Source organism: Vibrio sp. MOR3 (genome assembly GCF_001557775.1).
Classification (GTDB): domain Bacteria; phylum Pseudomonadota; class Gammaproteobacteria; order Enterobacterales; family Vibrionaceae; genus Vibrio; species Vibrio jasicida.
In genome coordinates this window covers 285,228-342,898 of record NZ_LNRD01000003.1, presented here as the reverse complement: position 1 = coordinate 342,898, position 57,671 = coordinate 285,228, and the positions used below count along the sequence as shown (strand labels likewise).

The 57,671-nt window shown below is 42.4% G+C and carries 58 protein-coding genes and 2 pseudogenes (2 of these 60 cut by a window edge); 36 read left to right on the top strand and 24 right to left on the bottom strand.

Annotated elements, in window-relative coordinates; translation table 11 throughout:
* The 11 genes from ATB76_RS08940 to ATB76_RS08890 all read right to left on the bottom strand — a co-directional run.
* Window positions 1-1,311, bottom strand: partial view of an N-acetylneuraminate synthase family protein gene (locus ATB76_RS08940; protein ID WP_042599827.1) — the 5' portion only. 240 nt of this gene lie to the left of the window's left edge; only the first 1,311 of its 1,551 coding nucleotides appear in the window; its start codon is at window positions 1,309-1,311; its stop codon lies beyond the left edge, outside the window.
* Window position 1,312: 1 nt separating this feature from the next.
* On the bottom strand, window positions 1,313-1,993 hold the full coding sequence (locus ATB76_RS08935; protein ID WP_042599826.1) for an inositol monophosphatase family protein: 681 nt from the start codon (window positions 1,991-1,993) through the stop codon (window positions 1,313-1,315).
* The gene (locus ATB76_RS08930) at window positions 1,968-2,684 is read right to left on the bottom strand and encodes an acylneuraminate cytidylyltransferase family protein (protein ID WP_052486846.1); all 717 of its coding nucleotides are present in this window, start codon (window positions 2,682-2,684) and stop codon (window positions 1,968-1,970) included. Before ATB76_RS08930 ends, ATB76_RS08935 begins: the two co-directional genes overlap by 26 nt.
* Window positions 2,684-3,958, bottom strand: a complete 1,275-nt coding sequence (waaA, locus tag ATB76_RS08925; RefSeq protein WP_042599825.1) for a lipid IV(A) 3-deoxy-D-manno-octulosonic acid transferase — start codon at window positions 3,956-3,958, stop codon at window positions 2,684-2,686. Before waaA ends, ATB76_RS08930 begins: the two co-directional genes overlap by 1 nt.
* The gene (gene waaF / locus ATB76_RS08920; protein WP_042599824.1) at window positions 3,952-5,010 is read right to left on the bottom strand and encodes a lipopolysaccharide heptosyltransferase II; all 1,059 of its coding nucleotides are present in this window, start codon (window positions 5,008-5,010) and stop codon (window positions 3,952-3,954) included. The genes waaA and waaF overlap by 7 nt, the downstream gene beginning before the upstream one ends.
* Window positions 5,007-5,996: a lauroyl-Kdo(2)-lipid IV(A) myristoyltransferase gene (gene lpxM, locus ATB76_RS08915; RefSeq protein ID WP_042599823.1), complete on the bottom strand. Its 990-nt coding sequence runs from the start codon at window positions 5,994-5,996 to the stop codon at window positions 5,007-5,009. The genes waaF and lpxM overlap by 4 nt, the downstream gene beginning before the upstream one ends.
* A 117-nt stretch (window positions 5,997-6,113) precedes the next feature.
* Window positions 6,114-7,055, bottom strand: a complete 942-nt coding sequence (gene rfaD / locus ATB76_RS08910; RefSeq protein WP_042599822.1) for an ADP-glyceromanno-heptose 6-epimerase — start codon at window positions 7,053-7,055, stop codon at window positions 6,114-6,116.
* A 151-nt stretch (window positions 7,056-7,206) separates the two neighbouring features.
* A complete protein-coding gene (locus tag ATB76_RS08905) occupies window positions 7,207-9,405 on the bottom strand; it encodes a YjbH domain-containing protein (protein ID WP_042599821.1) in 2,199 nt (732 codons plus the stop codon).
* A 2-nt stretch (window positions 9,406-9,407) separates the two neighbouring features.
* Window positions 9,408-10,163 carry a capsule biosynthesis GfcC family protein gene (locus ATB76_RS08900; RefSeq protein ID WP_042599820.1) on the bottom strand — a complete coding sequence of 252 codons (756 nt, stop codon included), beginning with the start codon at window positions 10,161-10,163 and terminating at the stop codon, window positions 9,408-9,410.
* Window positions 10,160-10,834 carry a YjbF family lipoprotein gene (locus ATB76_RS08895; protein WP_042599819.1) on the bottom strand — a complete coding sequence of 225 codons (675 nt, stop codon included), beginning with the start codon at window positions 10,832-10,834 and terminating at the stop codon, window positions 10,160-10,162. Before ATB76_RS08895 ends, ATB76_RS08900 begins: the two co-directional genes overlap by 4 nt.
* Window positions 10,835-10,904: 70 nt before the next feature.
* The gene (locus ATB76_RS08890) at window positions 10,905-11,126 is read right to left on the bottom strand and encodes a hypothetical protein (RefSeq protein ID WP_021017910.1); all 222 of its coding nucleotides are present in this window, start codon (window positions 11,124-11,126) and stop codon (window positions 10,905-10,907) included.
* Between the two features lie 652 nt (window positions 11,127-11,778).
* Between ATB76_RS08890 and ATB76_RS08885 the strand changes: the two genes are divergently transcribed.
* The 17 genes and pseudogenes from ATB76_RS08885 to ATB76_RS27135 all read left to right on the top strand — a co-directional run bounded on the left by ATB76_RS08885 (window position 11,779) and on the right by ATB76_RS27135 (window position 31,645).
* Entirely contained in the window at window positions 11,779-12,294 is a 516-nt protein-coding gene (locus tag ATB76_RS08885; protein WP_042599818.1) for a porin family protein, read from the top strand.
* A gap of 68 nt (window positions 12,295-12,362) precedes the next feature.
* Window positions 12,363-15,053, top strand: coding sequence for an SLBB domain-containing protein (locus ATB76_RS08880; protein WP_042599817.1), 2,691 nt, complete (start codon window positions 12,363-12,365; stop codon window positions 15,051-15,053).
* Window positions 15,054-15,346: 293 nt separating this feature from the next.
* Window positions 15,347-16,333 carry a Wzz/FepE/Etk N-terminal domain-containing protein gene (locus ATB76_RS08875; protein ID WP_061035046.1) on the top strand — a complete coding sequence of 329 codons (987 nt, stop codon included), beginning with the start codon at window positions 15,347-15,349 and terminating at the stop codon, window positions 16,331-16,333.
* Window positions 16,334-16,498: 165 nt separating this feature from the next.
* Window positions 16,499-17,506, top strand: a complete 1,008-nt coding sequence (pseB, locus tag ATB76_RS08870; RefSeq protein ID WP_042599815.1) for a UDP-N-acetylglucosamine 4,6-dehydratase (inverting) — start codon at window positions 16,499-16,501, stop codon at window positions 17,504-17,506.
* Entirely contained in the window at window positions 17,503-18,678 is a 1,176-nt protein-coding gene (gene pseC, locus ATB76_RS08865; protein ID WP_104029977.1) for a UDP-4-amino-4,6-dideoxy-N-acetyl-beta-L-altrosamine transaminase, read from the top strand. The genes pseB and pseC overlap by 4 nt, the downstream gene beginning before the upstream one ends.
* On the top strand, window positions 18,678-19,367 hold the full coding sequence (gene pseF / locus ATB76_RS08860; protein WP_042599813.1) for a pseudaminic acid cytidylyltransferase: 690 nt from the start codon (window positions 18,678-18,680) through the stop codon (window positions 19,365-19,367). The genes pseC and pseF overlap by 1 nt, the downstream gene beginning before the upstream one ends.
* 4 nt (window positions 19,368-19,371) lie before the next feature.
* Entirely contained in the window at window positions 19,372-20,496 is a 1,125-nt protein-coding gene (gene pseG / locus ATB76_RS08855; protein ID WP_042599812.1) for a UDP-2,4-diacetamido-2,4,6-trideoxy-beta-L-altropyranose hydrolase, read from the top strand.
* Window positions 20,483-22,669: a UDP-4-amino-4,6-dideoxy-N-acetyl-beta-L-altrosamine N-acetyltransferase gene (pseH, locus tag ATB76_RS08850; protein WP_042599811.1), complete on the top strand. Its 2,187-nt coding sequence runs from the start codon at window positions 20,483-20,485 to the stop codon at window positions 22,667-22,669. Before pseG ends, pseH begins: the two co-directional genes overlap by 14 nt.
* 11 nt (window positions 22,670-22,680) lie before the next feature.
* The gene (locus ATB76_RS08845) at window positions 22,681-23,382 is read left to right on the top strand and encodes a VOC family protein (RefSeq protein WP_230677712.1); all 702 of its coding nucleotides are present in this window, start codon (window positions 22,681-22,683) and stop codon (window positions 23,380-23,382) included.
* A 6-nt stretch (window positions 23,383-23,388) separates the two neighbouring features.
* Window positions 23,389-24,426 (top strand): pseudaminic acid synthase, encoded by a 1,038-nt coding sequence (gene pseI, locus ATB76_RS08840; protein WP_042599810.1) that lies wholly within the window; start codon window positions 23,389-23,391, stop codon window positions 24,424-24,426.
* A 6-nt stretch (window positions 24,427-24,432) separates the two neighbouring features.
* Entirely contained in the window at window positions 24,433-25,386 is a 954-nt protein-coding gene (locus ATB76_RS08835) for a glycosyltransferase family 2 protein (RefSeq protein ID WP_052486845.1), read from the top strand.
* On the top strand, window positions 25,387-26,448 hold the full coding sequence (locus ATB76_RS08830) for a hypothetical protein (protein ID WP_042599809.1): 1,062 nt from the start codon (window positions 25,387-25,389) through the stop codon (window positions 26,446-26,448).
* Between the two features lie 18 nt (window positions 26,449-26,466).
* A complete protein-coding gene (locus tag ATB76_RS08825) occupies window positions 26,467-27,702 on the top strand; it encodes an oligosaccharide flippase family protein (RefSeq protein WP_042599808.1) in 1,236 nt (411 codons plus the stop codon).
* A complete protein-coding gene (locus ATB76_RS08820) occupies window positions 27,692-28,807 on the top strand; it encodes a glycosyltransferase (protein WP_155396552.1) in 1,116 nt (371 codons plus the stop codon). Before ATB76_RS08825 ends, ATB76_RS08820 begins: the two co-directional genes overlap by 11 nt.
* Before the next feature lie 13 nt (window positions 28,808-28,820).
* A complete protein-coding gene (locus tag ATB76_RS08815; RefSeq protein WP_042599806.1) occupies window positions 28,821-29,879 on the top strand; it encodes a hypothetical protein in 1,059 nt (352 codons plus the stop codon).
* Entirely contained in the window at window positions 29,876-30,682 is an 807-nt protein-coding gene (locus ATB76_RS08810; protein WP_230677711.1) for a glycosyltransferase, read from the top strand. Before ATB76_RS08815 ends, ATB76_RS08810 begins: the two co-directional genes overlap by 4 nt.
* Window positions 30,683-30,965: 283 nt before the next feature.
* Window positions 30,966-31,645 (top strand): annotated as a pseudogene (locus tag ATB76_RS27135) (transposase).
* Between the two features lie 151 nt (window positions 31,646-31,796).
* Here the strand turns inward: ATB76_RS27135 and wecA are convergent.
* A complete protein-coding gene (gene wecA / locus ATB76_RS08805; protein WP_042599805.1) occupies window positions 31,797-32,882 on the bottom strand; it encodes a UDP-N-acetylglucosamine--undecaprenyl-phosphate N-acetylglucosaminephosphotransferase in 1,086 nt (361 codons plus the stop codon).
* A 501-nt stretch (window positions 32,883-33,383) separates the two neighbouring features.
* Here wecA and ATB76_RS08800 point away from each other — a divergent pair.
* From ATB76_RS08800 to galU, 3 genes are all read left to right on the top strand, one after another.
* Window positions 33,384-34,550, top strand: a complete 1,167-nt coding sequence (locus ATB76_RS08800; protein ID WP_042599804.1) for a nucleotide sugar dehydrogenase — start codon at window positions 33,384-33,386, stop codon at window positions 34,548-34,550.
* Window positions 34,551-34,618: 68 nt separating this feature from the next.
* The gene (locus tag ATB76_RS08795; protein WP_042599803.1) at window positions 34,619-35,623 is read left to right on the top strand and encodes an NAD-dependent epimerase; all 1,005 of its coding nucleotides are present in this window, start codon (window positions 34,619-34,621) and stop codon (window positions 35,621-35,623) included.
* A 52-nt stretch (window positions 35,624-35,675) separates the two neighbouring features.
* Window positions 35,676-36,554, top strand: a complete 879-nt coding sequence (gene galU, locus ATB76_RS08790; protein WP_029559784.1) for a UTP--glucose-1-phosphate uridylyltransferase GalU — start codon at window positions 35,676-35,678, stop codon at window positions 36,552-36,554.
* Between the two features lie 153 nt (window positions 36,555-36,707).
* Here the strand turns inward: galU and ATB76_RS08785 are convergent, their stop codons facing one another.
* Together ATB76_RS08785 and tpiA are read right to left on the bottom strand one after the other, a co-directional pair.
* The gene (locus tag ATB76_RS08785) at window positions 36,708-38,057 is read right to left on the bottom strand and encodes an MBL fold metallo-hydrolase (RefSeq protein WP_042599802.1); all 1,350 of its coding nucleotides are present in this window, start codon (window positions 38,055-38,057) and stop codon (window positions 36,708-36,710) included.
* Between the two features lie 387 nt (window positions 38,058-38,444).
* On the bottom strand, window positions 38,445-39,215 hold the full coding sequence (gene tpiA / locus ATB76_RS08780) for a triose-phosphate isomerase (protein ID WP_038876836.1): 771 nt from the start codon (window positions 39,213-39,215) through the stop codon (window positions 38,445-38,447).
* Between the two features lie 515 nt (window positions 39,216-39,730).
* On the opposite strand from tpiA, the gene ATB76_RS08775 reads away from it, so the two are divergent.
* The 3 genes from ATB76_RS08775 (at window position 39,731) to ATB76_RS27130 (ending at window position 41,079) form a co-directional block, all read left to right on the top strand.
* The gene (locus ATB76_RS08775) at window positions 39,731-40,078 is read left to right on the top strand and encodes a 5-carboxymethyl-2-hydroxymuconate Delta-isomerase (RefSeq protein WP_038876834.1); all 348 of its coding nucleotides are present in this window, start codon (window positions 39,731-39,733) and stop codon (window positions 40,076-40,078) included.
* A gap of 64 nt (window positions 40,079-40,142) precedes the next feature.
* A complete protein-coding gene (locus ATB76_RS08770; RefSeq protein ID WP_042599801.1) occupies window positions 40,143-40,565 on the top strand; it encodes a DUF805 domain-containing protein in 423 nt (140 codons plus the stop codon).
* Window positions 40,566-40,791: 226 nt separating this feature from the next.
* Window positions 40,792-41,079, top strand: a complete 288-nt coding sequence (locus ATB76_RS27130; RefSeq protein ID WP_080774271.1) for a GIY-YIG nuclease family protein — start codon at window positions 40,792-40,794, stop codon at window positions 41,077-41,079.
* On the opposite strand, the gene ATB76_RS08765 is transcribed toward ATB76_RS27130, so the two are convergent.
* From ATB76_RS08765 to glpX, 3 genes are all read right to left on the bottom strand, one after another.
* Window positions 41,076-41,438, bottom strand: a complete 363-nt coding sequence (locus ATB76_RS08765; protein WP_179946831.1) for a DUF3135 domain-containing protein — start codon at window positions 41,436-41,438, stop codon at window positions 41,076-41,078. The genes ATB76_RS27130 and ATB76_RS08765 overlap by 4 nt on opposite strands.
* Window positions 41,439-41,558: 120 nt before the next feature.
* A complete protein-coding gene (locus ATB76_RS08760) occupies window positions 41,559-42,173 on the bottom strand; it encodes a metalloregulator ArsR/SmtB family transcription factor (protein WP_038864883.1) in 615 nt (204 codons plus the stop codon).
* A 147-nt stretch (window positions 42,174-42,320) separates the two neighbouring features.
* The gene (gene glpX, locus ATB76_RS08755) at window positions 42,321-43,328 is read right to left on the bottom strand and encodes a class II fructose-bisphosphatase (RefSeq protein ID WP_038864885.1); all 1,008 of its coding nucleotides are present in this window, start codon (window positions 43,326-43,328) and stop codon (window positions 42,321-42,323) included.
* A gap of 345 nt (window positions 43,329-43,673) precedes the next feature.
* Between glpX and zapB the strand changes: the two genes are divergently transcribed.
* The gene (zapB, locus tag ATB76_RS08750) at window positions 43,674-43,916 is read left to right on the top strand and encodes a cell division protein ZapB (RefSeq protein ID WP_038864886.1); all 243 of its coding nucleotides are present in this window, start codon (window positions 43,674-43,676) and stop codon (window positions 43,914-43,916) included.
* Between the two features lie 81 nt (window positions 43,917-43,997).
* Here the strand turns inward: zapB and rraA are convergent, their stop codons facing one another.
* From rraA to priA, 7 genes and pseudogenes are all read right to left on the bottom strand, one after another.
* The gene (gene rraA, locus ATB76_RS08745) at window positions 43,998-44,531 is read right to left on the bottom strand and encodes a ribonuclease E activity regulator RraA (RefSeq protein ID WP_042599800.1); all 534 of its coding nucleotides are present in this window, start codon (window positions 44,529-44,531) and stop codon (window positions 43,998-44,000) included.
* 75 nt (window positions 44,532-44,606) lie between these two features.
* Window positions 44,607-45,524 carry a 1,4-dihydroxy-2-naphthoate polyprenyltransferase gene (locus tag ATB76_RS08740; RefSeq protein ID WP_042599799.1) on the bottom strand — a complete coding sequence of 306 codons (918 nt, stop codon included), beginning with the start codon at window positions 45,522-45,524 and terminating at the stop codon, window positions 44,607-44,609.
* A gap of 310 nt (window positions 45,525-45,834) precedes the next feature.
* On the bottom strand, window positions 45,835-47,166 hold the full coding sequence (gene hslU / locus ATB76_RS08735; RefSeq protein ID WP_038864892.1) for an HslU--HslV peptidase ATPase subunit: 1,332 nt from the start codon (window positions 47,164-47,166) through the stop codon (window positions 45,835-45,837).
* Between the two features lie 29 nt (window positions 47,167-47,195).
* Window positions 47,196-47,747: an ATP-dependent protease subunit HslV gene (gene hslV, locus ATB76_RS08730; RefSeq protein WP_038864894.1), complete on the bottom strand. Its 552-nt coding sequence runs from the start codon at window positions 47,745-47,747 to the stop codon at window positions 47,196-47,198.
* Between the two features lie 115 nt (window positions 47,748-47,862).
* Window positions 47,863-48,414, bottom strand: coding sequence for an SPOR domain-containing protein (locus ATB76_RS08725; RefSeq protein WP_042599798.1), 552 nt, complete (start codon window positions 48,412-48,414; stop codon window positions 47,863-47,865).
* A gap of 151 nt (window positions 48,415-48,565) precedes the next feature.
* A pseudogene (cytR, locus tag ATB76_RS08720) lies at window positions 48,566-49,576 on the bottom strand (DNA-binding transcriptional regulator CytR); the annotation flags it as partial.
* 203 nt (window positions 49,577-49,779) lie between these two features.
* Window positions 49,780-51,981, bottom strand: coding sequence for a primosomal protein N' (priA, locus tag ATB76_RS08715; RefSeq protein ID WP_042599797.1), 2,202 nt, complete (start codon window positions 51,979-51,981; stop codon window positions 49,780-49,782).
* A gap of 296 nt (window positions 51,982-52,277) precedes the next feature.
* On the opposite strand from priA, the gene rpmE reads away from it, so the two are divergent.
* From rpmE to rpsQ, 12 genes are all read left to right on the top strand, one after another.
* A complete protein-coding gene (gene rpmE / locus ATB76_RS08710) occupies window positions 52,278-52,496 on the top strand; it encodes a 50S ribosomal protein L31 (RefSeq protein WP_010445294.1) in 219 nt (72 codons plus the stop codon).
* Window positions 52,497-52,954: 458 nt separating this feature from the next.
* Window positions 52,955-53,266 (top strand): 30S ribosomal protein S10, encoded by a 312-nt coding sequence (gene rpsJ, locus ATB76_RS08705; protein ID WP_004410492.1) that lies wholly within the window; start codon window positions 52,955-52,957, stop codon window positions 53,264-53,266.
* 14 nt (window positions 53,267-53,280) lie between these two features.
* Window positions 53,281-53,910, top strand: coding sequence for a 50S ribosomal protein L3 (rplC, locus tag ATB76_RS08700; RefSeq protein ID WP_005435072.1), 630 nt, complete (start codon window positions 53,281-53,283; stop codon window positions 53,908-53,910).
* Between the two features lie 17 nt (window positions 53,911-53,927).
* Window positions 53,928-54,530 (top strand): 50S ribosomal protein L4, encoded by a 603-nt coding sequence (rplD, locus tag ATB76_RS08695; RefSeq protein ID WP_006878388.1) that lies wholly within the window; start codon window positions 53,928-53,930, stop codon window positions 54,528-54,530.
* On the top strand, window positions 54,527-54,829 hold the full coding sequence (gene rplW, locus ATB76_RS08690; protein ID WP_004398471.1) for a 50S ribosomal protein L23: 303 nt from the start codon (window positions 54,527-54,529) through the stop codon (window positions 54,827-54,829). Before rplD ends, rplW begins: the two co-directional genes overlap by 4 nt.
* Before the next feature lie 15 nt (window positions 54,830-54,844).
* A complete protein-coding gene (rplB, locus tag ATB76_RS08685; RefSeq protein ID WP_005435076.1) occupies window positions 54,845-55,669 on the top strand; it encodes a 50S ribosomal protein L2 in 825 nt (274 codons plus the stop codon).
* A gap of 21 nt (window positions 55,670-55,690) precedes the next feature.
* Window positions 55,691-55,969 carry a 30S ribosomal protein S19 gene (gene rpsS / locus ATB76_RS08680; RefSeq protein ID WP_005435078.1) on the top strand — a complete coding sequence of 93 codons (279 nt, stop codon included), beginning with the start codon at window positions 55,691-55,693 and terminating at the stop codon, window positions 55,967-55,969.
* 10 nt (window positions 55,970-55,979) lie between these two features.
* Window positions 55,980-56,312, top strand: a complete 333-nt coding sequence (rplV, locus tag ATB76_RS08675) for a 50S ribosomal protein L22 (RefSeq protein ID WP_005528535.1) — start codon at window positions 55,980-55,982, stop codon at window positions 56,310-56,312.
* 18 nt (window positions 56,313-56,330) lie between these two features.
* Window positions 56,331-57,029: a 30S ribosomal protein S3 gene (rpsC, locus tag ATB76_RS08670; protein WP_038864899.1), complete on the top strand. Its 699-nt coding sequence runs from the start codon at window positions 56,331-56,333 to the stop codon at window positions 57,027-57,029.
* An 11-nt stretch (window positions 57,030-57,040) separates the two neighbouring features.
* Window positions 57,041-57,451, top strand: coding sequence for a 50S ribosomal protein L16 (gene rplP / locus ATB76_RS08665; RefSeq protein ID WP_005379577.1), 411 nt, complete (start codon window positions 57,041-57,043; stop codon window positions 57,449-57,451).
* Window positions 57,451-57,642 carry a 50S ribosomal protein L29 gene (gene rpmC, locus ATB76_RS08660; protein WP_004410456.1) on the top strand — a complete coding sequence of 64 codons (192 nt, stop codon included), beginning with the start codon at window positions 57,451-57,453 and terminating at the stop codon, window positions 57,640-57,642. Before rplP ends, rpmC begins: the two co-directional genes overlap by 1 nt.
* Window positions 57,642-57,671, top strand: the beginning of a protein-coding gene (gene rpsQ / locus ATB76_RS08655; RefSeq protein ID WP_038864900.1) for a 30S ribosomal protein S17. Its footprint extends 225 nt past the window's final position; the window shows 30 of its 255 coding nt (coding positions 1-30); it begins with the start codon at window positions 57,642-57,644; its stop codon lies beyond the right edge, outside the window. The genes rpmC and rpsQ overlap by 1 nt, the downstream gene beginning before the upstream one ends.

Here is a 57,671-nt window from a genome sequence, read left to right as displayed (position 1 = left end):
GTAGCCTGGTTTCACCTTTGGGTGTAACTTGCTCAGGCTATGATAGTGGCGAACAACAGAAACATTCGCATCTTCATTCATTGTTGGGTAAGACGATACACATTGGAGCAAGTATAAATGCCGACATGCTTTGAACTCTTCGAGGATAAAGTCTTCGTAGTTTTTATCTGTCATACCCGTTGAAAGCACCACGTCTCCTTTAAAGTCTTTTGCCACTGACTTAAGGAAGCTTGTATGTTCCGAGATTGTTGATGGTAATTTGATTAACTCTGGTTCAAATTGTTTCATAAATTCATAAGAAGGAAGATCCAAAACAGAGGCAAACCAGTTAATGCCATACTCTTTACACCACTTATCGACCATTTTAAACCCAAAATCATCTAACTCTAGACCGTGTCGATAGTCTCTGAATGTTGAGCCAAATGGTGACGTGTAAGGTCTTTCTAATTCCTCTTTGGAATAAAAAGTCTCGACATCTCTTTTTTGCAGCTTGATGTAATCAGCACCAGCTTCTGCTGCTGCTTTTATCATCTTCTGAAGTAATTCAAGATCGCCGAAATGGTTTGTTGTGATTTCTGCTACGATTTTTACTGCGTTAGGCCGTCTATAACTGTCCCTAGACAAGTCTTTTGGGCATACGTTGCTGACATCGGTTTCTCCTTCAATAAGAAAGTTAAACTGTTTGTCACTCATCGAGCTGAAACTTTTGTCACCCACATGGTTTACGGTTATAGACAAGTCTGATTCATGAGAGAGTATCAGTTCTAAATAAGACTTTTGATTGTTTAGCAAACTCTCTACATAATCTTGTTCACCAAATTCAATGTGGCCACCTGACTTTTTTGAAAAGCCAGTAGAAACAGAAAAATCAAACCCGAGAAGATAAACATCAAGCTTTTCACGTACGTGGTCAGCACACATATTTGCTAGCTTTAGAGCTGATATTACCGTTGCATCTTCTATGATAAATTTTGAGTCAAAGAATCGGTCTTGAAGTGGACGGACGTGTTCAGGGTTTTCGTAAACATGTTCTACTTTTACATAGTTACCTTCCGGTAATGCGCCTTCATAAGAACTAATATAGAAGTGACACTCTCCGCCTTTACTCTGTAAATAATCATTGACCCAAGCTTGGTGATATAGACCGACATCGCCAGCTAGTGCTTTCTCTGAGTCGTTGATATTTACAATAAAAAAGTCATCCAGCTTAGTTAAGTCTATGTTATCTAAAGACGGACCTTTACCGATGATCGCTATCTTCTTTTTACCTGTGAGAGCGAAATATCGAAGTACATCAGTAATATTTGACATATTAAGCCTCAAGTAGAATTTTGTATTTCTTTATAGGGAATAGTATTTGCCCTTGATACGGAACACCGTCTACAAATGCTTTAACATTGTGCTCAAGAGCGAGGTTTAAACCAGGTAACACATCCCAACAATTAACCCCTTTTACATTTTCAAAGCGTGCATAACTTCCCTTAACCGCACTTAGCATGTTATACATCGAGCAACCGATGATTCTGTATTCGAATCCTTCAGGAAGCTTTTCTAAATCTTGTTTGCTCAGTGATGAGGATAGCCCATGAATTCTTGAGCTAAAGCGCTCTAATGGCTGGCCAGTTATAGCGACTTCTCTGAGTTCAGGTAGATAGATGCAAGATTCTTGGTGCACTCCGTTAGTGTAAATAGATATGCCTACTCCCCATTCACGAAGGCCACTTACAAAATTTTCAGTACCGTCAATTGGGTCTAAAACTACAAAAGAGGCGGACTCATCCCATTCGGTATTATCGAAGGGTGCAAACTCTTCAGAAATTAGTTGGTGCTTAGGTAAGTTCTCATTGCAGTATTGAAAGACTAATTCTTGAACCAGTAGGTCTCCCTTTGATACGAAACTACCATCCGCTTTTTCCATTTTAGTCGCTTTGAGCGAGGTAATTTCATCAAGGTTTTGGCTGATCAAATCAACGATTTTCTGACAAAAACTCATTAACAAGCTCCTTTGAATTTTCTACTAGGGATTTTACGATATGAAAATCAATTAGGTCATCTATGTCGAGACCACATATTTTATGGGATTCGATAGCTACAACATTACTACCTAAGAATGCGTCCCCAAAAGAATTGTTCTTAAATCTAAACACGTCAGTACTGAATACTTTGTATGACTGTGGCATGTCTTGTCTTCTCATCATTGACTTACCTAAGTCATCAAATGATGCTTTGAGCTTGTGGTTCTCTATCTGATACAGTCTGTTTTCTGACTCTACAACAGTTCTCACTGATGAAATGTTTGCATCATTTTTGATTAGTTTAATAGCATTCTCGATATCTGATTTAGAGCGAAAAACAAACGTCGGGCGTAACCATACGATAAAGTCAGGTTCAGGAATGCCTTGTTGTTGAAAAGATATGCGCAAATCGTCAAGGATGTCTTGCTCCATTGCAGTATCTGCTGCAGCATGTTCGCTACGAAGAAATGGAACCTCTGCCCCATACTGTTTAGCAATTTCCGCATAACGACTAGAATCTGTACTACAAAATACGCGATCGATTTCTGTAATGCTTTTAGCAAATTCAATTGAGTATGAAATCAAAGGTTTGTTATCAATCTCTTTGATATTTTTATCGGGTAGTCCTTTTGAGCCAGAACGAGCAGGGATTATCGCGTAAGTTAACACTATGATGTCCTCATCGGTAGTTGTAATGACTTGATTGTTTTATCGATAGAACCAATGCTCTCACTCATTATTGAATAAGCCTTTTGAGTCATTAGATTTCGAGATTTTGGGTCTTCAATCAGCCGAACAATGTCTAAATTAAGGTCTGAGTGCGAGATTGTAATACACTTTTTTTGAAGCATCTTTTCTATTATTAACTGGAAGTTAAAATAGCTCGGCCCAGTGATGACTGGCACACCCAAAGCCGCAGGTTCTAGAACATTGTGCCCACCAACCTTATCGCCAACTAAGCTACCGCCCATAAAGCAAATGTCGGCTGATCCAATCAAGATAAGCATCTCCCCCATGGTATCTCCAAGATAAACTTGGGTCGATGTTGTTACTTCTTCTTGGCTTGTACGGCGAGCAGTTTCAAAGCCTTGACCTTGGCAAAGCTCAAATACATCTTCGAATCGCTCTGGATGCCGTGGAACAAGGATTAAAAGTGCATTTGGGTGCGAATCTAAGATTTTTTTGTGAGCTTCTAATACCTGCTCATCTTCGCCTTTATGAGTGCTGGCTGCAATCCAAATCGGGCGCTCTAATCCGAGAGCATTCCTTAGCGATTTAGCTTTTTCTTTTACGTCGTCCGATATCTGAATATCAAACTTTATCGAGCCAGTAACAAAAAGTTTGTTTTTCTCGACACCTAAACGTTCGAAACGCTCAGCATCTGACTCCGTCTGGCAAAGAACGTTATCTATGCAAGGGTGTAATAGGTCAAACAGAGGCTGCACTTTAGCGTAGTTTCTGCACGACTTTTCAGAGAGGCGAGCGTTGACCACTATGATAGGGATTCCTGCATTGTGGACAGTATTAAGCGTGTTTGGCCAAAGTTCGGTTTCGATTATCAACATTTGCTTTGGGCGTATTGCCTTTAGAAAACCTTTCACAGCAAAACCAAAATCGATAGGCATATAGCGGTGTTCCACTAAGTCGCCCAACTTAGCAATTTGTTCCGCACCAGTACTGGTTGTGGTGGTGACCACAATAGGTTGGGTTGGGTTTTGCTTTTTCAACTCTTTAATGAGTGGGATAGCAGCGACACTTTCACCGACCGAAACCGCATGAACCCAAATAGGGCGCTCAGTTGTCTCTAGTTTTGGGGTTATACCAAAATGCTCTTTCCATCGTTGACCAAATTTGGGCTTGTTTGGTTTACTTTTATATAAACCAAACAATAGGAAAGGAGACGCAAGGGCAAGCAGCAATGTGTAAAAAAAACGAATTAGCATAAACTTACCGTTATAGCTTCAAGTTTTTGGATGCTATCTAGCACCTGTTTTGGTGATAACTCAGTTAAACACTTAAGGTGCTTAAACTCACACTCACGCTTAAAGCATGGACGGCAGTCAATGTCGGTATGAACAATCTCTACCTTCTCTGCAAGCGGTGGCGTGTATTTTGGTGAGGTGGAGCCATAGACCGCCACGACGTTACAGCCAACAGACGCTGCCACGTGCATAAGACCCGAGTCATTTGCTACAACAGTCTGACATGCCGCCAGCAGATCAACTGCCTCAATCAGGCTAGTTTGTCCTGCCAAAACATGAATCTGGTGCTGATGTTCTTGAGGTACTAATTGTTTGATGTTGTTACAGGTCTCAAGGTCTTTTTGAGAACCAAATAGCCAGATTTGCTTTCCTGCATTTGCCATTGCTGATGCAACTTCTGCGTAATGTGTTTCAGGCCATTTTTTCGCAGGACCAAACTCTGCACCTGGGCACAGGCCAACAACAGGCACTTCTTGATCGAGATTAAACTTAGCAATCGCTTCAGCTTGTTCTTTTTTATCAATAAACAGGCTAGGGCGAGGCAATGTTTCTAAGCCGCCCAGAGAAGAAGAGTCGATCATCTCCGCTTGTGAATAGGCTAATGCAACATAGCGCTCAACCATGAACTGGAAAGATTTCATATTTGGACGCAAGTCATTGAGTAGACCGTAGCGCATTTCACCTTTCCAACCAGTGCGAAGTGGGATATTAGCAAACCAAGGAATAAGAGCTGATTTTGCAGACTTGGGCAGGATGTAGGCGTGGTCGTACTGCTTTTCTCGTAATGATTTACCGATTTCGCGACGACCAAGTAAGTTGAATTCACCATGACCAATAGGCATTTCAATGGCTTGATGGATCTCTGGCATGCGCTCCAGAATTGGTTTACACCAACCTGGTGCAATTACATCAATTTGGCTTTCTGGGTGGACTTGCTTCAAGACAATATAAAGAGACTGCGACATCACCATATCGCCAACCCAAGAAGGGCCAATAATTAAGATTTTTTTCATTTGCTTATTTGCCAGTCAGTGTTGTATCTCGGTTTAAATAGGTTGTAATAGTTATTGCCGTCTTCTTGAGAGTGCAGAAGTTGTAGCACCCACATGTATTGTTCCGGTTTATTTGCAACAAAGTACTCGATTGCTTGATTACAAGTGCGAGCGTCTTGTTCTTCGCCTTTATCTAGCTCAAACGCCGGTAAGATTTCGATATCAAACTTACCATCTTCTGTATTCATAGAAGCAAACATAGGTAACACTTTAGCGCGTGATAGTTTGGCAATTTTACCTAAGCCTGGAAGCGTTGCTTTTCTGGTAGCAAAGAAATCGACAAAAACGCTGTGTTCAGGACCATGATCCTGATCGGGTAAGTAATAGCCAATGTAGCCATCACGGATCGATTTCAAAAATGGTTTAATACCACCAGAGCGCTCATAAACACGGCCGCCATATTGCACACGTTGCTCGTGCATTAGCCAATCGCCGACTTCATTTTTTTGCTTTTTTGCCATTGCAGAGACTGGCATACCCATTGAGGCAAGTAACACTGCGGGAATATCAATTGCCCATGAGTGTGGAACCATCAAAATGACTTTCTCATCATTGTCGATGTGTTTTTGAAGGATGTCTAAACCTCGGATCTGGCAACGCTGCTGTAACCATTTAGATGAACGTAAGCTAAGTAAGCTAAAACGGAAAAAGAACAATGCTGCGGTATAAAGTGTTTTTTCAATCAGTGCTTCGCGCTCTTCAAATGATTTCTCTGGGAAGCACAGCTCAAAGTTGACTCGAGCTCGGTGAGCTGGACCCTTGTTAGATTTAGCCAGCTTCTTCGCAATGGTTTTTGCTAGCCATTTCTGAACAGCTAAAGGTAATAAAGCAAGCGGCAAAGAAAGGATAACGCCTATCCACGTACCCCAATACTTCGGTGCTAAAAAGTGGCGCTCAAATTTAGGATTGTAAGCTTTAGGATCGAAATCATCACGTTGATTAGTCATGAAGTTTTAAGTACCTATATTTTTTTGGAGAGAGGCGAGTGGAGGTATGTAGAAATGATACTAGTAATAATATCAGAGTAAAGGTGGTAGAGAGTTAACTACCACCTTCGAGGGGAATTAACGGTTTTGAATCGCTAGGTATTCAGCAACACCCTCTGCTACCGTTTTGAATTCTACATCACAGCCGGCAGCACGAAGCTTAGTTAGGTCGGCTTGCGTGAATTCTTGGTAAGCGCCTTTTAGGTGCTCAGGGAACGGAATATTCTCAACCTCACCTTTACCGTGGTGTTTGATAGCTGCCTGTGCGACTTCGTTGAAAGACTCCGCGCGGCCAGTACCACAGTTGAAGATGCCAGAAACACCATTTTCAAGGAACCAAAGGTTTACTTTGCATACATCGCCAACGTAAACGAAATCACGTTTAAAGTGACCACTACCTTCAAATAACTTAGGGTTTTCACCGGCGTTGATTTGGTTGTTTAGGTGGAAGGCTACCGATGCCATGCTGCCTTTGTGATCCTCACGTGGGCCATATACATTGAAGTAACGGAAACCAGTGATTTGAGAAAGCTGCTCACCATGATCCTCTGCGTCTTTCCACAGACGGCGTACATAGTTATCAAACTGTTGTTTTGAATAACCGTATACGTTAAGTGCACCTTCGTATTCACGCTCTTCAACAAACGTTTCTGTCTCGCCGTATGTCGCTGCCGATGATGCGTATAAGAACGGAATCTCACGATCTAAACAGTAATGTAGGAGTTCTTTTGAGTACTCATAGTTGTTTAGCATCATGTACTTGCCATCCCACTCAGTTGTAGCAGAACAAGCACCTTCATGGAAGACCGCTTCGATAGGGCCGAAGTCATCACCCGCCATGATTTGGGTAAGGAAGTCATCACGATCCATGTAATCTGTGATATCAAGATCAACTAAGTTTTTAAACTTCTTGCCATTTTTTAGGTTGTCGACAACCAAAATATCGTTAATACCTGCTTCATTCAGTGCTTTAACAATGTTGCTGCCGATCATGCCAGCACCACCAGTTACGATGATCATAAGACTTCCACCATAGATTAAAATTTTCTCAGGAAGTTTAGCAGAGTTAAGCCTTTAGGTGCTAGTACTAGGGGGAGTCGTTGTCGTTAGACAAACAAAAAGGAAGCCGAAGCTTCCTTTGTATTAGATATATAACCTATTAATGGTTAGATCACTTTTCATTTGACGTGTTTGGACGTTGATACCAAGGGTTACGCTCATCCGTCAGCTCAATTAGGCTGTACTTACGACCGAGCTTCTGACCACCATCGCGAGTCAATGGCTGCCAGCTAAAGTTCGCACGGTTGTTACTTGGCTTCACCGTCATGATGTCGAATGGTATCGAAATATAGAAGCCTTTAGTAAAGCTACCTTCGCCAAATTCCTCAGACGATAAATCGGTAAATGATGCGAAAGCACCTGCGATCACGCCACTTTTGAACTGCTTAGATACATTCACTTGAGTACCCACATCACCCGCTAGGAACTGGCCTACATCGACTTGAATCATCAAATCTTGTAGGAAATCCCATTGAGGGTAGTAGTAACCCGATACAAAGCCAGTAAAGCCTTTATCTACCACTTGGAATGGACGGCCGTATTCAGGGATATGCTGCCACTTCTCATCATAAACACCAAAGTAGCTTTCAGGATCACGTTGAGAAACTAAGTTAACATCAGCACCAAGCGCCCAGTTTGCGCCTTTTGGACGGTATAAGAACTCCGTACCTACACCCGCAAACATGCTTTCTAGGTAACCTGCATAAAACTGCTGGTCCATGGTATCGGAGTACTCTTGGAACCAAGTTAATTGAAGGTTCGACATAGTTACCGCGTGTTCATTCTGATAAGCACGGAACATAGTACGTACACGTGGAACGCTTGTGCCATCCGGTGGTGTTACGTAGTTAAACTTGTCGTAGTTGTTGTACCAATCCCAGTACAGCGAACCGCCGATTTCTAAATTGTCCGTTAGCCAGTAAGAAGCGTTGCCGCTCAAACCAACACTAAACAAGTAGAAGTCTTCTGGGTTACCCAAGGTTTGAGCAAGTTTTGGTGCAAAGCCCCAATCAAAACGCTCAAATCCATCGTAAGCAGGTTTGCCCTGAGGCTTATTGCTTGATGTAGACGTCGCATCTTCAATATTCGGGTTGATGTAGTTCACTTCAGCAAAGTCACGGTACTTATCTTTTGAGATAACTGTTTGATCGCCGAGCAAACCACGGCTGCGTTCATTGATAGTAAAGGTATCAATGTTGTCTGGCATCTCGTTGTAAAGAACTGCAGCTGCTTTTTCATGCGCTTCGTTGCGATCGCGATACTTCTTCTGTTCACCAACAACGGAGACAGTATTGGCTTCAACATAGAGCTGGGTATTTTGGTAGCCAGCGACTTTATCCAGCTCCTCGGTAACGCGCTCCCAATCGACATCAGACAGTTGCTCTGGTTGCTTGCCTTCAACTTCTGGCGTTGGTGTATCACGCCAGAAAGACGGCATGTCATTGAAGTTTGTGTAAAGGCTTACGCCTGCTACTAACGTATCACCACGTTCATAACTCAAACGCAAGTCCGCCATGTGGCCTAAACGGTAAAGCACGCCGAAGTTCCAAGGGGTGTGGGGTGTCATGTCTATGCCACCGCGTACCACAGGAAAATCTTCGCTGTAGTCATTACTGTCGTATTCAAGCTTGAAGCGCAGTGGGGCATGAAGTGTTTGATATTCCACACCACCAAATAGAGCCGCCGATCCTTTAAACCAACGTTCAAAGTCTACGCTACCGCCATTGCCTTTAAAATCGGAAGGGCGTTCACAGAAACTATCTGACAATTTACAAGCTGGGTTACTGATATTGTCACGCGTTCCAAGGTAACCCCAGCCCATACCTAAGGTAAAATCAAAGGTACCAAGGTTAGGGTTAGAGTAGCGTTTTGTTGCAGCAACAAACTCACCATCAAACAGGCCTGTACCCGCAAAGTCACGAATACCAACAGAAAGCTCTGGTAAGTACTCAGATTCTTCTAATAAGCGAACTTTAAAATCGATGCCTTTGTCGGTGTACTTGGTATCTCCAGAGAAGCTTGGGTCGTCACTATAGAAAAGATCGTTCACCATGGTGTAACGAATCGTCGTTTCTAGCCAAGGCATCACTTGCAGAGTCACATTGTAAAATAGGTACTCATCGCTGCCAGTGACCGCAAAGTTAAACTCACCTTCAGGAGCCATACGGCCAGTTGGCATTTGCATTAACCCCACGCCACCAAAATCCATCTGTGAAGGTTGCAGTGGTGGTGCCTCGAAAGGCATATCTTGAGCCCAAACCAACGCTGGACCCATTAAAGAAAGTGATAAACTGGTTCTTATCAGGTTCATATTTAGTTCTTCGATGAGGTTGGTTTACGTTGTGACAGCAGTTTGACGATGTCTTGATCCATTGATGATTGTTCAAAATCGTCAAATGGGATGTAGACCATGGTCAAGGGCGGCAAATAATATTGTTTGGTTAACCACCGGCCATGATGAGGGGTAACCACCTCACCATTTGGATAGATTAAAATAGGTGGCTGAGCCAGTTCACCAACCTCACTGGTTTTTAGGCTATCGACCTGTTCATGCAGAGGGATACCAGCTAGATTTTTGATTGCATAAACCTTGTCCACATTGCCCACATACAACACTTTTTCTGCTCGCTGAGGTGCACTTAAGGCAAACTGGCCTTTTAAAAGCGGGTTATCAAATTTGTCTAAGCGAATTTGGTCAACATCAACGGCGGAAAGAACGCGAGGCGCAAACTGACTTTGTTGGATAAATTTGTAAAATGGATGGCCAACGAGGTTGTATTGAATCATTTGGTTCAACACAGCGTTTTTTAACGCCAGACTTTCTTGCTGTGCCTGTTCTGAATCATCAAACAAACTAATCGCAAGAGGATATTGCAAGACAAGGTTCTGCTCTTGTGCGAGTTTCAGGAGGTTGTCTAAACGAGTTGGCTGTTCAAATTGTAAGGCTTTTCCAGTACCCACTAATTCAACTTGTAATGGCGGTAAACTTTGGTTTTGGGCTAAAGCAGGTACGGCGGTAATACCGACAACACCCACTAAGCTTAGTAAAGAGAGCAGTCGCTTACTCATGATTTGCTGTACCCTTTCAAAATAGTCAATTCAACTGGCACCATGTTTGGTCCTAAGTGCTGACGTGTTTTCACCACTTGTCCATTACTGTCTACCCAATAAGTGTTCTCTACGCTTTCTTCTAAGCTTGGAAAAGTGACGAGCTCAGTATAAACGTCGGTTGCTGTCGATGAAATAGGAGTGTTTATCGTCTCTTTGCCTTGACGTGATCGCTCTACCTGAGCTTGAAAGCCGTAACGGTATTGCTCAGACCAATCATAAGATAGCGCATATTGAACAGATGATTTTGAGTAAGCAGGCACGTCACCGTAGACACCGGCTAGGTTAGTGGTTTGCAATCCAATGGTTTTAACAATATGACCATTCTCTGTTACCACCATCGCTTTATCGGCACTGATCCATTTGAGTTGGGTTTGTCCCGTTAGTGGGTTTGACTCTGCAAAGGCGAGAACAACAAAGACTTGCTTTTGGCTGCCGATTTTTAGATAAGCGCTGGCATAAGGAACGGCTTCAATTTCTTCTGGTGTCAGTTCAACATCGATGTAGTTGCCATAAGCTTCTTGAACGGTCGCTGAGACATCATTGAATTTCTGAGTACACCCAAAAGTGAGGTTTAATACAGGTAAAACAACAAGTAAGCGCATCCATTTTTGCGATAGAAAGGTATTCATCATTCCCTCATTACAAATAAAATCGCCCTGAAACAGTTCAGGGCGATTTATCTAGTTCAGCTTAAACGAATTAGTTCGTAGAAGTAGAAGTAGAAGTAGAAGTAGACGTTGAAGTTGAATCGCTGTCTGACGCTGCAACTGCTACTACAGTTACTGCTGCTGCTGCACCTACTGCTACTGCAGTTGTACCAGTTGCAGATGCTGCTGCTGTGCCAGTAGTACCAGCTTCAGTCGCTGCGAATGCAGTTGATGCGCTTAGAGCCATAAGAATAGCTAGAGCTGTGTTCTTCATTATTAATCCTTGTATTTCAGATTTTAAAACATCGATGTTTGGTCTGTTTAGAACATACCATCTGTCATTTTAGTTAAAAAACAATCAGCATGTAAATAGTTTCCTATGGAATTTTACCAAGTTCTAAAGAATGCGTCTCATTGAAAAGACAATTTATTTGCAGGCGGTTTTAGTGATTTTAACTAGAGCGTACTGGTGTAATGAAGGATCACCCGACCATAACTAACACTACCCCGTCAATATCGAAGTAAGTAGCGAATTGACATTCGAGATAAGTACAACATTATGCTTTGTTACACTTAGACGAATGATGCTCAGAGTGTCATTGCTCTCAAGAACAAGAATGCCTATTCTCAAACGTTAGAGTGAGCCCCCTTGCCGTTTTGCGCTAATCCATGCATAATTTGCCAGCTTTTATGCTGCGCTTATCAAGTATGATTTTTTGATTTTCTTGTCACAAAAGCGACGCTTTAAAAAAGCACTTATATCAATAAGCCGAGCAGCTCGGTAATCAGCGAACAGTGGCTACGCGTAATGCCGCAGGGCGGTAGCGTGAAAACGCACAAGCAAACAGACTAAAGAGTTAACAGACATTCACTGCGTGCGTCATTCATGTGCAGCGGTCAGTCAATACCCAAGGAACACTTACGTGATGAACAAACGACCATGGCTAGGGGCGTTGAGTGCAATCAGCTTAGGCTTGTGCTCATTTACGGCCTCAGCAGATTTTTATGCAGGTGCGTTAGTGAGCTACTCTAATGCCGAATATCACCACTCTTCTACTTCTTCCGTAACCGAAGGCAATCCATTCCTTCTTCAAGCGCAAGCAGGCTATTTCTTTAACGATTATGTCGCGTTAGAAGCACGTTACGGCACCTCAGTACAGCGCGAAAGCGGACTTGCAGTAGACAGCTTAGCAAGTGGTTTTGTTAAGTTGAACATGCCGGTTTCTGAACGTTTCGCACTTTACGGACTGGCGGGGTACTCCAGTGTCCAAATTGATCAACAGAACGTCGGTTCGGATAAAGATCAAGGCTTTAGCTTTGGTTTAGGTATGCATTACGCCTTAGATAAGCACAATGCGGTTGTTTTCGAGTTTGTTGACAATACATCAGAAGACCAAGTTCGTTTGAATGCCCTGACACTCGGCTTTCAGCACCGATTTTAATTAAAAGACCTAGTGCCTAGTTTTAGTAACTAGGATTTTTTAACTCTCGATTTAAATAGCGAATTATCATGCTTAAAGGATATTTCTCGATTGCCGCTTGTGTATTGGCAAGTGTTTTTGCGCCATTCAGTCATGCGCAAACTCCAACCCCGGAACAAATGCAAATGTTCCAAAGCCTACCTGCTGACCAACAACAAGCACTAGCAAGTAAGTACGGCATTTCTCTCCCTTCTGGCTCTTCTTCTCAGCCGAGTAACTATCAAAACCCTCAAGTGATTGATCCTCGCCCAGAGGTGAGTAATGCCAATCAAACAGATAAAATTGATTTAGCGAAAGACGAAGAGTTAAAACGCTTCGGCTTGGATCTGTTTGCGGGTTCACCTACAACATTTGCCCCAGTGAGTGATGTGCCTGTTCCTGCGGATTACACAGTCGGTGCCGGCGACGAAATTGTGATCCAGCTGTTTGGTAAAGAGAACACTACCCACCGTTTACGAGTAAATCGCGCGGGTACCATCAACTTTCCATCTCTTGGTCCAGTTCAAGTTGCAGGCATGAGCTTTTCCGATGTTCGTGACTCACTAAACCAACGTGTAAAAGAGCAAATGATTGGTGTGCGTAGTGATATTTCGTTAGGTGAAATGCGAACTATGCAAGTGTTTGTCATGGGTGATGCTTACAAACCAGGTGCTTACACCGTCAGTGCTCTAACTACCATTTCTCAAGCCATTTATTACAGTGGTGGTTTTGGTGAGAGCGGTGCATTGCGTAACGTGCAGTTAAAGCGCAATGGTCAGGTGATTCGCAAGCTTGATATGTATGACCTATTGCTGAAAGGCGACGCGCGCAACGATGTTCGACTGTTACCTGGCGATGTGGTCTTTATTGGTGCTGTCGGCAATACCATCGCTATTGATGGTGAGGTAAATCGCCCTGCAATCTATGAAGTGAAATCAGGTGAAACCTACAAGCAAGCGATTCAAATGGCAGGTGGTTTTACTGCTAACGCTTACAGTGATCAAATTGAAGTCAAACGTTATGCAGCAAAAGGTGCTCGCGATGCATTAACCCTTAACTTCAGCCAGTCTCACGATCAACAAACCAAAGTCAAAGATGGCGACGCCGTTAATGTACTGAAGAAGAGTGAAGAACTAACCCGTTACGTGCAGATTGAAGGTGATGTTCGTCATCCGGGCTTCATCGAATGGAAGAGTGGTCTGCGTGTTGCAGATTTGTTCCAATCAGTAGATACGTCATTTAACTCTACTGCTGACGTTAACTATGCTGTTGTTGTCCGTGAAATTAACCCACAACGTGATATTGAGGTTTATCAAGTTAATCTTGCTAACGCGATTCTTTCTCCAAGCAGCAAAGATAACCTAAAACTAAATTCACGTGACCGAGTACTGGTATTTAACCGCTTTAATAATGAAGACTTAGATACTCTAGCCGACCAAGATACGGTGACGAAAGCGAAGACGCTTGAGCAAGCACAATTTAAAGCCGAGCTGGATCAACAAAAAGAGCAAGAAGTGATGAGCTCTTCTGTTGCAATATCCTCAGCGACAGACAATATGTCTATGGGACAATCTTCAATTGAAGAATCAGAACAACCGAAAATCATATTCCGTGGCAAAGAAATTACCAAAGAAGACTTTGATGCGCTGAAACAAAACACCCGTCGCACTTTACTTGCTCCGGTACTTTTGCAGCTCCAACAGCAATCTCGTTTAGGCTTAGCACCGCAAATCGCTGAAGTATTTGGTGAGGTCAAACACCCTGGTCGTTACCCACTCACGCCACGCATGTCAGTATCTACCCTAATCGAAGCTGCGGGTGGTCTAACGTATAATGCATTTACTATTAATGCAGAGTTGGCTCGTACTGTGATTAGCAGTAAGGACGAACGTGCTTCTATTGATGTGGAACGTATTGACTTACGCAAAGCGATTCAAGGAAGCACAGCCGATGATGCGATCCTTGTTGGCCGCGATCGCTTAAATATTCTTGAGAAGCCAAATGTCAAGCTGCAAAGCACTGTAACCCTACAAGGTGAGGTTCGCTTCCCTGGTACTTACACGGTGCGTCAGGGTGAGACCTTAGGAGAGTTACTTGAGCGTGCTGGTGGTTTGACGGAATTTGCTCATCCTCAAGGCGCAATCTTCACGCGTGAAGCGCTTCGCCTACAAGAGCAAAAACTACTAAACCAATATGCCGCAGATATGCGCGCAGAAACCGCGAAGAAAACTTTCCGTGCAGACAGCAATATGAGCTCGGTGATTTCTGACCCAGATAAAACATTGAAGTTTGTTGAAGAAGCGAGTCGTAGTAAAGCGCTTGGTCGTATGGTTGTGCAGCTTAATCGCATCCTGAAAGATGAACGCTCAGCTGACTTTATGTTAGAAGATGGTGACTTCTTATTTGTGCCAACCTTCCGCAATACAGTTTCGATCATGGGCGAAGTTCAAGTTCCAATTACATATCTACTGGACAATAAGTTAGACGTGGATGATTACCTGAATAAAGCGGGTGGTGCTAAGAAGCAAGCGGATGAAGATCGTATCTTCGTTGTGCGCGCAGATGGCTCGGTTTACAAACCTACATCAGGCTACTGGTTCGGTAACAATCATGAAGAGCTAAAAGCAGGTGACACAATTGTAGTACCAATTGATACCGATTACCGTGATGCATTAAGTACTTGGACGGCAGCTACGCAGATCCTTTACCAAACTGGTGTAGCGATCAACGCGTTGAAGTAATGAACAACAAGGTCATTACAATCAGCTTAAAACAAGATTAGAAATACAATAATAGTAAGAGCTTATGTAACGATTAAAGTTACATAAGCTCAATGTTATGTACACTATTAACCAAAATGGTAAACACTAATAGTGGCATTATTTAGCCGTAGCCCGTCATTCCAGCGAGCCGAAGCGAGACTAGGAATCTTGTCACAGCGAGGTTGTGTTTTGAAAGTCGGAGAATAATCTATCAAGTTTCACCAATCTCTGAGTCCAATATAACGAACCTCAGAGCTTAGGAATAAATACCAATGGAACCACAAAAAGAACCCAACCCAAATTACCTACCATATCCACCCCAGCCCACAGATGATGAAATCGACTTACGCGAATTGTTTGGCGCATTATGGAAGGGCAAGTGGATCATTATTGCGACCACGTTTATCTTTGCGGTCGGTGCGGTGCTATACGCACTTAGCTTACCAAATATATACAAATCAGAAGCATTACTTGCGCCTGCAGAAAGTTCCAATGGAGGTGGCTTATCAAAAATGGCAGGTCAGCTTGGTGGTTTGGCTGCATTGGCTGGTGTTAATCTTGGCGGTGGAGAATCTTCGCAAACAGATCTTGCAGTACAAGTGATGAAGTCTCGCCAGTTTGTAGAAGCATTTATCAACAAACATGATTTGCTTGTGCCTCTAATGGCGGGAAAAGATTGGGACTTAGCGAATAACAAACTCATCTTAAATGAAGAGCTTTATAACTCAAATACAGGTGAATGGTTACGCGAACCTAATGGCATGCGTGGCGCAACACCAACCGCGCAAGAAGCGTTTGAAGTGTTCAGTAAAGAAGTTTTGAACGTTAGTCAGGATAAAGAGAGTGGTTTATACACTGTGTCAGTAAAATACTACTCTCCATACGTAGCTCAACAATGGGTTAATTGGTTAATTGAAGATATCAACAAAGTGATGCGTGAACGTACGATTGCTGAAACTTCACAAAACCTAGCCTATCTAAATACTCAGCTACAAAAAACCGCTGTAGCTGACATGCAAAGCACATTTTATAAGCTGATAGAAGAACAGACTAAAAGCCTGATGCTAGCCGAGGTACAGGAAGAGTTTATTTTTAAAATTGTTGATCCAGCGGTTGTACCAGAGCTGAAAGACGGACCAAAGCGTGCATTGATTTGTGTACTAGGTACATTCTTTGGTGGAATGTTAGGTGTGGTGATTGTGCTTATACGTTTTGCGTTTCGAAAAGAAGATACAGAGGATCTAGAGCCTAGGGCTTAGGCATTTTTTCTCGTTACCTGTTGGTGTCGGTTTGGCAAGATAGGTGAAATCAAACTATTAAAGATATAGCGAAATGAGGTGGTCTCATTTTGAATTAAAAGTGTCTCAGCGATTGAAAGTCACTGAGATAAAAAAATTAACAAATCAACACATGTTGGAATTTCAATGCTTAATAATAAGACAGTTTTAATCACTGGTGGCACAGGCTCCTTTGGTAAACAATTTGTAAAAACAATCTTGACGAGATACCCAGAAGTCAAAACGATCCGTATCTATTCTCGTGATGAACTCAAGCAATTTGAGTTAAAGCAGGAATACGCAGGCAATCAGAAGTTGCGATTTTTTATCGGTGATGTCCGCGACCAAAATCGAATGATTCAAGCTTGTGAAGGCGTTGATGTCATTATTCATGCAGCGGCGATCAAGCAAGTAGATACAGCAGAATATAACCCTACAGAGTGTATCCGAACCAATGTCGACGGTGCTGAGAATGTCATTCATGCTGCTTTGCAATGTGGTGTTAAAGATGTTGTCGCACTTTCAACAGACAAAGCCTGCGCCCCTATCAACCTGTATGGTGCAACTAAGTTAGCTTCCGATAAACTGTTCGCTGCAGCTAATAACATCAAAGGTTCAAAAGACATTCGTTTTAGTGTTGTACGTTACGGCAACGTAATGGGTTCGCGAGGTTCAGTGATTCCATTCTTCATGAAGAAAAAAGAAGAAGGCATGTTGCCTATCACTCATGAAGAAATGACTCGTTTCAATATTTCTTTGCAAGATGGCGTGAACATGGTGATGTACGCTCTTGAAAACCACTTAGGTGGTGAGATCTTTGTACCTAAAATCCCGTCTTATAAGATCCTTGATATTGCAGAAGCTGTTGCACCTGGTATCGAAACTAAAGTGGTTGGTATTCGCCCTGGTGAGAAACTGCATGAAGAAATGATCACGGACACCGACTCTTTGAATACGATTGACCTAGGTCGCTATTATGCCATCTTACCTTCAGTGTCATTTACGTACACTGAGGCTGAGTATCTAGAGCACCATAAAGCAGAAAAAGTACCGTTTGGCTTTAAATATAACTCAGGCACAAACACTGAGTGGGAAACCGTTGCAGGTTTACGTGAGCTTATCAAAGAACACGTTGATCCAAACTTTACGGTGTGAGGTATAGCGTGATTCCTTACGGTAAACAAGATATTAATCAGCAAGACATTGACAGTGTATTGGATGTTTTAAGGTCAGACTTTTTGACGCAGGGACCTCAAGTTCCTGCATTCGAGAGCGCTCTGATTGAACATACTGACGCAAGGTATGCCTTGGCAGTAAACAGTGCCACCTCGGCATTGCACATTGCTTGTCTTGCGTTAGGTTTAGGACAAGGTGACTGGTTATGGACATCTCCGGTTACTTTTGTAGCATCGGCAAACTGTGGTTTGTACTGTGGTGCAAAAGTCGACTTTGTCGACATTGACCCAGATACATACAACATGTGCCCTATACGACTTGAAGAGAAGCTCATTAAAGCAAAAGCTGAAGGTAAGCTGCCAAAAGTTGTAGTGCCAGTGCATTTATGTGGACAGCCGTGTGATATGGCTGCAATTGGTAAATTAGCCAAAGAGTACGGTTTTAAAGTTATCGAAGATGCGTCGCATGCGATAGGTGGTCGATATCGAGAGCAACCGATAGGGAATTGCGAATATTCAGACATCACGGTGTTTAGTTTCCACCCAGTAAAAATCGTGACAACTGCCGAAGGTGGCGCGACTTTGACCAACAGTAAAGAGTTGGCTGATAAAATGTCGCTGCTGCGTAGTCACGGTATTACGCGTGATCCAGAATTGATGTGTGGTGAGTCTCATGGTGGTTGGTATTACCAACAAATAGACCTTGGGTTTAACTATCGTATGACAGAGCTGCAAGCAGCACTAGGTGTGAGCCAAATGAAGCGCTTGAATGAATTTGTCTCTGCTCGTCACGAGTTAGCACAAGGCTATTATACTAAGCTAGAGAATTCGCCGGTTGTTCTGCCTTACCAACTTCCCAATACCTACTCAGGGCTGCATTTGTTCGTGATTCGTCTGAAATTAGATGAAATTTCACTCAGTCATCAACAGGTTTTTGATGCGCTACGCGAGCGTGGTATCGGTGTGAATTTGCATTATATTCCAGTACATACCCAGCCGTATTATCAAGACTTAGGTTTCACTGAAGGGGAGTTCCCTGAATCCGAGCAGTACTATCGCGAAGCGATTTCTTTGCCGATGTTCCACGGTATGACGGAAGCTCAACAGAATACGGTTGTCGACGTATTAACTGATGTTCTAATAGGTGCGTAATGAAAATAGCGATTATTCCAGCTCGTGGGGGGAGTAAACGCATCCCGCGAAAAAATATTAAAGATTTTAACGGAAAGCCGATCATTGCGTACTCTATAGAGGCCGCATTGGCATCTGGATGCTTTGATAAGGTCATCGTATCAACGGATGATGCTGAAATTGCTGAAGTCGCAGAGCAGTATGGCGCAGAAGTACCGTTTATGCGTCCAGCAGACGTTTCGGATGATTTTGCCACAACGGCAGACGTTCTGTTACATGCTATTGATTGGTACGAAGACCAGTCGCAGTCGATTGAATATCTGTGTTGTATATATGCAACGGCACCCTTTATCGATGTCGACGACATACGCAATACCTATAAGTGGCTGCTAGAGTCACCCTCTGCTGATTACTGCTTCCCTGTTTGTGAGTTTCCATTCCCAATACAAAGAGGCGTAAAATTGACTCAAGGACAACGTGTTGAGATGTTCCAACCAGAACATTTCAACACCCGATCTCAGGATCTTGAGGTCGGGTATCATGATGTAGGGCAATTTTATTGGGGTAAACCAAGTGCTTACCGTCAAAAGATTCCTATGTTTTCAGATAAAGCAATTGCATATCCTGTCTCTAGGAAACGAGTTGTTGATCTTGATACCTCTGAGGATTGGGATTTTGCTCTATTGCTTTCTCAAGCATTAAAAGGTTAGATAGGTGCTAATTGGTATTCGCGTTGATGCGTCGTTCAAGATGGGGACGGGGCATGCATTCAGAATGCTCACACTTGCACGTAAGTTAGAGGGCAATGGACATCAAGTCGTTTTCATATGTCGAAAATTGGGAGGAAATTTAATTAATTTCATTGAAGAGAGTTTCAATGTTATTAGTTTACCTGAGCCGGATGGAGAGGAGACTCACAACACGCATTGTGCTCACGGTAATTGGTTGGAAGTTCCTTATCAAACTGAGATTGCACAAGTACAAGATGTCGTGTCTGATTATCTATCTGGTCTAACTCAAACAAAGTTGGACTGGTTGGTAATCGATCACTATTCGTTAGATGAACGCTTTCAAGTGGCTTTGAGACCACTATCTTGCTGTATTCTTCAAATCGACGACTTGGCTGATAGAGTTCATGATGCAAACATGTTACTTGATCAGAATTATTACTCTTTAGGTGAAAGTCGCTATGATGCTTACCTTCCCAGTTATACCAAGCGCCTTTGCGGCCCTAAATATGCGTTGCTGAGAGATGAGTTTCGTGAAAGCAGAAAGCATATTCCAAACTATACACAGCGGTTATCCAAGAGAAAAGTTGTGCTCTTTTTTGGGGGTATTGATTGGGCTAATGAAACATCCAAAGCGTTACTTGGATTATTGAGCGTCGATAGTGGTGATCATCTCGATGTGATTATTGGGATGAACAACCCTCACAAACAACAGTTGGAAGCGTTGTGTGCTGAACATAAGGCTAGGGTAACCCTTCATGTTCAAGTGAAAAACATGATGGATTATTTTTCAGATGCCTACCTGTATGTTGGAGCGGTCGGCGCTACAACATGGGAAAGGTGTGTGCTTGCTCTTCCTGGTATCGTGTGCTCGGTCGCCGACAATCAAACTCAGCTTGCTAAAGATTTGCATGACATAGACGGCCATTGCTATTTGGGCTTGAACTCCGAGCTATCATCACAAGATTATGCGCTTGCATATCAGCGTTTTATTTCTCAAAAAGAACTTCTCTTGAATCAATCTTCCATTTGCGGTGACCTCGTTGATGGTAAAGGGTGTGAAAGAGTTGTTGAACACCTAGAAGAGATTTCAAAAAATGACAACATTTAGTCTCCGCCCTGCCCAAGAAGGCGACAAGTGGGCAGTGTTAGAGTGGCGCAACCACGCTGATGTGCGTGCTGTGATGTTAACTGACCATATCATCTCTAAAAAGGAACATTCTGCATGGTGGGATAAAACCATGCTAATGGACCAAAGACAAATTTTAATATTCTGTCGCGATGAGAAACCAGTCGGTGTAGTGACCATTTATTCATGGGAGCAAGATAACGCGACAGCATGGTGGGGTTTTTACCTCAACAACAGTGCGCTTGACCAAGCTGAAAAAACAGCTATTTGGCTTGAGCTTGAACAAGCTGTTATTCACTATGCGGGTAAAACGTTAAAGGTTCATGAGTTGTATTGTGAATCACTAAGACAGAATCAGCTCGCGTGGAAATTACATCAAAAAAGTGGTTTTGTAGAATGTGAGGCTCCTGTAGATGCGACTGATACTGCAAAAAATGTTGTTTACATGAAATATGTTTACCCAGAAAATAAGCTAGATAAACGTCAGCGGTTGTACCTATTCGCATCTCATAATACCGATTTTTTGTCGGATACCTTAACGAAGCATATTAAGACATATAAGCAGTTTCCTTATAAAATTGCGACAACTGAATTCGGCCGCTATCAGCTGGATCTTCTGGATTCTGAGAATACTGATATTAATGATGCATCTTCTTGCTACGCTTTTATCGAGCGAGTTGAAGACTTCTTTGCTGATATTTATACCTTGCCAACAGAAGAATCTTTGTTACAAACAGAGCAACGCGTGTTGCAATATCTTTCATTCATCAAAAGTATTGCTCAGCGAGGAAATCGGGTTTTTGTTGCAGATTTTGCTATTCAGAAGGGCTTTCCTTTTTCGATTTCTGAACAATTATCAGATTCAAAAATTCAGAAGCTAATCCAGGAATGGAATAACACGCTTTATACGATGAAAACCGAGAATTTGGTTGAAGTTATTCCTTACTCTCAAATCATCAAGCGTGCTGGCCAAAGTTTCTCCAATAAATATTGGTATATGGCAAGAGCACCGTTTTCTATTCAATTTCTGGAAGCGTACAGCCAGGCACTAATTGGTACTATTTTCGCGGCAAGTGCACTTTCTGCTCGAGTCTTAGTACTTGATCTTGATAATACCTTGTGGAAAGGGATCATTGGTGACGATGGAAAAGACGGGATTAGCTTAGGGGGAGACTATCCAGGCAATATTTACAAAGATCTTCAATCGCTCTTCCTCACACTAAAATCCAGAGGTATTTTGTTGACTATATGCAGCAAAAATACTGAGGAAGTGGCGTTAGATGCTATTGAAACTCATCCGGAGATGCGTCTTAGAGCGAAAGATTTTGTCAGCCATCGAATTAATTGGGAACCAAAATCTCAGAATATTCATGCATTAAGTAAAGAGTTAAACCTTGGTTTATCCTCTTTTTGTTTCATCGATGATAACCCTGTAGAGCGTGCAGAAGTGCGCCGAAATGCCCCTGACGTTTTTGTACCTGAGCTACCGGAAGATCCTGCTGAATGGTTCCAGTTCATTTGTAACCTTCCTGAACTTTGTGTCGCGCAAGTGAGTGAATCTGATAAACGTCGTGCGGAGCTCTACAAACAAAGAGTGGATATTCAGAATGCACAAACCGAATTTGTTGATCGAGCGTCATTTATCAAAAGCTTGGGCATGGAAATATGTGTGGAAGCATTGAATTCAGATAACTTCGAGCGAACACATCAACTCTTTAATAAGACGAATCAATTTAACACAACAACGACACGCTATAGCAAAGAGCAATTGAGCGAATGGATGAGTGCCTCTGATCATCAAGTTCTCCATGTCCGCTCTAAAGACAAATACTCTAAAGAGTATGAAGGTGTTGCGGCACTGGTTATCGTGAAACAGAATCGTCATTGGGTTATTGATAACTTCGTGATGTCGTGCCGTGTTATGGGGAGAGATATTGAGCATGCTATATTGAGCAAGTTGATTCTTTTAGCGAGTGAGTCCTCCCAAAATTCTGTGGTTGGTCGCTTTATTGCGAGCTCTAAAAATATGCCAGTTCGAGATCTCTACAAGAACAACCATTTTATTTCAGATGATAACGAGCAATGGTTATTTGAGTTTGCTCAGCAGTCGTTGCCGTCAGAGTCCAACTTAATGACTCTAAATTGGAAAGTGTAGGAGTAATTTATATGAATGCAATGTTTTCGGCTTTAGGTGTACTTCATGTTGATCACTATGCTGTGACGACGAAAGACTTGATAGCTACATTGAAAGATTTTTTATCTGTTCCTGGAGCTAAGTTGCTCCGAGGCCCTGGAGAAAACCCAGCACAACAAGTGTACTATGCATTTGTGGAGCTCAATGGTATGGGTGTTGTAGAGATACTTGCACCACTAGATGACCATTCTCCGATTTTCGGACATCTAGGTTCAGGTGGTGGTGCTTATCATCTTTGTTATGCTGTGCAGGACATTGATAAAGCGCTCAAAGTTGCTGAGCAGGATTTTGGTGCAAAACTTGTGGTTGCTCCTCGTGCCGATGGCGCATTTGATGGCCGTAGAGTCGCTTTTCTTGTCCATCCAAATCATGGTTTGTTTGAGTTACTTGAAGCTTATCCTGTAGACTCAATACCTGTATCTCATCAGTCTATTAAGCTTGAGGTTGTAGATTCAAAACAAGACAAGCTTATGGAAATCTATCGTTCGGTTATTGATAGTGGTTGTCTTGACTACGATGGAACGGATATGGCAAGTTGCCCTGAATGGGACTCGTTTAAACATTTGATGTTAATAATGGAAATCGAAAAGCAATTCGAGATATCGATACCAGCGTCTGATATGTCGAAGTTGGATTCGTTGAAAAAGATTGAAAGTTACCTGGCGAATAAGTAGGAAATAATGAAAATAGCAAATAGAGAAATTGGTAAGGGACATAACCCTTACATCATAGCGGAGATGTCAGGTAACCACAATGGTGATATCACTCGCGCAATTGAGTTGATTAAAGCAGCGAAAGACGCGGGTGCTGATGCTGTTAAATTGCAGACTTACACGGCTGATACCATCACAATTAATCACGATAGTGAAGAATTTATGATCCGAGGCGGTCTATGGGATGGCTCAAAACTGTATGACCTGTACGAGCAGGCACACACCCCCTGGGATTGGCATAAGACATTGTTTGATGAGGCTGAAAAGCTTGGTATCACCATTTTTAGCTCTCCATTTGACCATACAGCTGTCGATTTCCTGGAAAGCTTGAATGCTCCTGCTTATAAAATAGCGTCATTTGAGTTGATCGACTTACCATTGATTCGAAAAGTTGCGGCAACCGGGAAGCCTATGATCATGTCGACGGGTAACGCTAATTTGGCAGAAATTGAAGAAGCAGTCGCGGCAGCAAAAGCGGCTGGTGCTATAGATATCATACTTCTTCATTGTACAAGCGGTTATCCAACTCCTGCATCACAGGCGAATATCTCAACTATGGCAGTAATGCGCGATGCATTTGGTGTTGAAGTTGGCCTTTCAGACCACACTATGGATATTGGTGTATCGGTAGCAGCTGTCGCATTGGGCGCATGTGTGATTGAAAAACACTTCACACTTGCACGTGCTGATGGTGGTCCGGACTCGGCTTTCTCATTAGAAAAAGAAGAGCTTAAGTCACTGGTAACTAATTGTAATATGGCTTTTGAATCTATTGGCAAGCCAAACTTCATTAGTACAGAGGTTGAACTGCAAACCAAAGTCCATCGTCGTTCACTTTATGTAGTGAAAGATATTAAGAAAGGCGAAGTGTTTACGGAAGAGCACGTACGTTCAATTAGACCTGGAAACGGTATATTACCAAAGTACCTTGATGATGTTTTAGGGTCTAAAGCTACAGGAGACTTTAGCTTTGGAACTCCGATGAATTTTAAGATGTATGAATGATGTATTATGAAAGTAAGTGTAGTAATACCAGTTTATAATAATACAGAGAGTATAGTTGATTCTATAGACAGCGTCTTAAATCAAAGCTTTGGCAATATCGAAATTATCGTTGTTGATGATTGTTCACTGGATGATACTTATTCCTTTCTTGATAATAAGTATGCAGACTCAATTGTCCTTATAAGAAGCGATGAAAATAGAGGGCCAGGTGGTGCTAGGAATATAGGACTTAGAAAAGCAAAAGGCGACTATATTCTCTTTTTAGACTCTGATGACGTTATTCTTTACAATTGTATTGAGGTAATGGTTACTTCTGCAATAAAAAGTTGCTCCGATTTATTACTATGTGATTATGGAAAATTTTCGGAGAGTTTTGATTTTAAGTACGATACTTTTCAAAGTGATAACACTGTAGATATAGTTCGCATAAGTAGTTTTGATTACTTAAGAATTCATGGGTACGCGCCTTGGGGAGTGTTGATTAGAAAGGATATTTTGCAGGGAGATATCTTTCCAGAAAACATGATTGCAGAAGATATATATTCAACACCGACTTTATTAAATATAGCTAACTCTATCTATTATATTAAAAGTGAGCTGTTTAAGTATAGGGTAAATCGAGATGGCTCTGTAACTAGTAATGTAGATCGACATAACCAAGCAATTATAAATGCTCTAAATCTATTAAATAGTAGTGGGAATATATCGGACAACATCCTGTTATATGTTAATTTACTTATTATTAGATATTTGTATCTTCAAGGGGTAGAGGTTGATACAATAAAGTATTTAGATAAAACTGAAAAAATAAAATATAACAGCCAAGGCGGTAACATAATATTGAGGCTAGAGTTATTTCTAGTCTACAAATATATAACTAATCGTAAGTATATTTATCTGAACTTAATGAAGAAAATTAGAGGGTTTGTTTCATATGTTTCGTTAAGGTTGAAAAATTGAATGGTAAGTAACTATAGAAAACTTTGGAACGTTAATTATAAAGGTTGTAGCGTTTTTGGCTATATAATTGCTAATGCTGAAGGAAAACGTGTCACCAGATTTTCACCCAAAATCAGGCTTTCAATAAAGGATATTGAAGGTTTTTTTAGGTTTCTAAGCGTACCATTTCTAAATGATGATACTGTGGTCGTTTGTATCCCTGATAGAAAAGATCTACATGATTTTGTCGAACAGTATTTTCAAGAGAGGAAATTAATTAAGTTTGTTAGAGCGGAAGTAGGTTATGGAAATTCTTTTTTAATCGAGACATTGCGAAAATTGTCAAGGTTATTCTTTAAATTTTTCTTAATACCTCATAAAACTAGGCTCATAAGAGAGTTGGGCTTAGAGGAAAGCAAAGTTATTAAAAATGATATTGAGAGTTTTTTAGGAGACTACTATTTTAACAAAATAGTAGCTTTCTTCTTTAAAAACAAAAAGGTCTATTACTCAAACTGTGTCGTTCCAAAAGTTGAGAAGTACATGGGGTTAATGAACTCTATAGAACTCCAACATGGTGTTATCTATAAAGAACATTTTGACTATGCCAATATGGATAGAAATTATTTGCACGGAGAGTTCTTGGCGTGGAATAAGTATTGGGCTGATATTCTTAGAAATGAGTGCAACTATCCTTTGCCTATAGAACATGGTTCTTTTTCCGGGGAGTTAATAGATTTAGAAAGAAGAGAAAAAGGGATTTTGATACTGACTACTGTAAGTGAAGAATTCTCTATTAACATCATTAAAAACTTTAACTTTAAAGATGTGACTCTGAGAAAACATCCAAGAGACTATTTTCCTTACAAGCAAAGAGGGTTTGTTGGAAAAGTCGAAAACTATACACCATTGGCTGCATACGACAAGATTGTCTGCAATGATACAACAATAATTAAATCACTTGTAGATGCAGGATACTACTTCTCTTATCTTGGATTAAGCTCAGAAAGTAACGTTGAAATTTATATTAAACTGAGGGAAAAGTACCAAGCAGAAGTAAAAATTAATTATGAGATAATATGAGATGGTATTTAATACAATATGAATGAAGCATTTAAAAACAGCTTTATACTGATTATTATTAGAGCGATCCAATATGGATTTCCTCTTCTTATATATCCTTATTTTCTCTCACTGTTTGGTTTAGAGAAGTTTGGTGAACTCTCATTTTGGTTAAGTGTAACATACTTTATTGGTACTTTAGTAAGCTTAAACATGGAGTCCCACGCTTCTCAAATGTTGTTTAAGAGCTCCGGAGTTGAACTAGAGAGAAAAAAAACAATTGCAATACCTCTTATTATAAGACTTTTGGTGTTTTGTTTATCGGTTGTAGGCTGGTTGATCTTTACGCTATGCTACGCTAGTGGCTATGAGCATATGTTGTTAATCATGTTCTCATGCTACCCTCTTCTAAGTATCGGGTTGCAACCTAATTTCTATTTTATGGCTTTGGGAGACTATTGGTTATCTCTTAAAACTTTAGTGATAGAAAAAGTCATTTTTTTACTACTAGTATTTTCTATAATAACAAGTGATGAGTTATATTATTTGGTGCCTATGTGTTACTTTATGGGTTACCTAGTTTCATTTCTATTTCTTTATCGATATATAGTTAGTAGTAATGAAATCAAACTTTTTGATTATGTTAAACCTGGTTATTTCGATATATTTAGAAGCTATACTAAAATTTCGTTGAAATTACTTTTAGGAAAAATGACACAGGTTCATACAAGTCTATCCAAATTTCTTGTAGGGATGATCTTTAACTATGAATTAGTAGCGATATATGATGTGATTGAGAAAGTCGTCAATGCTCTTAAAGTTCCATTAGTAATATTATTTCAAGCTACTTACTCAAGACTAAAAATGAGTAAAAGAGAGACTGGAAAGCTCTTTATTAGTCTGGTTATATGTTCAATTGTCACTTACTCTATCGCTTTTCATATGGACGAGTTTATTCTCACCTATTTCCTGAAGAGTAATGTAGAAAGCGCGCTTTCTGCATATAAAATCATGCTGTTAGTAGTTTTGAGTGTGCCATTTATGCAGGCCTATGGGGCAGGGTATATTGTAAAAGTTAAAGGGGCAGATATTTATGCTAACATAATGATTGTATCCAATCTAATTTCCATTGCTGTTCTTGTGTCACTTTATCTTAATGGTATCGATTTTAATAAATATGTTATGTGGGTAGTATTCGCAGAATTCATATTCGCGATGTTATGTCTAAGTCTATTCATGATATATAATTTTAAGAGTAAAAAAATTGTTAACTAGAATGTTTGATTTTTTCAAAAAAATTAGTAAGTCTGAAATTTACGTAATGTATGTTGGAGATTATTCGAGTCAAATAGGCCCACCGAATTCAATGATATATTTGTCACATTTGCTAGAAAAAAAATATACAGTTTCTATGACAAGTAACCTTATAAAAGGTGATGCTAGTGGCGACAGCAAGAATAACCGATCGCAGAATAACATCAGTAGAAAAAAAAATAATTTTTTTATCCCTTTTCGTCAGCATCTTGCTTCTATTAGATTTGTCGCATTAGTCATTAGCTTTAATATAAAAGTTCTTGCTGCAAGATTGATGAATCCTAATATTAAGTTTGTAATCACTCAACCATTGCTTATGCCCTGGTACTCGTTTGAAAAAGTCTATTTTATAAAAAGAGCAAATCTTGAAATTTCTGACATTGGAAAGGAAAATAAAGTTTTCCACTATTTTGAAAGTAGGTTTATCAAATCTAAGAGCTTTAAACTTATTTATCTTGTGAAACAAGACTATGATAGTGGTCACCCTTATAGCGTCATTCCAAACCATTTCTCTAATGAACGTTTTAAAGTTCGAGTTGCTAGCGAATCCAAAACAAAATTGCATTCAGTAGGTACATGGAATAAACGAAAGGGAGCAGATCTATTACATGAATTAAGCGATCTTTTAATCGAGTATTCTAAGGAGAAAATAAATATATATGGCGGGTTAGGTAGCGATGAGCGATTAAACAAGTTACTAAAGTCAGAAAAAATTGAATATCATGGCGTTATCAGTAGTCCTTATAACAACTTCAACGCCGGCGATATATTTCTTTCATTTTCAAAGGTAGAAGGGTTGCAGCGTTCATTGGTCGAAGCATTATTTATGGGGTGTATAATAATAGCGTTTCCAAGACCCGATTCTTTATCATTAAGGGATTATCCAGGGGTTTTTATTATTGATCCTAATAACAAATACGACAGCTTAAAAACCACATTACAAAAGATCTACTCACTTAATTGTTTCGAGTTGTCTGAATTGGGATTGAAAAATAGAAAACTAGCTATGAATGACTTCTCTGAAAAAGGTGTTCTAGAATCTTGGGTTAAACTACTTTCTAAATAATGTTTGGTGTGAAATGAAAAAAGTTATTGATGTTAAGAACTTTATATTGGTAAGTTATATAATCCTACCATCTATATTTTATTTTATACCATATGTTGTTTCTTATGAGAGTGGCTTTTTGAGAATGTATTTCTTTAACACATTCGATATTCCACATGATGTATTTGCTCGTTTTTTTTGGGGTTATCTTATTCTAGGTTTTTTGGTTTATAAAACTTTAAAGGTTACTGATTTTAAAATAATTTTCGAAGAACAGACAAGTGTATCACTTAATGTTTTTATAGTTGTTTTTTACTTGGCGTTTATGTATACGTCAATCAGCTACCTGAAATTGTTGTTAACCCCATTGTTTTATATTTTTATTTCTTCTTACCGACCCAAGGCCTTAACTTTTTTTGTTCTTCTTTGCATTTCTTCTATTAATATGGTCGTTTTTTATGATCGCTATCCAGTTATTCTGATTTTGATGATTTGGATGTTACCTTTCTTATCTAGATTGAGTGTGTTCAAGTTGCTGTTATCAGCGGTTATCGGTGTTTTTATTTTAGTTTTCTTATTACAGCCATTAAGAGCGGGGTTGATGCCATTTTCATCCGGATTTGGTGAACTGTCTTATTTGATAAAACACTTATTTCCTATCTATATCGGAGCATATTTGCTATTAATTGAAGATTTTTCTTTTTCCCAGCTTTTGTCCGAAGCAATACCTTTTATGAAGGGGGTTCTCGGATATGAAAGCGTAATTGAGATAATAGCACGAGAAGGCCTGCCTAAAGACATAATAGACATGGGAATTAGGCATGGCTCTAATAGTTCGATGTATTTTGATGGCTGGGGACCTTTAATTCTTATTGGTCTACTTGTTACTCTTAATTTGTCTTTGAGATTCTTACGTCTTCAAAAATTAAGAAATGCAATCCTGTTAATGTTTGTTTTACAAGGCCCTTACTTTATAAGAAGAACTTTTGGTTCACTTTATATAGATGTATTGGTGGTAATTTTTATCAGTGTGATATTACTATTGTATATTCAAGTCTTTAACTCTAATTCTAGTAGGAGAAATTACTTTTGAACCGTGTCGCCGTAATAATGTCGGTATATAAAAATGACAAGCTTGAGTTTCTTAAACAAGCAGTAGAGAGTGTCTTAGAGCAGACTTACAAATGTGACCTTTTCATTTATATAGATGGTCCACTGCCAGATGATACCTCTAACTATCTGAATTCGATAAGTTCACATCAACGAATACATTTGGATGGTAATGAAAAAAACAATGGACTTGCATACGCACTAAATTTTTTGATCGATAAGACAAAAGGCTATGAGTATATAGCCAGAATGGATAGTGATGATGTCTGTCGTATTGACAGAATTTATCATCAGGTTAAGTATATGGAACAATATAAAAGTGTAGATGTCTTGGGGGGAGCGTGTAGAGAGTTTGGTGCTGAATTTGCATTAGAATACAAAGCTCTTCCTAATCATCATAACGAGTTGGTTAACTTCAGCATCTCCAGGTGTCCATTTATTCATCCAACAGTTATGTTTCGAGGAAATATTTTTTCGGACAAAAATATGAGGTATCCTGAGAATACGGTTTTCACTGAAGATATGGCATTCTGGTTTTTATTAATTAAAAATGGATACATATTTGCTAATGTCGATAATATACTTTTAGACTATAGGATGAATGCTAATACAATAAATCGAAGAAAGGGCTTTTCTAAGGCTATTAGTGAAGTAAGGTTAAGGTTCCACTATATGAAAGAATTAGATAGAGTTTCAGTGAAGAACTTTATTATGTTGTCGAGTAGACTTGTTTTTCATATTTTGCCATTAAAATTCATGAAGCTGATTTATAATTATTGTCGCTAGAAATACAATGTTTTCCTTGTTTTTGGTTTATTTTGAAGGAGACCTTAAGAACCTTTCTCAAAATATAGAGTTTCATCGAGATTATTTATTGCCATATACCATGTGTTACTTAACTTTGTAAAAATAGACGTTGTAGTTATGAGCTTTCGAGATTTGAATAGGTTTTGTTTCCTAAAACATCATTACCCCACGATATGAACAACTAACTTCACTTGGATACTGAGCTTAATTGCCAAACTTCGTTCAAAAAACAAGTAATTAGAAACTCTGTAATCAAGCATTAATAAATCGTGGTGCACTTACGTTTCGGATTGATGAAGAGAAGATATCGTGCAGTTATGGAAGAAAATCAAATAGGGAAACCGTGGAGGACCTTGTTCGTTTAGTGACTTAGCTATTACGACGACTCTTATGATTAAGTGTGTACTTTCATTACTGTGAGAGGTCTTTGAGGGGGCATTAATTCTATTTTTAAACTCGCTCAACTACTGTTGTCATGGCCTCATTATTCATGCATTAACACACGAACTAAAACGGTCAACGTCGTGTGTGAGGAAGAAACTAAAGTAGCAATACAGCATTTACCCTTTGACACGCCGAGTTAAAAGCCTTCGGTGAGGGCGAATGGAAGGTAAAAAATGGTACTGACAGGCAATTCCATGTCTGGATAAAGTTACATTTAGTGTTCGTGCTGACGCACAGGAGATCATTGCCGCTTAGTTAACTTTATCGAACGTTAGTGACGGTCAAGCGTTCCATAATTTACTCAAAAACTCACCAAATAATCGTAGCAACTACAAGCATTCGTTCTCAGAGGCGGCGATGTTCAGTGTAAAGATAATTGTTGATGGCAGGTTAAGCTAAAGGAATTACGCTACCCAAGTCGGCTGGGTTTACTCCATGATAAAAGCGTTCAACAGCCTCACAGAGCTAGATATGCTTGAAAGGATGCTGAACGCCTAGTAATTAGCTGTGTTAGGCGCCTTCTTAATCGAACTTGAATTAGGAAACAAAGCCTCAAATATTATTAAATCACCACAGTTATGTGTTGGTGGTTACATAGGTTGTATTTCAATGTGCTGCTATCGAACGCTTAAAATTTTCCGTGACTTTCTTATCGAGCAATATCCGAGTTTTCCGTTTGTGCGTTTTTTCCTAGTTTGTTACGTACATAACGTGTGACTCGCCAAACGTAAGCGAGAGTTATTGCATAGCCTACGAAACATCCAACAAATAAACCAAACATTACCACTTCAGGTAAGTTCGCATTTTCACCATAGATACCGAAAGAAGCAAACGCCAAAGCAATAGTGCAGATGGCCATTAGGGTTTGGCGTGGACCTAACCCCAATCTTTGAAAGATATGGTGTAAGTGTTCACGATCAGGTTTAAATGGTGAGTCCCCTCTTCGTATGCGTCGGATCATTATTGCTGCCATATCCATAAGTGGTAATGCAATAAGCCAGAGTGCGGTGACTGGTCGCATTAGTGGTTCCGCTTGTTCAGTTTGGCTTACGCCAAGCAATAACCAAATCACAGTGAAGCCAATCATCATACTTCCCGCATCGCCCATGAAAACCTTTCGTTCTCGACCTAATATGCCTAAGTTCATAAAAATGTAAGGTAGCATTGCGATGATAATTACGATGCACAGATATGCTGCGCCGTGTTGGCTATCTACTTGCAACAAATAGGCAAGTGCACCGAGGGTGACAATCGAAAGGCCACCGAGCAAACCATCAATACCATCTACCATATTGAACGCATTGATCGCACCAAGTACAGCTAAAATGGTAATAATGGTACCAAGCCAGCCAAGCGATATCGGTCCTAAACCGAACATATCACCAAGGCTATGTAGTTCAATGCCTGCAACTTTCATCATCACAATAGAAAGCAGCGCCTGAATACCCATACGGATTTTGAAGCTAAGATCGATCTTATCGTCAATCGCGCCAATTATCGTCAAGATACAAATGCACAATAGGTATAGCCAACTGTGTTCAATCGTATCAGGCTTAAATGTGAGGTATTGTGCAAGTACCAAACAGATTGAAATGCCACCAACTAAGGGAACGGCACCATCATGGAGTTTTCTTGCATTCGGTTTGTCTACCAAGCCAATTCTTTTGGCCACTTTACGCATTAAGAAAAGTGTAGCAAAGGAAAAAAAGAAGATAAAACTAAGCTCTAGAAACATATACTGCCAACAAATAATTTTTAATTATAACGCAATGATTTTAGCCTAAATGCAATCATTCCAAAAGAACCGATTTGTAACAACTGTGGGTCGTTACATCATATCTTGCGATATGACTAAAAAATTATCTTATTCAAACTGTATTTCTCTACGTTTGAGTTCACTCCAATGAAAACATGACATTTACTTCCGCTGAAGGATTTTACATAGAAATGTGAAAACGAATTACTTCCCTTTATCTTTGGCCTTGGAAATAAACGCTAATCCCGATTGTTGGAAGCCGCTCTTACAAAATTAAAACAAAGCGCAACAAAGGCTCGAAAATGTATATGCTCGCAGAGGGTTATAAGAGCGTTTATAGTTGTCGTCCCTACCATTGTGTAGCTATTAGATTCATCGTCAGTTGAACGAATTCAATTTAGGATCATAAGACCTAACAAGCCTATGACCTTTATCCCCAGTTCTGATATTCTTTAGCAAAAATAAAATGAGGATTAACCCATGAAAATCGCAGTTGCGGGTACAGGCTATGTAGGTCTTTCCAATGCGATGCTGTTAGCTCAAAACCATGATGTGGTAGCGGTTGACATTATCCATGAAAAAGTTGATATGCTTAATAACAAGCAATCACCGATTTGTGACATAGAAATTGAGAGCTTTCTAGCAACGAAAACGTTGAACTTTGTCGCAACATTAGACAAACAGAAAGCGTACAAAGATGCGGAGTTCGTTGTGATTGCAACTCCTACTGATTATGACCCGCAAACTAACTACTTTAATACTTCTTCAGTTGAGGCAGTCATTAAAGATGTTATGTCAATTAACCCTGAAGCAGTGATGGTGATTAAGTCAACTGTTCCTGTTGGCTATACAGCTCGAATCAAAGAAGAGTTGGGTAGTGAGAACGTAATTTTTTCTCCTGAGTTTCTTCGAGAAGGTAAAGCGCTTTACGATAACCTTCACCCATCACGTATCATTGTTGGTGAGCGAAGTGAACGTGCCGAAGTATTTGCTAGCTTACTAGTGGAAGGGGCAGTAAAAGACGATATTCAAGTTCTTTTTACTGACTCTACAGAAGCTGAAGCAGTTAAACTTTTCTCCAACACCTACCTTGCTATGCGTGTTGCGTACTTTAATGAGCTGGATTCTTACGCGGAAGCACACGGGCTTGACGCTCGACAAATCATCGAGGGTGTTGGTTTAGATCCTCGCATTGGTAATCATTACAACAACCCATCTTTCGGTTACGGCGGCTACTGCTTACCAAAAGACACCAAACAGCTCTTAGCAAACTATCAAGAAGTTCCGAACAATATTATTGGTGCTATCGTTGATGCTAACCGTACGCGAAAAGACTTTATCGCAGATTCAATCATTAAACGTCAGCCAAAAGTAGTAGGCGTATATCGTTTGATCATGAAGGCAGGCTCAGACAACTTCCGTGCGTCTTCAATTCAAGGCATTATGAAGCGTATTAAAGCAAAGGGTATAGAAGTTGTCGTTTATGAACCAGTGCTTCAAGATGCTGAGTTTTTCCATTCACGTGTTGTGAAAGATCTGAATGAATTCAAAAAATGTTCGGACGTGATTGTCTCTAACCGTATGGCTGAAGAGTTGGCGGACGTAGCCGAAAAAGTTTATACACGCGATCTATTTGGTAGTGACTAACCTCACACTTGATTAAGTTAAGCCAGTCTTATTTGACTGGCTTTTGTTTCTTTAGGAATTGGTTAATTATGAAATACTTAGTAACTGGTGCTGCTGGTTTTATTGGTAGTGCAACAGCGGGGAAGCTTAATGCTGCAGGGCATGAAGTTGTTGGTATCGATAATCTAAATGATTACTACGATGTGAATCTAAAACATGCTCGACTCGCTCGTATTGAACATCCACTGTTCAAATTTGTAAGTGTGGATATTGCAGATCGTGGAGCGATGGAGAGGCTGTTTGCAACTGAGAAGTTTGATCGTGTTATCCACCTGGCCGCCCAAGCTGGAGTACGTTATTCACTAGAAAACCCACATGCTTATGCTGACTCAAACTTAGTTGGGCATCTCAATATTCTTGAGGGATGCCGTCAAAACAAAGTAAGCCATCTGGTATATGCATCTTCGAGCTCTGTGTATGGGCTTAATGCAAAAGTTCCTTTTGCCACTTCAGATAGTGTTGACCATCCAGTATCACTTTATGCAGCAACCAAAAAGTCTAACGAGTTGATGGCTCATAGCTATTCTCATCTGTATGACATCCCAACAACAGGTTTGCGCTTTTTCACTGTGTATGGTTCTTGGGGTCGTCCGGACATGGCCCCATTTATTTTTACTAAGAAAATTCTTGATGGCGATACTATCGATATCAACAATAATGGTGATATGTGGAGAGACTTCACCCATATAGATGATATTGTTGAAGGTGTAGTTCGTATTGCAGATGTCTTACCAACTCGAAATGAAAGCTGGACTGTAGAATCTGGAACTCCAGCAAGCAGTTCTGCTCCATATTCGGTTTATAACATTGGTCATGGCTCTCCTATCAACTTGATGGACTTCGTTAAAGCGATTGAAGATGAACTTGGTATTGAAGCGAAGAAAAACTTCCGTGAAATGCAGCCTGGGGATGTTTATCAAACTTATGCTGATACAGAAGATCTATTTACCGCCACAGGTTACAAACCAAGAGTAACAGTTAAAGAAGGTGTTGCAGAGTTTGTTTCTTGGTATAAAGGATTCTACAACAAGTAATACAAAACGAGGCGAAAGCCTCGTTTTTATGTCTAGCTAGGTATAAATCACAATGATTAAAAAATGTCTTTTTCCTGCAGCGGGTTACGGTACTCGTTTCCTACCTGCAACAAAATCTATGCCGAAAGAAATGATGCCGGTTGTCAACAAACCATTGATTGAATATGGTGTTGAAGAAGCTATTGAAGCTGGCATGAATGGCATGTGCATTGTCACCGGTCGTGGCAAACACTCTTTGATGGACCACTTCGATAAAAACTATGAGTTGGAACATCAAATTTCAGGAACAAGCAAAGAAGCACTGTTGGACGATATCCGTTCTTTGATTGATTCAGCGAGTTACACATATATCCGTCAACGTGAGATGAAAGGTCTTGGTCATGCTATCTTGACTGGTCGTGAGTTAGTGGGCGATGAACCATTTGCGGTTGTATTAGCAGACGACCTCTGTGTGAATGAAGAGCAGGGCGTATTAGCGCAAATGGTTGAGCTGTACAAGCAGTTCCGTTGCTCTATTGTTGCGGTTCAAGAAGTTCCAGAAACTGAGACCCATAAGTATGGTGTGATTGCTGGTGAGATGATCAAAGATAACATCTTCCGAATTGATAACATGGTAGAAAAGCCAGAACCAGGCACAGCACCAAGTAATTTAGCAATTATTGGTCGCTATATCTTAACGCCAGATATTTTTGATCTTATCGAAAATACAGAACCAGGCAAAGGTGGAGAAATCCAAATTACTGACGCATTGATGCAACAAGCGCAATCTGGTTGTGTTATCGCTTACAAATTTAAAGGTCAGCGTTTTGACTGCGGAAGTGTAGAAGGTTACATCGAGGCGACAAACTACTGCTACGAGAACCTATACAAAAAAGCGTCTAGTGCTGAGCTTGCTAAAACACCAACCGTAAAGGTTGCTGAACCTGCATAGTTGTTCAGTCTCGTTACTAACGTGCTTTATCATGGCTTTCTGACGCATAAAGCTTAGTTAAAGCACGTTGATATTCAAATTCTTATGCTGCTTCTACTCATTAATAATAAGTAAGAACTAGGTCGTATCGTTCTAATGCCAGTAGATGTTAGTTTAATAAACCACTTCAACTCCTTCCGTTTCAATCCTCTTCCCTAACTCACTTTTTGCTTCTTTCTCTCCATGTATCAAATGTACGGCTTTTGGCTGTTTCGAAACTCCAGTAACAAACTTCAATAAATCGCTTTGGTCTGCATGTGCAGAATATCCAGAGATGGTATGGATCTGTGCGTTGGCTTCGATTGGTTGGTTATCGATATCCACCGAGTGGCTGCCTGATTGGATTTCTCGACCTAAGGTTCCTTGCGCTTGATAGCCCGCAAACAGCACATCATTTTTTTCATCCGGTAAGAGTGCTTTTAAGTAATTGACGATTCTTCCTCCTTCGCACATACCGGATGCTGCGACGACAATCGCAGGCTCATCGGTGGAGGCTAGTCGATTCACTAATGCTTGATGTTCTCTATGGCTTTCCACGGTAATGCATTGTTCAAAGGCGAGGGGATGACGATGATTGTTGAGCTTTTGCTTTGCTTCTTTTCCCCAAAACTTTTTGAAACGGCGGTAGGTCTTCGTGACTCTTTTTGCGAGCGGAGAGTCTAGAATAATTGGCAGAGAAGACGACAAGTCACGTCGATGAATCAGCTGTTCAATATCGAATAACAGTTCCTGCGTACGTCCTACGCTGAAAGCTGGGATCAGAATTACACCACCGTCTTGCAGTGCGTGATCGATAATGGCGTTCAAGCGTTCAGTTCGAGTGGCAATATCTTCATGCTCTTTGTTGCCGTATGTGGACTCGATGAACAAATAGTCGGCACGCTTTGGCGGCTTTGGATCGGGCAAGAGCGGGGTATTGGACGGACCTAGATCGCCGGAAAACACGATGATTTCATGATTGGGGAGTTTGAATTCCACGTAAGCGGAACCAAGAATGTGCCCCGCAGGCTGAAAGCGTAGGTAACATTGTTTACCAAGTGGCAGCCATTGTTGGTAGTCATGGGGTCTTAGCTGTTTTTTAATGACGTTGAGGACTTGTTGACGCTGATGGTAGTTCAAACCTAGTTGCAGTTTTAGTCCGTCTTCTAACATGAGTGGTATTAGTTCGGCTGTTGCTTTGGTGCAGTAAATGGGGCCTTTAAATCCAGCAGCCAATAGCCAAGGTAGGCGTCCAATATGGTCGATATGAGCATGAGTCAGGACTAATGCTTTGATGTGTTTAATCGGAAACTCAATATCCAGTGATGCCCTGCGGTTGCCAAAATGGATGTCTTTGCCTTGAAAGAGTCCACAATCGATCAAGATGCTGCCGTGTGGCAGTTTCAATTCATGACAAGAGCCTGTGACGGTATGTTTCCCACCATGGTGAATCACATTGGCGATGTCTGATATCGGTGTTGTCATGTCGACTGCTCCTCCTTGAACAAGTATCAGTAACTATAAATCCAGTGGGCAGAGTAAGTGAATTGAGTTCGTTGGTTGGATGGAATTAAGTAGGAATAATCGGAAGTGTGATTAGGTTCTTTGTTTTGATGTAAGTCGTTTTTCGTTACTTAACTTTGGGTTTGACACACGCGGTTAGTAGATTCCTGATGTCGCTTAGGCTCCTCGGAATGACGGATGTCTTTTGGGTATGTCTGTTGTTTGGGTGCTTTGAGTTGGGGCGTGGGGTTGAGTAGATTCCTGATGTCGCCTAGGCTCCTCGGAATGACAAAACTCATTAGATCGTAGGCAAACAAAAAGGGATGCGTAATGCATCCCTTTGCTATTTCTGCTTAGTAAAAAGCGAAATTAAGCTTTAGCTGCTGCCGCTGCTTTAGCGATAGCTACGAAGCTCTTAGCGTCTAGAGAAGCGCCGCCAACTAGAGCACCGTCGATGTCTGGTTGTGAGAAGTAAGCTTCAGCGTTTTCTGGTTTAACAGAACCGCCGTATTGGATGATTACTTGTTCTGCAACTGCTTCGTCTTTTGCTGCGATTAGAGCGCGGATAGAAGCGTGGATGCGTTGTGCATCTTCAGCTGTTGCTGCTTTACCAGTACCGATAGCCCAGATTGGTTCGTAAGCGATGATTGCGCCGTTTAGAGCTTCAACACCGTAAGTGTCGATAACTGCGTTGATTTGACGTGCACATACTGCTTCAGTTTCGCCAGCTTCGTTTTGAGCTTCAGATTCACCGATACAGAAAACAGGCGTTAGACCGTTTTCTTTTAGGAAGTTGAATTTCTTCGCGATGAACTCGTCAGATTCGTTGTGGTATTCACGACGCTCTGAGTGACCGATGATGATGTGAGAAGCACCGAAGTCTTTCAGCATTTCTGGAGACATGTCGCCAGTGAAAGCACCGCTGTTGTTTAGGTCAGTGTTTTGTGCGCCTAGGATAACTTTGTTATCACCTTCTGCGATTACACACTCAGCTAGACCGATGTAAAGAGCTGGTGGAGCTACTGCTACGTCAACACCTTCAACGCCTTCAAGTTCAGCGTTAATACCAGCTAGCAGCTCAGTTACCATTGCTTTGCTACCGTTTAGTTTCCAGTTACCCATCACTACAGGACGACGCATAGGAATATCTCCCTTATCTTTAATGTAAATAGTCTATTAATGTAAAAAATCTACGTAGGAATATAACAGAATAATGTGAACAGATCATGATTGGCGTCATGTCTTATTCGGCTTTCTTCATCTGGTCGGTGCTGCATTTGTTCTATACCCAAGTAACCTCGAGATGCTAGGTTCAGCGAGAATGGCTTGGTTTGCAGGCGAGGCAACAATTTGAAGATCTAGTGGTTCTAAATTAAAAATTGTTAACAAAGTATGCAGACCAAGGCCGCTCGCCCTTCGGGAGCGTGTCATTGAACCGATGCTGCGTTGTTTTCCTAGCTTGCATTTTCGGTAAACAGGGAATCAATGACAACGCTCTGGACCCTGTATCTTGAGGTCACTTGGGTCTATCCATTTTATCAAAAGCAATCGATTGGTGATCGCGTAGACAGAATGATAGTCCATTCCTCGGAAATTGCCGCTTAGATTGGTATTACTACGGGTTAAAAGTTAGCCGTAATAAGAAAGGAATCAAAATGCCAAACTTAGTTTTAGAATATTCCAACTCGGTCGATGAGCGTGTGAATGTTCAAGGCCTATTAGAAGACCTACACAAAGTGACTTTAGACAGTGGTTTGTTCGAGTTGGCGTCTGTCAAATCTCGTGCACTTCGTTGCCACAATTGGCTGGTCGGGGAAGAGGGCGATAGTGTGGACTTCATCCATATCAACTTTGATTTGCTCGCAGGAAGGAGCTCAGAACAGAAGCGGGAACTATCAAGAGCACTGATGGTGGTGTTACAAGAACAAGCAAGCCATGTTCGCAGTTTGACTGTGAATGTTCGAGATATGGATATTGATTGCTTCCAGAAGGTGGTAAATTAGACACGCTAGGATTTACGTAGTGCGGCCAAGGAGTTGTCGCACTTTCAATATGTTGAGTGTTTCGATGTCGATTAAAGAACTACTGTTTTCTTTCCAAGGGCGTATAGGCCGTAAAACTTACTGGGTGTGGAATATCATTTACTACATCATGATCTTGGGCTTCGGTGCAGGCATCAGTAAGTTATTCCCTGCGTTTTCTTATATTCTTCTGCCGATCTTCCTGCTAATTCTTCTTATTCCAGATTTGGCGATCACAACTAAGCGTTGGCATGACCGTAACAAGTCGATTTATTGGCTAGCGTTAAACATCCCATTGATCATTGGCCGAGTCGCAACGCCAATGACGAACCCAGCAGCACAAGACCCATCAACACCGCAAATGATGGTCGCTTCGATTTCTCTGATTTGTGGTCTGTGGATTCTGGTGGAGTGTGGTTTCTTGAAAGGCACTGTGGGTCAGAACAACTACGATCCTGAGCCGAAGTAAGCTCCTGGGTATCGAACTTGTTGGACGTAGATTCATAGTCTCGCTAAGGCTCGCTAGAATGACGAATTTCTTTTATTTAATCGTCGCTTAAAGTAACCGTCATTCTGAATGGCGAGGGACGAGCGTGATTCAGAATCTACTCACCGAGTGCTCCGAGTTTGAAGTAAGCTTATTGCTGGTGGATCACAATGGGAAACTAACAATAAGTCATTAAGGAGAATGAACCATCGACAAAACACCTTGCGTTTACATCCTAACTTCAAAAAATAACTCTGTTCTCTACATTGGTGTTACCAGTCAACTGCCCCAAAGAATATGGCAACATAAAAACGGAGTAGTCGAGGGCTTTACCAAGAAATATCACGTTCACAAGCTCGTTTATTTTGAGTTGTTCGAAGACATGGTTGCAGCCATAAACCGAGAAAAGCAGCTGAAGCAATGGAAGCGTGAATGGAAGTTAGATTTAGTGAGAGAATCTAACCCTGACTTTCTCGATTTATCCAATGAATTTTAGTAAAAATCATCCCTATCTTTAAATGCCTTCAACTCAACTACATCAGCTTTTTGAGTCGGTGAAGGTTCTCCCTGTAATGCCTCTCTGAATTTTACGACTTGTTTCTGTAACTCATTCATCAATACGACATTAGTGTGATTGGGGTTTTTACAGTTATGGATGACTCTGTCTATGTGGCTTTGTTGCGCCCATAACCTTGGCTGCATCTGCTCTGAGGCACCCTCGATCATCTCTTTTGCCATATCATGACGAAACTGCTCAAAGGCTTCGGGATCGCGTTCCGCCATTTTTACCATTTCATCGAATGAGGGTAAAACTTGTGGTTTGTAGGTGCTTGGCATAGCTATCTCCAAATCCATTGGATGTTGCTCCTAGTTACTAAAAGCTTAATCCATGCAAAAACGGAGATAGAAAGAATTACAATATCGTCTCATTAATAAGAGCGTATGTTCATAATAAAGTGGAAGAGAGTCGAAATACTAGGCTTGAATGCGGTACACGCAGCGACGCTGGCCACTGATGATGTGCTCATCGCGCTTTATTTTTGTGTCACTGCCGAGAAGTGACTGGAAGACGTTGAGCTCAGATTGGCACAAACTTGGGCAGCGAGTCGCGGCTTTACAGATAGGGCAATGGTTTTCGATGAGGATAAACCCATGTTCATCTTGTTCTAGTTCTGCCATGTAGCCTTCTTGTTCACGCAGAGTAACCAATGTCTTTAGTTTGCTCTCTAGAGAGTCACACTGCTCAAGATGCTGTTGATAGTTTTGTAGAGTAAGCTTTTCACGCTCTGACGTGACTTTTTCCAACCCATCTTTACCGAAGATGTGCTCTACGGCTTCGATGAACTGAATGGTCAACTCACCATGGCGATCTGCAAACTGCTCATGACCTTTTTGGGTCAGAGACCAATGGCGGGCAGGGCGACCCACTTTGACTTTTACATCATGAATCGACAGGATGCCGTCATCTTCCAAACCTTGCAGATGCTGACGCGCACCCATGGTTGTCATACCCAGTTCAGAAGAGAGTTGTTTCGCGGTGACAGAGCCATCACGCTTAACGATTTGCAAAATCCTATCTACGGTCTTCATATACCCACCATTTATACGTCAGTACATATTATGCGCGATAGGGTTAGTAAAGAAAAGTGTTGACTTAATTTGTGTGTGGATTTGTTGAATCACAAACAAAAAGGGTTGGCACTTAGCCAACCCTTGGGGAATCAATCTACGTCGAGATTAAAGAATAATATCGCGTACTTCTGGATCTTTACGCTCTAGGTAGTGCGTAGACTTGATGCGACGAATAGTACGACAACGGCCACGGATCAACAGAGTTTCTGTTGTTGCGATATTGCCTTGGCGAGAGATGCCTTCTAGCAGGTCACCTTTGGTAATACCCGTTGCAGAGAATACTACGTTGTCGCTGCGCGCCATGTCTTCCATCTTCAATACTACGTTTGCTTTTACACCCATCTCTTCACAGCGTTGTAGTTCAGCTGAGCCATAGATGCGGTTTTCTTCCGTATCGCCTTTTACTTCATGACGAGGAAGAAGACGACCATGCATGTCACCGTCTAGTGCACGAATTACCGCTGCAGATACGACGCCTTCTGGTGCGCCGCCGATGCAGTACATCATGTCTACTTCGCTGTCTGGCATACAAGTTAGGATTGAAGCGGCTACGTCGCCGTCTGGCACTGCGAATACGCGAACGCCCATGGTTTGCATCTCTGCGATCACTTCATCGTGACGAGGCTTCGCAAGCGTAATAACGACTAGCGTATCAAGAGGTTTATTCAGTGCTTTTGCTACGTTTTCTAGGTTTTCTTTAAGTGGCTTACCTAGGTCGATAACACCTTTAGCGCCAGGACCGACAACCAGTTTTTCCATGTACATGTCTGGTGCTTTAAGGAAGCTGCCTTTCTCACCCGCTGCCAATACTGCTAGTGCGTTAGATTGACCCATTGCGGTCATGCGAGTACCTTCGATTGGGTCGACAGCGATATCGACTTCGTCGCCACCAATACCCACTTGTTCACCGATGTACAGCATTGGTGCATCATCGATCTCACCTTCACCAATAACGATTTCACCACTGATGTCTGTTTTGTTCAGCAGGGTGCGCATTACTTCAACAGCAGCACCATCCGCTGCGTTTTTGTCGCCACGGCCAAGCCATTTGTAACCAGCCAAAGCGGCACCTTCAGTAACACGGGAAAATGCCATTGCTAAATCGCGTTTCATGATGTCTCCAAGTAACAAGAGGGAAGAATAATTTGCGCGGCGATTTTATCACATCGTCAGTTAAACGTTTGCCTTTTTGCTGAGCTTTTACTTTAACTAAGTTGAATTTGATCAATACTTGGGTGAGTTTATGGGGTAGTGATGGGAAAATACATTGCTCAAAAATGCTTCTAGGATAAGAAAAGTCAGCGTTTAGTGAGATTGCGCCGATTTTTTAACCGAATGATGCAAAATATCGAATATAGTAAGTGTTTCTCATCGCTACGCTGAGTAGAATGAACCTCATAGGTAAGGTGCAAGCGAACGCTCGCCATCGTCCCACGGAATAACAATAGGTAGGCCAAGATGTCTTTTGAAGTACTAGAAAAACTAGAAGCGAAAATTCAAACTGCAGTTGACACAATCACTCTTCTTCAGATGGAAGTAGAAGAGCTGAAAGAAGACAAAGTGAAATTAGAAGCTGAAGCTAACGAAATGCGTTCTCAACGTGAAGAGCTTGAGCAAAAATCTCAGCAAGCTCAACAAGAGCACGCGCAGTGGCAAGAGCGCATTCGTGCACTACTTGGCAAGATGGACGAAGTGGAATAATCCACTTAAGTATCCAGAATCAAAAACACCCGCTTCGGCGGGTGTTTGCGTATTTGGCTAGTAGTCGTAAATGGCGTTAGGTTAGTTTAACCTTTCCTCATCTTCTTCCTCTTCATCGTCATCCAACTCGAGATCGATATTGAGCGGTTCTGGAGAAAGAATAATGCCAGTGCTATCTGCATAGATGTAATCTTCCGGTAGGAAGCTAACACCGCCAAAGTTTACTGGGACATCGATTTCACCAACGCCTTGGTTCGCAGCGCCAACAGGAATAGAAGCGAGCGCTTGAATGCCAAGGTTCATGTCTTCTAGTTCATCCACTTCGCGGACGCAACCGTAAACGACAATGCCTTCCCATTCATTTTCTTCTGCAAGGGTTGCGATTTCTGCATCGATTAAGGCTCTGCGTAGAGACCCTCCGCCGTCGATCAACAATACTCGCCCGATTCCGTCTTGTTCTAGCGTTTCGCGGATCAGTGCGTTGTCTTCAAAGCACTTAACCGTCGTCACTTGCCCGGCAAACGACGCGCGGCCGCCAAAGTTACTGAACATCGGTTCAACTACATCTACCTGATCAAGATAGATATCACAGAGTGCTGAGGTATTGTATTCCATAGCGTACCTTTCTAAACAGAAACTGTTGTCTTTGAGTATATCTAGGCATTAAGTCAATGCAATGACAATCCCTTTTTAACTCATCAGAGTTTGAGCTACCACAACTGTTGCAAATAAAACGTTAGTAACGAGCGAGCACTTCACAACAACGGGCATCATTGGGGCAATTTGTGCGGGTTTTTCGGTATCCCAAACCGCTTTGCCATGATTCGCTACCACGTAGATGCTTAGCAGGAAGGGTAAGCTGATCCAAACCGGCTTGTCTTGAATAAGTAAATAAGCCGCAAAGGCGAGTAGGGCGCCACCGAGTAAGATGAAGTGGTATTGCTTTGCTTTACGTTGACCAAGTCGAACTGCCATCGTGCGTTTACCACATTCGCTGTCGTTCTCAATGTCACGCATGTTGTTGATGTTCAGCACTGCTACGGCTAACAAACCGCAGCCTAATGCTGGTAAGAACAATGTCGCATCCACATGACCGGTATGCAGGAAGTAGGTACCGGATACGCCAAGTAAACCGAAGAAGATGAAGACAGACAGGTCGCCTAGGCCGACGTAGCCGTAAGGCTTACTACCCATTGTGTAAGCAATCGCTGCGATAATGGCAAGAATGCCTAGGCCGATAAAAGTAATGATGCTTTCAAAAGAACTCAGTGCGTAAAACACCAAAGTAAGGCCTGCAATCCCGGTCAGAACGATATTAAAGATGATCGCCATTTTCATCTGAGCGGCAGTGACGGCGCCAGACTGCATCGCGCGCTGAGGGCCCAAGCGGTTGTCATTATCTGTACCTTGGACTGCATCGCCATAATCATTGGCAAGGTTAGATAGTATTTGCAGTAACGTAGCTGTGACGAAAGCCATGATGGCAATGGTCAGAGAAAAGTGTCCCGCTGAATAGGCGAGTACGCTACCGGTCAAAATTGATACCAGTGCAAGCGGTAATGTTTTAGGACGCGCGGCTTCAAGCCAGATCTTTAGAGATTGTTTCATGGATATTTCGTGCTAGTAACCAATGTGCCCAGTATAAGCACAAAGCGACAGATACGCTATTGACCTAAAGCAAGTCAATTAAGAGTCAAAGGGTTACAAGTAAGGAACACAGTTTTCATATTTGAGGGAATAAAGCGGGGCTCTTTTAAAAACAGAATGGTGTAGTGCGCGCTGCTATTAGATCCTCAGTCTCGCTTGAGCTCGCTAGGATGACGAACTTTTTTGCTCTAGAGCTTGCTAAAGTAACCGTTATTCGAAACGAAAAAGCCCAGAAGCATAGTTCTGGGCTTTGGTCTCTATACTGGGCTTATTACAGAATGAAGCGGCTTAGATCTTCATCTTCAATCGTGTCACCTAGACGGTTTTTCACGTAAGCCGCATCAATGACGAACTTCTCACCCGCTTTTTCAGTCGCGTCGTAAGAAATCTCATCCATCAAACGCTCCATCACGGTATGCAGACGACGCGCACCAATGTTCTCAGTAGTTTCGTTCACGGTCCATGCCGCTTCTGCGATTTGAGTGATGCCGTCTTCAGTGAATTCTACATCCACGCTTTCTGTTTTCATTAGCGCAACGTATTGTTCAGTCAGAGATGCTTTTGGCTCAGTAAGGATACGTTTGAAATCGTTACTGGTTAGTGCTTCTAGCTCTACACGAATAGGCAGACGACCTTGCAGTTCTGGAATCAAGTCAGAAGGCTTCGCTACTTGGAATGCACCAGATGCCACAAATAGGATGTGGTCTGTTTTCACCATGCCGTGCTTAGTTGATACGGTGCTACCTTCGATTAACGGTAATAGGTCACGCTGAACACCTTCACGAGATACGTCAGGGCCAGAGCTTTCGCCGCGCTTACAAATCTTGTCGATTTCGTCGATGAACACGATACCGTTGTTCTCGACGTTGAAAATCGCAGACTCTTTCAGCTCTTCTTGGTTTACCAGCTTCGCTGCTTCCTCTTCTGCCAACGCTTTCATTGCGTCTTTGATTTTCAGTTTGCGTTTCTTCTTCGTGTCGCCAGCAAGGTTTTGGAACATACCTTGTAGCTGGTTGGTCATTTCTTCCATACCAGGAGGCGCCATGATCTCCACACCCATTTGCGGTGCTGCTACGTCGATGTCGATTTCTTTGTCATCTAACTGGCCTTCACGCAGTTTTTTACGGAAGATTTGGCGGGTGTTCGATGTGTCTTCTTTTTGCTCAGATTGACCCCAAGCATCACGAGCTGGTGGTAGTAGGGCATCTAGAACACGCTCTTCTGCTTGCTCTTCAGCGCGGAATTTTACTTTTTCCATCGCTTGCTGGTGTGTCATCTTCACTGCAACATCGGTAAGATCGCGGATGATGGTTTCTACTTCTTTACCAACATAACCCACTTCGGTGAATTTGGTTGCTTCGACTTTGATGAATGGTGCATTAGCCAGTTTGGCAAGACGGCGAGCAATCTCTGTTTTACCTACACCAGTAGGACCAATCATTAGGATATTTTTGGGTGTCACTTCTACACGCAAGCTTTCTTCAAGCTGCATGCGACGCCAGCGGTTACGTAGGGCAATCGCAACCGAACGTTTTGCTTTCTCTTGACCAATGATGTGGCGGTTCAGTTCATGAACGATTTCGCGAGGAGTCATTTCAGACATATTCTTTCCTTACTTCGTTACGATTACGCTTAAGCCGTTGGCTTAGGAAGCTCTACTGTAGATTCTAGTTCTTCTACAGTGTGATTATGGTTGGTGAATACACAGATGTCGCCAGCGATGTTCAGTGCTTTCTCTGCAATTTCGCGTGCGTCTAGGTCTGTGTTTTCTAATAGTGCGGTTGCTGCTGCTTGTGCGTATGCGCCACCGGAGCCAATGGCAATCAGGTCGTTCTCTGGCTGAACTACGTCACCGTTACCTGTGATGATAAGTGAAGCCGTTTCATCCGCTACGGCTAACAGCGCTTCTAGTTTGCGAAGTGCACGGTCGCTACGCCAGTCTTTTGCAAGTTCCACTGCTGCCTTAGTTAGGTGGCCTTGGTGCATTTGCAGTTTGCTTTCGAAGCGTTCGAATAGGGTGAAGGCATCCGCGGTACCGCCAGCAAAACCGGCAAGTACTTGGTTGTTGTATAGGCGGCGAACTTTACGCGCATTGCCTTTCATTACGGTATTGCCTAGCGACACTTGGCCATCACCCGCGATGACGACTTTATTGTTTCGACGTACAGATACAATGGTAGTCACAGTCGACCTCTTAATTATTTCTCTTTGGATTTAATTAAGTATATGGGGTAAGTGAGTGGGGGATTCAAGGGGGTGAAAAGAAAGGCCCTAGGATCTTAGCTCCTAGGGCCAGTGTTTAAAGATTCTCTTTCCAAATCGCACAAGGCTCGATCTTCGCGCGTTGCAATTTGTGGCGATCTTTCTCTGCTTCACGTTTGAACTTGTATGGGCCAAGTACAACACGGTACCAAGAGCTGCCGTCTTTTTTGATTACTCGGCTTGTCATGCCTTGGAAGGCGATCGCTAACTTACGCTCTTCTGCTTGGCTTTGGCTCTTGTAAGCGCCGCATTGCATAACGTAAGGGACTTTGGATACCTGAATTTCTTTGGCGACGACTTCGACTTCACGTTTTGGAAGCGTATCGACGTATTCCCACTTCTCTTCCGGTGGAGGTGGAATGTCTTTTTTCGGCTTTGGCTTGCTGGTGGTATTTGTTGTTGGTGTTTCAACAACCACTGTTTTTTCCGGCTCAGGATCTGAACTTAATAAATACAGCCCATAGCCAAAACCGCCCACGAGCAAAATTGCCAGTAGACCACTACGCCAAGGTTTTTTTCTTGAAGGTTGTTTTTTTGCAGACTTTTTCGGAGTGCCGCGTCCGCGTCTTACATAATCTCTATTTGCCACGCTTACTTCAGGTCATCAAGGATTCTGGCAAATATGTTAATCCAGATTGAAAAGATAAAACACCCTATTCGTGTAATCTTGTTAGTTACGTGCAGGAAAGTGGGTAATAAAAAGCGACGCTAAATGCGTCGCTTGGGGAGTCTTGCGTTGCTTATCGTAATGGTGGAGGCGCAGCACTACCTCGCACGACAAGCTTAGTGTCGAGCAGTCGAGAGCCAGCATGTACATCATGGCCTTTCAGTAGCTCTAGCATCATCAGCATCGCTTGGCGACCAATCTCGTAACGAGGTTGAGAAATGGTGGTCAGTGGTGGATCGCAGTATTGCGCGAATTGAATGTCATCAAAGCCGACAATAGACAAATCTTGAGGGATACGCAGACCAAGACGCTTTGCTTCTTGAATAGCTCCAATCGCCATGGTGTCACAGTGACAGAAGAGTGCCGTTGGAGGCTCTGGCAATTCAAGCAGTTTACGAACGGCTTGTACGCCACCTTCAAAGGAGAAATCTGCAATCACACTGTATTGTGGTTCTTTATTGATGCCTGCGCGACGCAACGCTTGTTGATAACCTTGCTGACGGAATTGGCAAAGTACTGCAGTGTCCGGGCCAGAGATTTGCGCGATGCGTTTATGACCAAGTTGCGTTAGGTAGTTCACCGCTTCAAACGCTGAAGTCAGGTTATCGATATGAACAGTTGGTAACTCCAACTCAGGGGCAAACTCACAGGCCATCACCATAGGTGGTAGGTTCTTTTGTTCAGGCTTGCTGACGTCAAAGGGTAAGTCTGTACCCAACAGCAACATACCGTCGGCTTGTTTGGTGAAGACCAAGTTTACAAATGAGCTCTCACGTTTCTTTTGTTGACCGCTATCGCCAAGCAGAACCAGATAGCCATGTTCCATCGCTGCATCTTCGATACCGCGAATGATCTCTGAGAAGTACGGATCGCAAATATCCGGAACGATAGTGACAATGGTTTTTGATTCATTTCTTCGTAAGTTACGAGCTAATGAATTTGGTGAATAACCAGCTTCTAGTACGGCATCTTCCACTCTCTTTCTTGTTGAAGAAGAGACTTTTTCTGGATTCATTAATGCTCGTGATACTGTCGCAGTAGATACCCCTGCAAGCTGGGCAACATCCTTCATTGTCGCCATAGTTTTTACCCTCTTAAAATATTCGCCAAGGTGACGTTTGTCATTGTTCTAATTGAAGCCTATGTGACTGATCCACTTTAGACTTTACTAATTTGAATAGTCTATTCATTTCTAAAGGTAAAGTTACGGTCTGTTTAACAAAAATTGCAATCCTATTGTGATTTTACTCACATTAAAAGGCAATTCATTACATGGTTAAACGTTTGCTAGCTGAGATCTTGTGGCTCTATGTCTAAATTCCAGCGAACTTTCTTGGCATTTGGCAACAACTCAATAGCAGGTTTGGCACTGGTTAATAACTTTTGCATCAATGAGCGATGCTGAGTTTGCAAAAGTAACTGCCAGCGATACTTACCTGCACGTTTAGCAAGTGGTGAAGGCGTTGGCCCCAGCACCATGCAGGAATCATCGAATAGCGGATGTGATTCAAGAGTAAAACGCACCTGACGAAGGAAATCCTCGACAATTTCACTTTGGTTCGCTTCGGCTTTAAACAGCGTTAGAAAGCTATATGGTGGCAGTTGAGCTAATTTGCGTTCTTCCAATGCCGTCATAGCAAAGTGTCGGTAGTCTTTATGTAAAAGGGCTTGCAACAAGCTGTGCTCGGGGTGGTGAGTTTGAAGTATCACTTCACCAGGCTTGCTAGCTCGGCCAGCTCGGCCTGCAACCTGAATAAATAGCTGAGCCAGTCTTTCAGAAGCACGGAAATCACTACTATAAAGAGAGCCATCGACATCTAATAGTGCAACAAGGGTGACGTTAGGGAAGTGGTGACCTTTCGCCAACATCTGCGTTCCAATCAGAATTTGGTATTCGCCTTTGCGAATTGACTCAAGCGCATCTTCTAAACTGCCTTTGCGGCGCGTGCTGTCTCTATCTATACGAATAGCTTTGTATTCAGGGAAAAGATCGGCCAGTTGCAACTCAAGTTGTTCGGTTCCCACGCCAACTGTCACAAGCTGGGTCGAACCACAGCCCTGACATTGATGAATTACAGGTTGTTGTGAGCCGCAATGATGGCAGCGAATCTCGTTACTGTATTGATGGAAGGTATAGTACGCATCGCAACGTTTACATTCCGCAATCCAACCACACTCATGACACATGAGTGCAGGCGAGAAGCCACGACGGTTCAAGAACAACATCACTTGGTTGCCTGCTTTTAGGTGCTTGCGCATTTCAGCAATTAGAGGAGCCGATAAGCCGCTGTCCAAATACAGCCCTTTGACATCGAGGACTTTATTCGTGGTCGGAACCGCTGAACCAGCACGTTGTGTCAGGGTCAGATGATGATATTTCCCCGTAAGTGCGTTGTGCAGCGTTTCCAAAGCAGGGGTTGCAGAACCAAGCACAATAGGTACTTGCTCTTTATGGGCGCGCATCACGGCGACATCACGAGCGTGGTAACGCAGACTGTCTTGTTGCTTGTAAGATGCATCGTGCTCTTCATCGACAATAATAATACCGAGATCGGCAAAAGGTGTGAGCAGGGCCGAGCGGGTTCCAATAATGATGCCGGCGGCTTTGTCTCTTGCAGAAAGCCACGCATTGAGCCGCTCAGTATCATTCAATCCAGAATGAATCACATCAACAGGAACATTAAAACGGTGTTTAAAGCGGTTAATGGTTTGTGGTGTTAGACCAATCTCAGGTACGAGAACGAGTGCCTGCTTGCCTTTCTCGAGTACAGGTTTGATCAGGTTCAGGTAAACTTCAGTCTTACCAGATCCCGTTACCCCTTCTAATAAATAGCAAGCAAACCCGGTTTGGCTATTCACACTGGCAATCGCAAGCGCCTGTTCATGATTAACCTTGGGCTTTTCAACATCGCGCTCAACGTGATTACCCCATTTGGTGATAGTAGGCTTTTTCTCTATGCGCTCAACCCAGCCTTTTTCTTCCAAGGTCTTTAGCACTGTTGAGGGAATTTCTTGGTCGATGAACTCTTGATGCGGAACTGCGCCATCAACCAGCATCTGCAATGCGCGCTGTTGTTTAACCGCTCTTCCCAAGCCTTGCATTAATTTATTTTTACCTGATTCGGTGATCTGCCATTCTTGCAGGGTTGCGAAGTCCGCTGGTTTCCCTTTACGTAGCGCAGCCGGCATTGCATTGTGTAAGGTATCGCCGAGAGGGTATTGATAAAAGTAACTGCACCACGTGAGCAAGGAATATAAATTCTCAGGCCATAGCGGTTGAGCATCTAATACGGCTTTGATTGGCTTAAGTTGCTCTTTAGGAAAGTCAGAATGGTTCACCATCGCTGTGACTACACCAACAAGGGTCTGTCGGCCAAAAGGAACAGATACTCTTCCCCCAATGAGCGGAAAGAGATGCCCAGGAATGACGTAATCGAACTGTTTGTCGAGTGGGACCGGCAGTGCCACTCTAGCGATGGATGGGCGCATAGAATCTTAACTATATAAAAGAGGGAAGAAGAGGGTATAGTCTATTAAAACCCTCGGCGAAATTCGAGTAAACCTCAAATAAGGCGGCAGAAAGCCTTCAGTACATACGTACTGGTGAAAAAAGTGGCGAAAAAGTTGCCAAATGTGTTGATCCCAGCAAAGTGATTCATTACTATACTGCGCCTTGAGATATGGCTTCGGCAATTGGCCGATGCGGTACTCATTTCTATTATTAATTACGTGTGGTGTGCGGCTTAGACTCGTATAGCGACACGGCCTACTATTGAGGTTATCCCATGAAAGCTGGTATCCACCCAGAATACAAAGCAGTAACTGCTACTTGTTCTTGCGGCAACTCTTTTGAGTTCAAATCTACTCTAGCGAAGGAATCTATCCACCTAGACGTATGTGACAAGTGTCACCCATTCTACACTGGTAAGCAACGTATCGTTGATACAGGCGGCCGTGTTGATCGCTTCAACAAGCGTTTCGGTGCACTATCAAGCAAGAAGTAATAGCCAGCGCTATTATCATTCCTGTTTAAAAAAAGGACGCTACGGCGTCCTTTTTGTTTATGGCGAAAGCAAAAACTGAAGGATAAATCGAGCGGTTAAATTTTGTTCGATTATTTTTCACTCAGGTCTTGCATCCTAAAGTGTGATCTGTATAATGCGTCGCACTGGTTAAGCCAGTTGTGAACCAATGAGCAATGAGGAGCGAGTAAATCTTCGGATTTACGAGGTAATGTAGACTCAGCTTATGTTCGCGGTTAATACAATTAGCTATCTTTTCTTCGGAAAAACTATCCCCAGACGTGACTCTGGTATGTAGGGGTAGTTAATCGAAAATTAACTGACAATGTGTCCTAATCTTGGACGCTACGGTTTCACATAAATCAATCGGCATTCTCTCGTCTTAACGAGTTTGAGTGGCGATATTGTTTGTGTAATTTTTAATATTGGAGCTCTGTCTCATGCAGAACCAACGTATCCGTATCCGCCTAAAAGCATTCGATTACAAACTAATCGACGCTTCTACAGCGGAAATCGTTGAAACAGCTAAGCGCACTGGCGCACAGGTTCGTGGTCCAATCCCACTGCCAACTCGTAAAGAGCGTTTCACAGTTCTTATCTCTCCACACGTTAACAAGAAAGCACGTGACCAGTACGAAATTCGTACTCACAAGCGTCTAATCGACATCGTTGAGCCAACAGACAAAACTGTTGATGCTCTAATGCGTCTAGACCTTGCTGCGGGCGTTGACGTTCAAATTAGCCTAGGTTAAGGGAGATTAGAAGAATGATTGGTCTAATCGGTCGTAAAGTGGGCATGACCCGCGTATTTACTGAAGACGGCGTTTCTATCCCAGTAACAGTTGTTGAAGTTGAAGCAAACCGTGTTTCTCAAGTTAAAACTCTTGAGACAGACGGCTACGCAGCAATTCAGGTAACTGCTGGTTCTAAGAAAGCTAACCGTGTAAACAAAGCTGAAGCAGGTCACTTTGCTAAAGCTGGCGTTGAAGCTGGTCGCGGTCTTTGGGAATTCCGTTTGGAAAACGGTGAAGAGTTCGCAGTTGGCGCTGAGCTAACAGTTGAACTATTCAACGAAACTAAGAAAGTAGACGTTACTGGTACATCTAAAGGTAAGGGCTTCCAAGGCGCTGTTAAGCGTTGGAACTTCCGTACTCAAGATATGACTCACGGTAACTCATTGTCTCACCGTGCACCGGGTTCAATTGGCCAATGTCAAACTCCAGGTCGCGTATTTAAAGGCAAGAAAATGGCAGGTCACATGGGTGCTGAGCGTGTAACGACTCAAAACCTAGAGATCGTACGTGTTGACGCTGAGCGCAATCTGCTTCTTATTAAAGGTGCAGTACCAGGCTCAACAGGTGGCAACGTGATCGTTAAACCAGCTGTTAAAGCATAACGTCTCAGGAGTAAGTAATGGAACTAATGGTTAAAGGTGCTGATGCACTAACTGTTTCCGAAACTACTTTCGGACGTGAGTTTAACGAAGCTCTTGTACACCAAGTAGTTGTTGCGTTTGCAGCAGGTGCTCGTCAAGGTACTCGTGCTCAAAAAACACGTTCAGAAGTTTCTGGCGGTGGCGCTAAGCCATGGCGTCAAAAAGGTACTGGCCGTGCGCGTGCTGGTACAATCCGTAGCCCAATCTGGCGTACAGGTGGTGTTACTTTTGCTGCGAAACCACAAGATCACAGCCAAAAAGTAAACAAAAAAATGTACCGCGGTGCTATGAAGAGCATTCTTTCTGAGCTAGTTCGTCAAGAGCGTCTAATCGTTGTTGATAACTTCTCAGTTGAAGCGCCAAAGACTAAAGAGCTAGTTGCTAAGCTTAAAGAGCTTGAGCTAACTGACGCTCTAATCGTGACTAGCGAAGTAGATGAGAATCTATTCCTAGCGGCTCGTAACCTATACAAAGTTGACGCACGTGATGTTGCTGGTATCGATCCAGTTTCACTAATCGCGTTCGACAAAGTTGTAATGACTGCTGACGCAGTTAAACAAGTTGAGGAGATGCTAGCATGATCACTGAAGAGCGTATCCTAAAAGTTCTACGTGCTCCGCACATCTCTGAAAAAGCAACTATGGCAGCTGAGAAAGCGAACACTATCGTTTTCAAAGTAGCTAAAGATGCAACTAAAAAAGAGATCAAAGCAGCTGTAGAAAAGCTTTTTGAAGTTGAAGTTAAGTCTGTAAATACTCTTATCACTAAGGGTAAGACCAAACGTCAAGGTCTACGCCAAGGTCGCCGCAGCGACGTTAAGAAAGCGTACGTTACTTTGAAAGAAGGTCAAGATCTTGACTTTGTTGGCGGCGCGGAATAACAGGAGTAGTTAAGAATGGCTATTGTTAAATGTAAGCCGACTTCCCCTGGTCGTCGTCACGTTGTTAAAGTTGTTAACGCTGACCTACACAAGGGCAAGCCATACGCACCTCTTCTAGAGAAAAACTCTAAGAACGGTGGTCGTAACAACAACGGTCGTATCACAGTACGTCACATCGGCGGTGGTCACAAGCACCACTACCGTGTAGTTGACTTCAAACGTACTAAAGATGGCATCCCAGCGAAAGTTGAGCGTCTAGAATACGATCCAAACCGTAGCGCAAACATTGCTCTAGTTCTTTACAAAGACGGTGAGCGTCGCTACATCTTAGCACCTAAAGGTGTTAACGCGGGTGATGTTATCCAATCTGGTGTTGATGCACCGATTAAAGCTGGTAACACTCTTCCAATGCGTAACATCCCAGTAGGTTCAACTGTACACAACGTTGAACTAAAACCTGGTAAAGGTGGTCAGCTAGCTCGTTCGGCTGGTGCTTACGCTCAAATCGTTGCTCGCGACGGTGCGTACGTAACTATCCGTCTACGTTCTGGCGAAATGCGCAAAGTTCTTTCTGAAGGCCGTGCAACAATCGGTGAAGTTGGTAACTCTGAGCACATGCTACGTGAACTTGGTAAAGCTGGTGCTTCACGCTGGCGCGGCGTACGTCCAACCGTACGTGGTGTAGTAATGAACCCGGTTGATCACCCACACGGTGGTGGTGAAGGTCGTACTTCTGGTGGCCGTCATCCAGTATCTCCTTGGGGTATGCCAACTAAAGGCTTCAAGACTCGTAAGAACAAACGCACTGACAAGTACATCGTACGTCGTCGTAACAAGTAATCTATATAAAGAGGAATCGCCATGCCACGTTCTCTCAAGAAAGGTCCTTTTATTGACCTACACTTGCTGAAGAAGGTAGAGAAAGCGGTGGAAAGCGGAGACAAAAAGCCTATTAAGACTTGGTCCCGTCGTTCAATGATCATCCCTACGATGATCGGTTTGACCATCGCTGTCCATAATGGTCGTCAGCACGTACCAGTATTTGTAACTGAAGAAATGATCGGTCACAAACTGGGTGAATTCGCACCAACACGTACTTACCGCGGTCACGCTGCGGATAAGAAAGCTAAGAAGCGTTAAGGAGTAAATGATGGAAGCTATTGCTAAACATAACTTTGCTCGCATTTCGCCTCAGAAAGCTCGCTTAGTTGCGGATCTAATTCGTGGTAAATCTGTTGACCAAGCTCTAGAAATCCTAACTTTCAGCAACAAAAAAGCTGCTGTTCTAGTTAAGAAAGTTCTAGAGTCTGCTATCGCTAACGCGGAGCACAACGAAGGTGCAGATATTGACGATCTGAATGTCGCAAAAATCTTTGTAGATGAAGGCCCAACCATGAAGCGTATTATGCCTCGTGCTAAAGGTCGTGCGGATCGTATCTTGAAGCGTTCAAGCCACATCACTGTTGTTGTAGCAGATCGCTAGAGACTAGGAGAGTAAGCAATGGGTCAAAAAGTACATCCTAATGGTATTCGTCTTGGCATCGTTAAGCCTTGGAATGCTACATGGTTTGCTAACACCAAAGATTTCGCTGACAACCTAGACGGCGACTTCAAGGTACGTCAGTTCCTTACTAAGGAACTACAAAAAGCATCTCTTTCACGCATCGTTATCGAGCGTCCTGCTAAGAGCATCCGTGTGACTATTCACACTGCTCGTCCAGGCGTTGTAATCGGTAAGAAAGGTGAAGACGTTGAGAAACTACGCACAGCTGTAGCAAAAATTGCAGGTGTACCAGCGCAAATTAATATCGCTGAAGTACGTAAACCTGAACTTGATGCACAACTTGTTGGCGATAGCATCGCGTCTCAACTAGAGCGTCGTGTTATGTTCCGTCGTGCTATGAAGCGCGCGGTACAAAACGCAATGCGTCTAGGTGCTAAAGGCATCAAAGTGGAAGTAAGCGGTCGTCTAGGCGGCGCTGAAATCGCACGTTCTGAGTGGTACCGTGAAGGTCGTGTGCCTCTACACACTCTACGTGCAGACATTGATTACGCAACTTCTTCGGCTCACACTCAATACGGTGTGATCGGCATTAAAACTTGGATCTTCAAAGGTGAGATTCTAGGTGGTATGCCAGCAGCTAACGCTGTAGAGCCTAAAGGCGATAAGCCTAAGAAGCAGCGTAAAGGCCGTAAGTAAGGAGTCGACAGATGCTACAACCTAAACGTACTAAGTTCCGTAAGGTTCAGACAGGTCGTAACCGTGGTCTAGCTAAAGGTACTGATGTTAGCTTCGGCGAATTCGGTCTTAAAGCTGTTGGCCGTGGTCGTCTAACTGCTCGTCAAATCGAAGCGGCACGTCGTGCAATGACACGTCACGTTAAGCGTCAAGGTAAAATCTGGATCCGTGTGTTCCCAGACAAACCAATCACAGAAAAACCACTTGAAGTTCGTCAAGGTAAGGGTAAAGGTAACGTTGAGTACTGGGTAGCCCAAATCCAACCTGGTAAGGTTATGTACGAAATGGGTGGTGTACCTGAAGAATTGGCGCGTGAAGCGTTCCGCCTAGCGGCTCGTAAACTGCCATTCAAAACTACATTTGTAACTAAGCAGGTGATGTGATGAAAGCACAAGATCTACGCGAGAAAAGCGTTGAAGAGCTTAACGCTGAGCTATTGAATTTGCTACGCGAACAGTTCAACTTGCGCATGCAAGCTGCAACTGGTCAGCTACAGCAAACTCATACTCTGAAAGCTGTACGCCGTGATATCGCACGTGTGAAAACTGTTTTGACTGAGAAGGCAGGCGCATAATGAGCGAAGTAAAACGTACTCAACAAGGT

Excerpts from the sequence above, each read along its gene's own strand:
- ATB76_RS08900 (WP_042599820.1), bottom strand. The coding sequence starts at position 10,163 with ATGAGTAAGCGACTGCTCTCTTTACTAAGCTTAGTGGGTGTTGTCGGT.
- wecA (WP_042599805.1), bottom strand. The coding sequence starts at position 32,882 with ATGTTTCTAGAGCTTAGTTTTATCTTCTTTTTTTCCTTTGCTACACTT.
- ATB76_RS08845 (WP_230677712.1), top strand. The coding sequence starts at position 22,681 with ATGAATGCAATGTTTTCGGCTTTAGGTGTACTTCATGTTGATCACTAT.
- ATB76_RS08800 (WP_042599804.1), top strand. The coding sequence starts at position 33,384 with ATGAAAATCGCAGTTGCGGGTACAGGCTATGTAGGTCTTTCCAATGCG.
- rplB (WP_005435076.1), top strand. The coding sequence starts at position 54,845 with ATGGCTATTGTTAAATGTAAGCCGACTTCCCCTGGTCGTCGTCACGTT.
- galU (WP_029559784.1), top strand. The coding sequence starts at position 35,676 with ATGATTAAAAAATGTCTTTTTCCTGCAGCGGGTTACGGTACTCGTTTC.
- zapB (WP_038864886.1), top strand. The coding sequence starts at position 43,674 with ATGTCTTTTGAAGTACTAGAAAAACTAGAAGCGAAAATTCAAACTGCA.
- rplC (WP_005435072.1), top strand. The coding sequence starts at position 53,281 with ATGATTGGTCTAATCGGTCGTAAAGTGGGCATGACCCGCGTATTTACT.
- ATB76_RS08935 (WP_042599826.1), bottom strand. The coding sequence starts at position 1,993 with ATGAGTTTTTGTCAGAAAATCGTTGATTTGATCAGCCAAAACCTTGAT.
- rpsC (WP_038864899.1), top strand. The coding sequence starts at position 56,331 with ATGGGTCAAAAAGTACATCCTAATGGTATTCGTCTTGGCATCGTTAAG.
- rpsS (WP_005435078.1), top strand. The coding sequence starts at position 55,691 with ATGCCACGTTCTCTCAAGAAAGGTCCTTTTATTGACCTACACTTGCTG.
- ATB76_RS08880 (WP_042599817.1), top strand. The coding sequence starts at position 12,363 with ATGCTTAAAGGATATTTCTCGATTGCCGCTTGTGTATTGGCAAGTGTT.
- priA (WP_042599797.1), bottom strand. The coding sequence starts at position 51,981 with ATGCGCCCATCCATCGCTAGAGTGGCACTGCCGGTCCCACTCGACAAA.
- ATB76_RS08760 (WP_038864883.1), bottom strand. The coding sequence starts at position 42,173 with ATGAAGACCGTAGATAGGATTTTGCAAATCGTTAAGCGTGATGGCTCT.
- rplW (WP_004398471.1), top strand. The coding sequence starts at position 54,527 with ATGATCACTGAAGAGCGTATCCTAAAAGTTCTACGTGCTCCGCACATC.
- pseB (WP_042599815.1), top strand. The coding sequence starts at position 16,499 with ATGCTTAATAATAAGACAGTTTTAATCACTGGTGGCACAGGCTCCTTT.
- tpiA (WP_038876836.1), bottom strand. The coding sequence starts at position 39,215 with ATGCGTCGTCCTGTAGTGATGGGTAACTGGAAACTAAACGGTAGCAAA.
- rplV (WP_005528535.1), top strand. The coding sequence starts at position 55,980 with ATGGAAGCTATTGCTAAACATAACTTTGCTCGCATTTCGCCTCAGAAA.
- pseH (WP_042599811.1), top strand. The coding sequence starts at position 20,483 with ATGACAACATTTAGTCTCCGCCCTGCCCAAGAAGGCGACAAGTGGGCA.
- ATB76_RS08885 (WP_042599818.1), top strand. The coding sequence starts at position 11,779 with ATGAACAAACGACCATGGCTAGGGGCGTTGAGTGCAATCAGCTTAGGC.
- ATB76_RS08825 (WP_042599808.1), top strand. The coding sequence starts at position 26,467 with ATGAATGAAGCATTTAAAAACAGCTTTATACTGATTATTATTAGAGCG.
- ATB76_RS08895 (WP_042599819.1), bottom strand. The coding sequence starts at position 10,834 with ATGAATACCTTTCTATCGCAAAAATGGATGCGCTTACTTGTTGTTTTA.
- ATB76_RS08890 (WP_021017910.1), bottom strand. The coding sequence starts at position 11,126 with ATGAAGAACACAGCTCTAGCTATTCTTATGGCTCTAAGCGCATCAACT.
- rpsJ (WP_004410492.1), top strand. The coding sequence starts at position 52,955 with ATGCAGAACCAACGTATCCGTATCCGCCTAAAAGCATTCGATTACAAA.
- rfaD (WP_042599822.1), bottom strand. The coding sequence starts at position 7,055 with ATGATCATCGTAACTGGTGGTGCTGGCATGATCGGCAGCAACATTGTT.
- ATB76_RS08795 (WP_042599803.1), top strand. The coding sequence starts at position 34,619 with ATGAAATACTTAGTAACTGGTGCTGCTGGTTTTATTGGTAGTGCAACA.
- rplP (WP_005379577.1), top strand. The coding sequence starts at position 57,041 with ATGCTACAACCTAAACGTACTAAGTTCCGTAAGGTTCAGACAGGTCGT.
- glpX (WP_038864885.1), bottom strand. The coding sequence starts at position 43,328 with ATGAAACGCGATTTAGCAATGGCATTTTCCCGTGTTACTGAAGGTGCC.
- pseI (WP_042599810.1), top strand. The coding sequence starts at position 23,389 with ATGAAAATAGCAAATAGAGAAATTGGTAAGGGACATAACCCTTACATC.
- rpmC (WP_004410456.1), top strand. The coding sequence starts at position 57,451 with ATGAAAGCACAAGATCTACGCGAGAAAAGCGTTGAAGAGCTTAACGCT.
- hslU (WP_038864892.1), bottom strand. The coding sequence starts at position 47,166 with ATGTCTGAAATGACTCCTCGCGAAATCGTTCATGAACTGAACCGCCAC.
- ATB76_RS08740 (WP_042599799.1), bottom strand. The coding sequence starts at position 45,524 with ATGAAACAATCTCTAAAGATCTGGCTTGAAGCCGCGCGTCCTAAAACA.
- pseF (WP_042599813.1), top strand. The coding sequence starts at position 18,678 with ATGAAAATAGCGATTATTCCAGCTCGTGGGGGGAGTAAACGCATCCCG.
- ATB76_RS08815 (WP_042599806.1), top strand. The coding sequence starts at position 28,821 with ATGAAAAAAGTTATTGATGTTAAGAACTTTATATTGGTAAGTTATATA.
- ATB76_RS08770 (WP_042599801.1), top strand. The coding sequence starts at position 40,143 with ATGTCGATTAAAGAACTACTGTTTTCTTTCCAAGGGCGTATAGGCCGT.
- rraA (WP_042599800.1), bottom strand. The coding sequence starts at position 44,531 with ATGGAATACAATACCTCAGCACTCTGTGATATCTATCTTGATCAGGTA.
- rpmE (WP_010445294.1), top strand. The coding sequence starts at position 52,278 with ATGAAAGCTGGTATCCACCCAGAATACAAAGCAGTAACTGCTACTTGT.
- ATB76_RS08775 (WP_038876834.1), top strand. The coding sequence starts at position 39,731 with ATGCCAAACTTAGTTTTAGAATATTCCAACTCGGTCGATGAGCGTGTG.
- waaA (WP_042599825.1), bottom strand. The coding sequence starts at position 3,958 with ATGCTAATTCGTTTTTTTTACACATTGCTGCTTGCCCTTGCGTCTCCT.
- waaF (WP_042599824.1), bottom strand. The coding sequence starts at position 5,010 with ATGAAAAAAATCTTAATTATTGGCCCTTCTTGGGTTGGCGATATGGTG.
- ATB76_RS08905 (WP_042599821.1), bottom strand. The coding sequence starts at position 9,405 with ATGAACCTGATAAGAACCAGTTTATCACTTTCTTTAATGGGTCCAGCG.
- ATB76_RS08785 (WP_042599802.1), bottom strand. The coding sequence starts at position 38,057 with ATGACAACACCGATATCAGACATCGCCAATGTGATTCACCATGGTGGG.
- ATB76_RS08875 (WP_061035046.1), top strand. The coding sequence starts at position 15,347 with ATGGAACCACAAAAAGAACCCAACCCAAATTACCTACCATATCCACCC.
- rplD (WP_006878388.1), top strand. The coding sequence starts at position 53,928 with ATGGAACTAATGGTTAAAGGTGCTGATGCACTAACTGTTTCCGAAACT.
- ATB76_RS08835 (WP_052486845.1), top strand. The coding sequence starts at position 24,433 with ATGAAAGTAAGTGTAGTAATACCAGTTTATAATAATACAGAGAGTATA.
- lpxM (WP_042599823.1), bottom strand. The coding sequence starts at position 5,996 with ATGACTAATCAACGTGATGATTTCGATCCTAAAGCTTACAATCCTAAA.
- ATB76_RS08830 (WP_042599809.1), top strand. The coding sequence starts at position 25,387 with ATGGTAAGTAACTATAGAAAACTTTGGAACGTTAATTATAAAGGTTGT.
- ATB76_RS08765 (WP_179946831.1), bottom strand. The coding sequence starts at position 41,438 with ATGGATTTGGAGATAGCTATGCCAAGCACCTACAAACCACAAGTTTTA.